At 61.7% G+C, this 56679-nt stretch carries 54 protein-coding genes and 1 pseudogene (1 of these 55 only partly in view); 30 read left to right on the plus strand and 25 right to left on the minus strand.

Going from position 1 to position 56679, the window contains the following annotated elements:
• Nucleotides 1-138, minus strand: a 138-nt coding sequence (locus tag ACH107_RS02310; protein WP_412504532.1) for an adenosylhomocysteinase, incomplete at its 3' end; no start/stop codon positions are given.
• A gap of 159 nt (nt 139-297) precedes the next feature.
• On the opposite strand from ACH107_RS02310, the gene ACH107_RS02315 reads away from it, so the two are divergent.
• A complete protein-coding gene (locus ACH107_RS02315; RefSeq protein WP_412504533.1) occupies nt 298-861 on the plus strand; it encodes an HD domain-containing protein in 564 nt (187 codons plus the stop codon).
• A 288-nt stretch (nt 862-1149) separates the two neighbouring features.
• Complete coding sequence (locus ACH107_RS02320; RefSeq protein ID WP_310690867.1) at nt 1150-2028, plus strand: LysR family transcriptional regulator; 879 nt, start codon at nt 1150-1152, stop codon at nt 2026-2028.
• A gap of 60 nt (nt 2029-2088) precedes the next feature.
• Here the strand turns inward: ACH107_RS02320 and ACH107_RS02325 are convergent, their stop codons facing one another.
• Nucleotides 2089-2634, minus strand: coding sequence for an ActR/PrrA/RegA family redox response regulator transcription factor (locus ACH107_RS02325; RefSeq protein WP_412504489.1), 546 nt, complete (start codon nt 2632-2634; stop codon nt 2089-2091).
• Between the two features lie 62 nt (nt 2635-2696).
• Complete coding sequence (locus ACH107_RS02330) at nt 2697-3329, minus strand: SCO family protein (protein WP_310690868.1); 633 nt, start codon at nt 3327-3329, stop codon at nt 2697-2699.
• An 81-nt stretch (nt 3330-3410) separates the two neighbouring features.
• Between ACH107_RS02330 and regB the strand changes: the two genes are divergently transcribed.
• The 6 genes from regB to ACH107_RS02360 all read left to right on the plus strand — a co-directional run bounded on the left by regB (nt 3411) and on the right by ACH107_RS02360 (nt 8343).
• Nucleotides 3411-4787, plus strand: a complete 1377-nt coding sequence (gene regB, locus ACH107_RS02335) for a sensor histidine kinase RegB (RefSeq protein WP_412504490.1) — start codon at nt 3411-3413, stop codon at nt 4785-4787.
• Between the two features lie 110 nt (nt 4788-4897).
• Nucleotides 4898-6103, plus strand: a complete 1206-nt coding sequence (locus tag ACH107_RS02340) for a DUF6538 domain-containing protein (protein WP_412504491.1) — start codon at nt 4898-4900, stop codon at nt 6101-6103.
• A gap of 11 nt (nt 6104-6114) precedes the next feature.
• Entirely contained in the window at nt 6115-6396 is a 282-nt protein-coding gene (locus tag ACH107_RS02345; RefSeq protein WP_412504492.1) for a hypothetical protein, read from the plus strand.
• Nucleotides 6397-6644: 248 nt separating this feature from the next.
• Nucleotides 6645-7019 (plus strand): YbjQ family protein, encoded by a 375-nt coding sequence (locus ACH107_RS02350; RefSeq protein ID WP_412504534.1) that lies wholly within the window; start codon nt 6645-6647, stop codon nt 7017-7019.
• Nucleotides 7016-8032, plus strand: a complete 1017-nt coding sequence (locus ACH107_RS02355) for a VRR-NUC domain-containing protein (protein ID WP_412504493.1) — start codon at nt 7016-7018, stop codon at nt 8030-8032. The genes ACH107_RS02350 and ACH107_RS02355 overlap by 4 nt, the downstream gene beginning before the upstream one ends.
• Before the next feature lie 80 nt (nt 8033-8112).
• The gene (locus tag ACH107_RS02360) at nt 8113-8343 is read left to right on the plus strand and encodes a hypothetical protein (RefSeq protein ID WP_412504494.1); all 231 of its coding nucleotides are present in this window, start codon (nt 8113-8115) and stop codon (nt 8341-8343) included.
• A gap of 211 nt (nt 8344-8554) precedes the next feature.
• Here ACH107_RS02360 and ACH107_RS02365 read toward each other — a convergent pair whose 3' ends face one another.
• Together ACH107_RS02365 and ACH107_RS02370 are read right to left on the minus strand one after the other, a co-directional pair.
• Complete coding sequence (locus ACH107_RS02365; protein ID WP_412504495.1) at nt 8555-9097, minus strand: recombinase family protein; 543 nt, start codon at nt 9095-9097, stop codon at nt 8555-8557.
• Nucleotides 9098-9831: 734 nt separating this feature from the next.
• Nucleotides 9832-10149, minus strand: a complete 318-nt coding sequence (locus ACH107_RS02370; protein WP_412504496.1) for a hypothetical protein — start codon at nt 10147-10149, stop codon at nt 9832-9834.
• A gap of 516 nt (nt 10150-10665) precedes the next feature.
• On the opposite strand from ACH107_RS02370, the gene ACH107_RS02375 reads away from it, so the two are divergent.
• Nucleotides 10666-11919, plus strand: a complete 1254-nt coding sequence (locus ACH107_RS02375) for a hypothetical protein (RefSeq protein WP_412504497.1) — start codon at nt 10666-10668, stop codon at nt 11917-11919.
• 76 nt (nt 11920-11995) lie between these two features.
• Here ACH107_RS02375 and ACH107_RS02380 read toward each other — a convergent pair whose 3' ends face one another.
• On the minus strand, nt 11996-12763 hold the full coding sequence (locus ACH107_RS02380; protein ID WP_412504498.1) for a hypothetical protein: 768 nt from the start codon (nt 12761-12763) through the stop codon (nt 11996-11998).
• A gap of 78 nt (nt 12764-12841) precedes the next feature.
• Nucleotides 12842-13339, minus strand: coding sequence for a hypothetical protein (locus ACH107_RS02385; RefSeq protein WP_412504499.1), 498 nt, complete (start codon nt 13337-13339; stop codon nt 12842-12844).
• Nucleotides 13340-14283: 944 nt separating this feature from the next.
• Here ACH107_RS02385 and ACH107_RS02390 point away from each other — a divergent pair.
• From ACH107_RS02390 to ACH107_RS02430, 9 genes and pseudogenes are all read left to right on the plus strand, one after another.
• A pseudogene (locus ACH107_RS02390) lies at nt 14284-14988 on the plus strand (PAS-domain containing protein); the annotation flags it as partial.
• Between the two features lie 449 nt (nt 14989-15437).
• Nucleotides 15438-15899: a tRNA (adenosine(37)-N6)-threonylcarbamoyltransferase complex ATPase subunit type 1 TsaE gene (gene tsaE / locus ACH107_RS02395; protein ID WP_310690871.1), complete on the plus strand. Its 462-nt coding sequence runs from the start codon at nt 15438-15440 to the stop codon at nt 15897-15899.
• A gap of 102 nt (nt 15900-16001) precedes the next feature.
• Nucleotides 16002-18929 (plus strand): double-strand break repair protein AddB, encoded by a 2928-nt coding sequence (gene addB / locus ACH107_RS02400; protein ID WP_412504500.1) that lies wholly within the window; start codon nt 16002-16004, stop codon nt 18927-18929.
• The gene (gene addA / locus ACH107_RS02405; protein WP_412504501.1) at nt 18926-22303 is read left to right on the plus strand and encodes a double-strand break repair helicase AddA; all 3378 of its coding nucleotides are present in this window, start codon (nt 18926-18928) and stop codon (nt 22301-22303) included. The genes addB and addA overlap by 4 nt, the downstream gene beginning before the upstream one ends.
• 61 nt (nt 22304-22364) lie before the next feature.
• Entirely contained in the window at nt 22365-22685 is a 321-nt protein-coding gene (gene trxA / locus ACH107_RS02410) for a thioredoxin (protein ID WP_412504502.1), read from the plus strand.
• A gap of 114 nt (nt 22686-22799) precedes the next feature.
• Nucleotides 22800-23357: an ATP-dependent protease subunit HslV gene (gene hslV, locus ACH107_RS02415; protein ID WP_310690875.1), complete on the plus strand. Its 558-nt coding sequence runs from the start codon at nt 22800-22802 to the stop codon at nt 23355-23357.
• Nucleotides 23354-24409: a hypothetical protein gene (locus tag ACH107_RS02420; RefSeq protein WP_412504503.1), complete on the plus strand. Its 1056-nt coding sequence runs from the start codon at nt 23354-23356 to the stop codon at nt 24407-24409. Before hslV ends, ACH107_RS02420 begins: the two co-directional genes overlap by 4 nt.
• Nucleotides 24410-24431: 22 nt before the next feature.
• A complete protein-coding gene (gene hslU, locus ACH107_RS02425) occupies nt 24432-25736 on the plus strand; it encodes an ATP-dependent protease ATPase subunit HslU (protein WP_412504504.1) in 1305 nt (434 codons plus the stop codon).
• Nucleotides 25737-25774: 38 nt separating this feature from the next.
• Nucleotides 25775-26995 (plus strand): MFS transporter, encoded by a 1221-nt coding sequence (locus ACH107_RS02430; protein ID WP_310690878.1) that lies wholly within the window; start codon nt 25775-25777, stop codon nt 26993-26995.
• Here the strand turns inward: ACH107_RS02430 and ACH107_RS02435 are convergent.
• Genes ACH107_RS02435 through ACH107_RS02445 form a run of 3 tightly spaced genes read right to left on the minus strand, consistent with a single transcriptional unit; the run spans nt 26978 to nt 29252 of the window.
• On the minus strand, nt 26978-27571 hold the full coding sequence (locus ACH107_RS02435; protein ID WP_310690879.1) for a Smr/MutS family protein: 594 nt from the start codon (nt 27569-27571) through the stop codon (nt 26978-26980). The two genes, ACH107_RS02430 and ACH107_RS02435, sit on opposite strands and share 18 nt — an antisense overlap.
• Nucleotides 27568-28539: a murein transglycosylase A gene (locus tag ACH107_RS02440; RefSeq protein ID WP_412504505.1), complete on the minus strand. Its 972-nt coding sequence runs from the start codon at nt 28537-28539 to the stop codon at nt 27568-27570. The genes ACH107_RS02435 and ACH107_RS02440 overlap by 4 nt, the downstream gene beginning before the upstream one ends.
• A gap of 53 nt (nt 28540-28592) precedes the next feature.
• Entirely contained in the window at nt 28593-29252 is a 660-nt protein-coding gene (locus ACH107_RS02445) for a Tim44/TimA family putative adaptor protein (protein ID WP_412504506.1), read from the minus strand.
• A gap of 111 nt (nt 29253-29363) precedes the next feature.
• Between ACH107_RS02445 and ACH107_RS02450 the strand changes: the two genes are divergently transcribed.
• Nucleotides 29364-29861, plus strand: a complete 498-nt coding sequence (locus tag ACH107_RS02450) for an FxsA family protein (RefSeq protein WP_412504507.1) — start codon at nt 29364-29366, stop codon at nt 29859-29861.
• 71 nt (nt 29862-29932) lie between these two features.
• Nucleotides 29933-30436 carry a protein-export chaperone SecB gene (gene secB / locus ACH107_RS02455; protein ID WP_310690883.1) on the plus strand — a complete coding sequence of 168 codons (504 nt, stop codon included), beginning with the start codon at nt 29933-29935 and terminating at the stop codon, nt 30434-30436.
• Between the two features lie 3 nt (nt 30437-30439).
• On the opposite strand, the gene dnaQ is transcribed toward secB, so the two are convergent.
• Genes dnaQ through ACH107_RS02475 form a run of 4 tightly spaced genes read right to left on the minus strand, consistent with a single transcriptional unit; the run spans nt 30440 to nt 33180 of the window.
• Nucleotides 30440-31171: a DNA polymerase III subunit epsilon gene (gene dnaQ, locus ACH107_RS02460; protein ID WP_412504508.1), complete on the minus strand. Its 732-nt coding sequence runs from the start codon at nt 31169-31171 to the stop codon at nt 30440-30442.
• Nucleotides 31164-31754: a dephospho-CoA kinase gene (gene coaE / locus ACH107_RS02465; RefSeq protein ID WP_412504509.1), complete on the minus strand. Its 591-nt coding sequence runs from the start codon at nt 31752-31754 to the stop codon at nt 31164-31166. The genes dnaQ and coaE overlap by 8 nt, the downstream gene beginning before the upstream one ends.
• Entirely contained in the window at nt 31751-32584 is an 834-nt protein-coding gene (locus ACH107_RS02470) for a shikimate dehydrogenase (RefSeq protein WP_412504510.1), read from the minus strand. The genes coaE and ACH107_RS02470 overlap by 4 nt, the downstream gene beginning before the upstream one ends.
• On the minus strand, nt 32581-33180 hold the full coding sequence (locus tag ACH107_RS02475; protein WP_412504511.1) for a Maf family protein: 600 nt from the start codon (nt 33178-33180) through the stop codon (nt 32581-32583). Before ACH107_RS02475 ends, ACH107_RS02470 begins: the two co-directional genes overlap by 4 nt.
• Nucleotides 33181-33695: 515 nt before the next feature.
• On the opposite strand from ACH107_RS02475, the gene rho reads away from it, so the two are divergent.
• Genes rho through ACH107_RS02505 form a run of 6 tightly spaced genes read left to right on the plus strand, consistent with a single transcriptional unit; the run spans nt 33696 to nt 40466 of the window.
• Nucleotides 33696-34970 (plus strand): transcription termination factor Rho, encoded by a 1275-nt coding sequence (gene rho, locus ACH107_RS02480; protein WP_310690888.1) that lies wholly within the window; start codon nt 33696-33698, stop codon nt 34968-34970.
• 19 nt (nt 34971-34989) lie between these two features.
• Nucleotides 34990-36276, plus strand: coding sequence for a tRNA uridine-5-carboxymethylaminomethyl(34) synthesis GTPase MnmE (gene mnmE, locus ACH107_RS02485; protein ID WP_412504512.1), 1287 nt, complete (start codon nt 34990-34992; stop codon nt 36274-36276).
• Nucleotides 36277-36279: 3 nt separating this feature from the next.
• Nucleotides 36280-38163, plus strand: coding sequence for a tRNA uridine-5-carboxymethylaminomethyl(34) synthesis enzyme MnmG (gene mnmG, locus ACH107_RS02490; protein ID WP_412504513.1), 1884 nt, complete (start codon nt 36280-36282; stop codon nt 38161-38163).
• The gene (rsmG, locus tag ACH107_RS02495) at nt 38160-38783 is read left to right on the plus strand and encodes a 16S rRNA (guanine(527)-N(7))-methyltransferase RsmG (protein ID WP_412504514.1); all 624 of its coding nucleotides are present in this window, start codon (nt 38160-38162) and stop codon (nt 38781-38783) included. Before mnmG ends, rsmG begins: the two co-directional genes overlap by 4 nt.
• A complete protein-coding gene (locus ACH107_RS02500; protein WP_412504515.1) occupies nt 38767-39579 on the plus strand; it encodes a ParA family protein in 813 nt (270 codons plus the stop codon). The genes rsmG and ACH107_RS02500 overlap by 17 nt, the downstream gene beginning before the upstream one ends.
• Complete coding sequence (locus tag ACH107_RS02505) at nt 39576-40466, plus strand: ParB/RepB/Spo0J family partition protein (protein WP_310690893.1); 891 nt, start codon at nt 39576-39578, stop codon at nt 40464-40466. Before ACH107_RS02500 ends, ACH107_RS02505 begins: the two co-directional genes overlap by 4 nt.
• Here the strand turns inward: ACH107_RS02505 and hemW are convergent.
• From hemW to rph, 3 genes are read right to left on the minus strand one after another with little or no spacing between them, the layout of a single operon-like run.
• Nucleotides 40463-41617 (minus strand): radical SAM family heme chaperone HemW, encoded by a 1155-nt coding sequence (hemW, locus tag ACH107_RS02510; protein ID WP_412504516.1) that lies wholly within the window; start codon nt 41615-41617, stop codon nt 40463-40465. The genes ACH107_RS02505 and hemW overlap by 4 nt on opposite strands.
• Entirely contained in the window at nt 41586-42197 is a 612-nt protein-coding gene (rdgB, locus tag ACH107_RS02515) for an RdgB/HAM1 family non-canonical purine NTP pyrophosphatase (protein ID WP_412504517.1), read from the minus strand. Before rdgB ends, hemW begins: the two co-directional genes overlap by 32 nt.
• Entirely contained in the window at nt 42194-42904 is a 711-nt protein-coding gene (rph, locus tag ACH107_RS02520) for a ribonuclease PH (protein WP_310690911.1), read from the minus strand. The genes rdgB and rph overlap by 4 nt, the downstream gene beginning before the upstream one ends.
• 118 nt (nt 42905-43022) lie before the next feature.
• On the opposite strand from rph, the gene hrcA reads away from it, so the two are divergent.
• Both hrcA and ACH107_RS02530 read left to right on the plus strand, forming a co-directional pair.
• Complete coding sequence (gene hrcA, locus ACH107_RS02525) at nt 43023-44084, plus strand: heat-inducible transcriptional repressor HrcA (RefSeq protein ID WP_310690895.1); 1062 nt, start codon at nt 43023-43025, stop codon at nt 44082-44084.
• Nucleotides 44085-44136: 52 nt separating this feature from the next.
• Entirely contained in the window at nt 44137-44670 is a 534-nt protein-coding gene (locus ACH107_RS02530; RefSeq protein WP_405049835.1) for a nucleotide exchange factor GrpE, read from the plus strand.
• Here the strand turns inward: ACH107_RS02530 and mutS are convergent.
• Complete coding sequence (gene mutS / locus ACH107_RS02535) at nt 44636-47293, minus strand: DNA mismatch repair protein MutS (protein WP_412504518.1); 2658 nt, start codon at nt 47291-47293, stop codon at nt 44636-44638. The two genes, ACH107_RS02530 and mutS, sit on opposite strands and share 35 nt — an antisense overlap.
• Nucleotides 47294-47416: 123 nt before the next feature.
• Between mutS and ACH107_RS02540 the strand changes: the two genes are divergently transcribed.
• Both ACH107_RS02540 and ACH107_RS02545 read left to right on the plus strand, forming a co-directional pair.
• Entirely contained in the window at nt 47417-49672 is a 2256-nt protein-coding gene (locus ACH107_RS02540) for an NADP-dependent malic enzyme (RefSeq protein ID WP_412504519.1), read from the plus strand.
• Nucleotides 49672-50538 (plus strand): ribokinase, encoded by an 867-nt coding sequence (locus tag ACH107_RS02545; protein ID WP_310690899.1) that lies wholly within the window; start codon nt 49672-49674, stop codon nt 50536-50538. Before ACH107_RS02540 ends, ACH107_RS02545 begins: the two co-directional genes overlap by 1 nt.
• Before the next feature lie 76 nt (nt 50539-50614).
• Here the strand turns inward: ACH107_RS02545 and msrA are convergent, their stop codons facing one another.
• From msrA to ACH107_RS02580, 7 genes are all read right to left on the minus strand, one after another.
• Nucleotides 50615-51277 carry a peptide-methionine (S)-S-oxide reductase MsrA gene (msrA, locus tag ACH107_RS02550; RefSeq protein WP_412504520.1) on the minus strand — a complete coding sequence of 221 codons (663 nt, stop codon included), beginning with the start codon at nt 51275-51277 and terminating at the stop codon, nt 50615-50617.
• 105 nt (nt 51278-51382) lie between these two features.
• Nucleotides 51383-52372: an MDR family oxidoreductase gene (locus ACH107_RS02555; RefSeq protein ID WP_412504521.1), complete on the minus strand. Its 990-nt coding sequence runs from the start codon at nt 52370-52372 to the stop codon at nt 51383-51385.
• Between the two features lie 86 nt (nt 52373-52458).
• On the minus strand, nt 52459-53424 hold the full coding sequence (locus ACH107_RS02560) for an oligopeptide/dipeptide ABC transporter ATP-binding protein (protein WP_310690902.1): 966 nt from the start codon (nt 53422-53424) through the stop codon (nt 52459-52461).
• The gene (locus tag ACH107_RS02565; RefSeq protein ID WP_412504522.1) at nt 53421-54410 is read right to left on the minus strand and encodes an ABC transporter ATP-binding protein; all 990 of its coding nucleotides are present in this window, start codon (nt 54408-54410) and stop codon (nt 53421-53423) included. The genes ACH107_RS02560 and ACH107_RS02565 overlap by 4 nt, the downstream gene beginning before the upstream one ends.
• The gene (locus ACH107_RS02570) at nt 54407-55357 is read right to left on the minus strand and encodes an ABC transporter permease (protein ID WP_412504523.1); all 951 of its coding nucleotides are present in this window, start codon (nt 55355-55357) and stop codon (nt 54407-54409) included. The genes ACH107_RS02565 and ACH107_RS02570 overlap by 4 nt, the downstream gene beginning before the upstream one ends.
• 1 nt (nt 55358) lies before the next feature.
• Complete coding sequence (locus tag ACH107_RS02575) at nt 55359-56342, minus strand: ABC transporter permease (protein WP_412504524.1); 984 nt, start codon at nt 56340-56342, stop codon at nt 55359-55361.
• 94 nt (nt 56343-56436) lie between these two features.
• Nucleotides 56437-56679, minus strand: partial view of an ABC transporter substrate-binding protein gene (locus tag ACH107_RS02580; protein WP_412504525.1) — the 3' end only. It continues 1335 nt past the right edge of the window; the window shows 243 of its 1578 coding nt (coding positions 1336-1578); its start codon lies off the right edge, out of view; the stop codon is at nt 56437-56439.

The raw sequence follows: 56679 nt of genomic DNA on the forward strand, positions 1-56679 counted from the left end.
CGCGCCCTTGAGCGGCTTGGAGGCCCCGAACTCCTCACGGCTGGCCATCAGACCCGGCATCTCCGTCTCCGCGATCGCAAGCTCGCGACGCCCGAAGGCCGAAAGGGAAAGGTCCTTGACGATGAAATCCTCGGCCATGATGGCACTCCTTGCTGAACCGGTTTCGAGGTCCTCTAGCACCGGACCCCCGGATCGGCAACGCAGGCCAAGCCGCCATCTTGCAAAATCGGGGCGACGCGGGCAAGTCTCCGGCAGGCTTCGGAGGTGTCTTTGAAACAAACACGCGCCTGGCAACGCATGCTTTCGGGTCGCAGGCTCGACCTGCTCGATCCGACCCCCATGGATATCGAGATCGAGGACATCGCCCATGGCCTGGCCTTCGTGGCGCGCTGGAACGGCCAGACCGAGGGCGACTTTGCCTATTCCGTGGCCGAGCATTCCTTGCTTGTGGAAGAGATTTTCACCCGGTTGGACCCGCGCGCACCGCTGAAATGGCGGCTTGCCGCGCTGTTGCACGATGCCCCGGAATACGTGATTGGCGACATGATCTCGCCGGTCAAGGCGGCGATCGGGCCGGGATACGGCGAGTTGGACGATCGGCTGCAAGCGGCGATCCATATCCGCTTCGGGCTCCCGGCCGTATTGCCGGAGACGGTCAAGAAGAAGATCAAGAAGGCGGACCGGATCAGTGCCCGGCTAGAGGCGACCCGCATCGCCGGTTTCTCGGACAGCGAGGCAACCATGCATTTCGGGCGGGTCGATCCCGGACTAGCCGAGGCCCTGCAGATCCGCCTGCGTCCGCCGCTCAAGGTGCGGGCGGATTTCACCTCCCGGCACGCCACGCTGCTGGCGCAGCTTTGAGCGCGCGGGCCAGAAGCCGCCCGCGCGCCGCGGGATCAGCCGCGCGCGCTTGCGGGACTGGTCCGGTGCGCCCTGGTCGGCGCGGTCGTGACACACCCATTGGGCTTGATGCGCTTTTCGGCGGGGCGGGGCCCGCGGCCTTGGGTCCGGCGACTGGCGGTAAACAGGCTTTCTGCAAGAATATTGAACATGGCGCGTTCCTTTCGCTGCACTGGTAGCACTGATATAGGGCCTGTAGAGGCCTCAGAAAAGTCAGGAAGATTTCAAATATGTTAGTTCAGATTTCATATGGACTGGCGTAACGTTCCCTCGCTCACAGCCTTGCGGGCCTTCGAGGCCGCGGCGCGCCTCGGCAGCTTCTCGGCCGCCGCACGTGACCTCAACGTGACCCATGCCGCCGTCGCCCAGAACGTGCGCGCGCTGGAGGCGCATTTCGACACGATCCTGATGGAGCGCCAGGGCCGCAGCATGGTCACCACCGCCGAGGGGCACCGGCTGGCCATGGCGCTGGCCGAGGCCTTCGGACTGATCGGATCGGCGACGGATGATCTGCTGGACAAGGCGGCCCAGCGGCCGCTCCGAATCGCCGTGACCCCCTCTTTCGCGGCCAACTGGCTGATGCCGCGGATCGGGGGGTTCTGGGCCGAACACCCCGATCTGGATGTCGAGATCATCCCCGGCGTCGGCCTGGTGGACCTGCGCGCCGACGGGATCGACGTGGCGATCCGGTACGGGCGCGGCGGCTGGACAGGAGTCGAGTCGCTGGCGCTGATCCCGGCGGGCCACGTCGCGGTGGCGGCCCCCGGGCATGTGCCCGTAGACACGGTCCGCGACCTGTCCGAGTTGCGCGGCACCACCTGGCTGATGGACGGACAGACCTCGGAAGAGCGGCTCTGGGTCGCCACCCATGGGATCGACCCGGACCAGGAACGGATCAAGACCTTTGCAACCGCGCAGCTTTCCCGCGAAGCCGCGCGCGCGGGCTTGGGGGTGGCGATCCTGCCGGCGCCGCTGGTCGAAGACGAGATCCGGGCCGGGCGGCTGCGGGCCCTGTTCCGCGAAACCGACAGCGCCGTGGCTTATCATGTTCTCACGCGGCCGGGCGTCGTCTCGGCCGCGCGCGATGCCTTCGTGCACTGGCTGCAACGCCAAGCCCGAGCCGCTTAAAGCACGTCACGCAAAACTGCATACCGGTCCTTGCCGTCGCGGATGCGGCTTATCAAGCGGTCAGTGCGGGCTGCGCTTGGCCAGGATGCGTTGCAGCGTACGGCGGTGCATGTTCAGCCGCCGGGCCGTCTCGCTGACATTGCGATCACAGAGTTCGTAGACCCGCTGGATATGTTCCCAGCGGACGCGATCCGCGCTCATGAGGTTGTCGGGCGGCGGCGGCAACTCGTCGCCCGTGGCCAGAAGGGCGTGGGTCACGTCCCGGGCGTCGGCGGGCTTGGACATGTAATCGGTGGCCCCCATCTTGACCGCCGCCACAGCGGTGGCGATGGCCCCGTAACCGGTGAGCACGACAATGCGACTGTCGGGCCGCTTTTCCCGCAGGACTTCGACCACGTCCAGCCCATTGCCGTCTTCCAGCCTGAGATCCACGACCGCATAGGCCGGGGGGCGGGCGGTGGCGATGGCCCGGCCGTCGGCCACGCTCTCGGCGGTCTCGACGGCGAAGCCGCGCTTTTCCATGGCCTTGGCAAGCCGCCTGAGGAATGCCTCGTCGTCATCCACGATGAGGAGTGACGGGTCGTCGCCGATCTGCGCTGGGTCCATGATTGCGGTCTCCGGTGAAATCTCTTTCATGCTGCGCAATCTAGCATGCGCCGGTGAAAACTCTAGCCTGTCGCGGCCTCGGCGAAACAGGCGATGCTGTCGGCCATCTCGTCCGGCGGGACGTCACGGCGGTAGAACTCGACGAAGCCCTCCTCGGGCAGGACCAGATAGGACATCGTGGTGTGATCCACGAGGTAATAATCGTCGTCGGTGTCTTCCTTCTGGAAGAACGTCTTGTAGGCTTGCGAGGCCGCGCGCACCTGTTCGGGCGTGCCGGTCAGGCCAAGCATCCGTTCGTGAAAGGCATCCGTGAAATCCGCCAGCCGCTCGGGCGTGTCCCGCTCGGGGTCGATCGAGATGAAGACCGGCTTCACCTCAAGTCCACGCTCGTCCAGACGCTCGATCGCCAACGCGTTGCGCATATTGTCCGTCGGGCAGATGTCGGGGCAGAAGGTGTAGCCGAAATAGATCAGGGTCGGGCCGGTGATGACGTCCTGTTCCGTGACGGTCCGTCCGGTTTCGTCCACCAACTCGAAAGGCCCGCCAATATCCGCGCCGCCGACGGTGGTCTCGCTACACTGGGCGAAGCTGTCGCCGGATCCGAACCACCTGCTCGGGTCGAAAAGCCCGGCGCTCAGGGTGCCGGCGGTCGCCACGACCGCTGCCGCACCGGTCAGCACGATGGATTTGCGCATGATAGTCCACTCCGGGCTTGACTACTGTGTATCTAGGCATCGGTTATCCCCCATCAACCGGCACAAGGACATCGTGGCACAATGGCGCAGCCTGCAGCAGAGACCTTCATGACCGATCAGCGCAGCAACTGGGTGCGGCTTCGTACTCTGGTGATCCTGCGCTGGGTCGCCGTCATCGGACAGATCGCCGCCGTCGTTGTGGCCCTGTATGTCTTTCACCTTCGGTTGGAGACCGGGTTGATCGCCATGACCATCGGGGCCGCCGTTCTGGCCAATATCTTCTCGACGTTCCTCTATCCCGAGAACCGCCGCCTGAGCGAGGGCGAAGGCGTGATGATGATGGGATTCGACCTGCTGCAACTGGGGGTCTTGCTTTACCTGACCGGCGGGCTGAGCAATCCTTTCTCGTTGCTCATCCTCGCGCCGGTGACGATCGCGGCCAACGTCCTGCCCGCGCGCAGCACGATCGTGCTTGGCGTGGTCGCCATCGGCATCATCAGCGTGCTGACACAATGGCATGTGAAGCTGCTGACCGCGACGGGCTTTCCACTGGAACTGCCGCAGCTTTTCGTCTTCGGGTTCTGGGTGGCGCTGGTCACCGGCATCGTCTTCATCGGACTTTATGCAAGGCAGGTCACGCAGGAGATCATGTCGATGAGCGAAGCCCTGGCCGCAACCCAGATGGCGCTGGCCCGCGAACAGAAACTGACCGACCTGGGCGGCGTGGTCGCCGCCGCCGCGCATGAACTGGGCACACCCCTGGCCACCATCAAGCTGGTGAGCAGCGAGCTGATCGACGAACTGGAGGACGGCTCGGAGCTGCGCGAGGATGCCATCCTGATCCGCGACCAGGCAGATCGGTGCCGCGACATCATGCGCTCGATGGGCCGGGCCGGAAAGGATGACAAGCACCTGCAACACGCACCCTTCGAGACCGTGATCCGCGAGGCCGCCGAACCCCACATGGAACGGGGCAAGCCGGTCGCGGTGCAACTTTCGGCCGAGACGGACGCGACCGACCAGCCCGTCATCCGTCGTCAGCCCGAGATCATCCACGGCATCCGCAACCTGGTCCAGAACGCGGTGGATTTCAGCGACGCCAGCGTTCGGATCGAACTGAGCTGGTCGGAGGACAGCCTGGGCGTGCGCATCATGGACGATGGGGCCGGATTTTCCGCGTCCGTGCTCAGCCGGATCGGCGACCCCTTCGTGCGGCGGCGGCGCTGGGCGTTGCTCGACGACACCCGCCCTGGGTACGAGGGGATGGGCCTTGGGCTGTTCATCGCCAAGACGCTGCTGGAACGCTCGGGGGCCAGCCTGACCTTTGCCAATGGCGGCGCCCGGATGCTGGCCAACCGCTCGGGCGGCGCGGTGGTCAACGTCACTTGGCCGGCCGAGAAGATTCGCGCCGCATCGCAGACCACGCAGCCCCTGGGCGCGAACGAGCCGCTCACCTGAAAAACACGCTTAACGGTGAATTAGTCCGGTGGTGGTCATTATTCCCTTAAACCCTTGTATATAGGCTGTCTGACATGATGTAGTGTGGGAAATTGTGTGGGAAATTTGCTATGCCACAGCACCTCTACCGACGACCGAACAGTCCCAACTGGTGGTTTGAGTTGAAGATACCAGCGGACGTTCAGGCCAAGTTAGGCAAGAAGCGCGTCAGACGGACCACGAAGACGGACAGTCTGAAGAAGGCTACGCGGCTGGCAAGCGTCTGGGCCGATGACATCTGGACCGAGGTCGAGAAAGCAAGGAACCCAGACTGGGACTACCACCAAATCAAGGCAGGTATACGCGACTTCCAAAGCCAAGGGCTGTCGCCTGATGAGATAGACGACATCGCGCTTGAGGTGCTGGGCGATGACAACCAGAAATATGATGCTTACGAGAGGGCCTCGAACAAGGTTGTCGTCCTGAAAGACCACCTCGAACTCTACCTGAAGTGGTGTGAAGACAAGGGCAACAGCGTCAATACCATAGACGCCAAGCGCGTCATGCTGAACCAGTTCTGTAGCAGGTTCCGTCTGCTTGAGGACGTGACCGAATACGAGGTCATGCGCTGGGCATCCGAACGGAACGTGACTGGGGCGACCCAACAGTCTATGCGGGCCTTTGCTAAAGACTTCTTCAAGTATCTGGGGCAGCAGGTCCTGTTCAAGAAGCTGGATGCAGGGGTGCTTGATGGCATCAAAACCAAGTTGTCCAGAACCAAGCACAAGGACGTCATCAGCGGACAACTGTTCCGAGAAGTGCTGGCAGAGTCGAGTTACCGCGATGGTGTCCTGCTACTGGGCTACACGGGCAGACGGTCGATAGCGGTGGCGAACCTCACCTGTTCAGACATCATCGTTGTGGATGGCATTCCATGCTTCAAGTTCAGGATTGATAAGAGGATGCGACCGGAAACCCACAAACCGCAAGTGGTCCCGATACACCCGCAACTCATCCCAGTGGTGGACAGGCTTAAAGGGAACAGTGCCGATGGCTACCTACTGCCCATCAACAGCCAGACCATCGAAGGCAGGTCCAATTCTCTACAAGAAAGGATAAGGGCTTCGGGCAAAGTCACTGGGCACCAGTTCAGGACCTCCATCATCACGATGCTGCACAACTCAAAAGCGGGGTTGCCAGAGAAGGCAATTCGGTCTGTGGTGGGGCATAGCGTCGGTGATGACGCACACATGAAAAGCTACATGGCGGGCTTGAGGCCAGAGGCCCTGCTACCCACTGTGGAGGCTATCAACTGGGACAACTGGGACTGGACCTGAAAGGAGCTGTCATGAAGACCAAGGCACTGCCGATGGTAGCGGCTGGGGCGTTTTTGGCAGGTTGCCTTGAGAGTGAAAAGGCGTGTTACGAAAGGCTTTCAGAGGATTTTTTAGGCGAAGTAGAGTTCGCGCAGAATGGATGTTTAGAGTCTGGTCTTCTAGACCGGGACACTTGTTTGGAAGCTGGCATGACAGCCTTGGAGTCTGACGCAAAGATTTACCTTATCTGGCAAGATGACGACCAGTCTGCCTGCGACTACATCAGCGATGGGGTAAACCTTAGGCGAAAGTGATTTTCTTGACTTGGTTTCTGGGGTGGGCATCCACCAACCATTTAAGACTGTTCGCTCGCACGAGCCTTTACCGGGGTTGACCGGTGGCGCTGGGCGCATCACGCTACCGAAAAGCAACTGGTGAGGCTCAGATGGCCGAATGTCGAAACTGTGGCGTGCCCCTTGGCTTTTTCGGCGGCAACAATGGTTTCTGCCAAGACTGCCACCTGAAAAGCCTCAAAGCAGAGCGAACCGGTGATCCCAACGTGATGAACGAGGGTCTCGAAGAAAGACAAGAGCAAAGTGCAGAGGTTGAAGCCATTCTGCTCACCACTGAGACGTATCCAGAAGGTTTGTCGATCACCAAGCGCATCGAGGTTGTCACGGCTGAGTGTGCCTTCGGAATGAACATCTTCAAAGACCTGTTTGCCGGTGTCAGGAACGTGGTTGGTGGCCGCTCTGAGGCGGTACAGAAGACGCTTAGGGATACTCGGCGGACTGCCCTCTACGAATTGAAGAAGGAAGCCTATGAAGTAGGTGCCAACGCTGTAGTGGGGATTGACCTTGATTATGTCGAACTGAGTGCCGCAGGCAATATGGTGCTGCTGGTGGCTAGTGGGACTGCTGTGAGAATTGAGGAATGAAACGCTACAAAGATACTCTTGAAATTGGCCTGACTCGACATGACCGCAAGAGATGGTCATATAACGGTGGTTCCATTGATGTGGTTGAACAAGCAACGCTGGACTCTTTGAAAGATCACGGCTGGTCCGGCTATTTCACTGAGCGATTTAACTACTTTGCGTTGTGTTGTTTGGTGCTCGGTTGGCCAGATGCTCCTTCGAAAACGCAGAAAGCACTTTCAGCTCACAGAAGAAAGCAGCGAGAAACCTTTTGGTATGGGGTCCAAGCTTTGATGGCTGGCGGACGTGATGGTTTCCTGCCGATGCACGATTATTCCTATGACCAAATATATGCGAACATTTCCACCAGTACCGAGCAAGAATTTGTAGACAAGCTTGATGCTTTGATATCCACTAATATCAAATCGTTTGAAATTGGGAAGCTCAGCTCCAGAGAAGTTGTGGCGTCAGATATTGACCGTCAGAACGTGATTAGCTTTTTTAAAGTTGTAGGACTGAATGGCATCTTAGGTTATATTGACCAGCATTACCCAAAAGAAAAAATACTAGCTATGCGCCGCCTGGATGACTTCGATAATGAATTCTGGGACAGAGGCTGGGGTTCATTCCATATTTCATCTGGTAGGGTAAAAGACGATTTCATTAAGAATGTCAAATCCGAAGCTGTAGACAGGAAAATCGGGATGGAGACTTTGTTTGGCCCTGCCTTCCATTTTGCGGGTGGGTTTCAAGATAACATCAAAAATACAAGATATTTTTCTGACTACGTAAGGTGCTCAGCAACAAGAGACCGAATACTTAGGGAGTGCGACTTTGCCGAGATGTGGCGAGGTAGACTTGTTGAACAACGCAAGACAACAACCCTAGACCTTCAGTTGTGGGATGATAAAGGCTTGGCATATGCTGAGGTTAAGGCCCCAAACGACAGGCTTTCGCCTGCGCAAAAGGCAACCTTGGCCGAACTTGCCAGTAATGGGGAGCGGGCAATGTTGATAAACGTTTCTGAGAATTGATATATCCGAACGTCTATAATGCTATTTTGTGGAATGGACCCTGATGCATTAGATCAGCTCAAAGCTATCGGTGGGTGATCATGAAGGATGAAGCAGAAGAGCTGAAACGCTTGAACCAAAAAATTTCCCCCTATGAGGGGAACTGGAATGGCCAAGCGACCACAAAGTCTGAGCGAGAAAGAATGCTCCGAGCGCAATCTCGAAAGAGAAGACAGCTCAGGCGGCATGAAGCTGATCAACACCTCTGGCTGATAAAGCTGATTTTTGTTGTTGTCGCTTTTGCAACGATGCTGGCGGTAGGACTTGGGTGAGATCAATAACCTGAAAATCAGAACTTAGCTTTCATTAGAGCAAACCTGCTCAAAGTGGCGTTCTATAGAGCTGGGAGCCAAAATCATATTGTCGGGTGTAGGTGGCAAAACGAGCGAGATGCACTGCTAGATTGTATAATTCTGGGGGTCCCAACGGCTTTAAGGCGCCGCAACTTGATGAGCATTGCTTACTCAAACACGTCCGTTGGAACTAGCCATTCAGTATCCGGTGAACTGACATACGGCTGATGCCCATCTGTGCTGCAATCTTGTAGGTGCTGAGGCCCTCATCCCGAAGCTGGTGGACCTGATCCCGGTCGATCCGCTTCTTGCCGCCCTTGAACTTACCAGCTGCCTTCGCCTTGGCGATCCCCTCTGCCTGTCTCTTCTTGATGATGTTCCTCTCGAACTCAGCAAACGCACCCATCATCTGAAGCTGTAGTTTGGCAAGGGCGTCGTCTGCATCGGCACTGAAGGTCAGGCGCTCGGACAGGAAGGTGATGGCTACACCCTTATCAATGAGAGTGCTGATAATGTCCTGAAGGTCGCGCAGGTCTCGGGCCATACGGTCAATGGAGTAAACCACTACACTGTCACCCTCTCGGGCATAGTCGATCATTGCTTGTAGGGCTGGCCTATCCTTGGCGGACTTACCGGACAGCTTCTCCTCGAACACCTTGTCCAGTTCACCCAAGTCTTGACGATCAAGGTTCTGACCTTCCGAACTGACGCGACGGTAGCCGATGGTTGCCATGATATTATCTCCTCAGTGTAGCAGGTGGTAACAACTGGCCTTAGACTACACCGATTCTAGTAACATCTACAACCAAAATAGGTCTAATGTGACCGTAAACTGGTAACAGGATAGTAGCACTGGCAGGGTAAACTTGGATGTAACTACCTAGCCAGATGATGCGACACCAGCGGGTAGAGGTGTTACATTACTAAGGGAAAAGGACAGGTGCCCTTGACCGACTGTCTAAACTGATCCTCCGGGTTGCTGAGGCTGCCCACATGGGAACATTGCTGGTCCCCGGATAGGAAAATGAGGCTACACGCGAAAGCCCTCAGCCGTGGCCATGGTCCGGGCAGGACTACGTCTCCGGAGGCACCGTACGAAATCTTCCGTTGGCAAGTAGCTGGTCCCGGGCTTGTAGTCAGATCAGGTTATGGGTAGAACATACCAAGAACACCGATGTAGGATAAGATGCCCAAAGGTCGTGTAGAGCGCCTGATACCCAAGCGATACCAGACTATCGGTGATATGATACGTGGTGGGGTGAAGGTTCGCGCCCATTGCTCAACGTGTGACCTGACGCTGGTAGTAGACTTGGACCTCCTACGATCCCACTACGGCGAAGACTTCACCTTGATCGGCAGGCGGGGAAAATGCCGTAGGCTGGACTGTGAAGGCTCAACGGTCTTTCTTGCGTCCGGTCATGGCAGATACGAACCGCTTTGATGTTGTATGGAGGTCCGACAAAAAGCTTACTGAGTGATGCTTAAACAAACACCTTTTGTTATACTCTCCCGAGCAACGTAGTTGTCCCACTCATGCACCGTTGTAACACCAATTGAATGGACAAGTAGATCGCCAGTGGAACACAGGTTCTCATCAAGCATCATGCCATTTTTGTTCTTAACGCTTATCGCCATTACAGGTGCGCCCATGCCACCAGCAGCAGTTGATGCCTGTGCAGTGTCGATCCAGACAGCTTGGCGACCACCATCTACTGCGACGCGCGGAAATCGTGAGCCTTTGGGGTAAGACGAACCCATAAAGCGGAAATTTTTATCAGCTTTCATGAACACAATGTCATCAGTTTCTTGGAGGCTGGTGTACTCTTCGCATCCTGAGACCAACATAAGAGCGCACGAAACAACAGGAAATAAAACTCTTATCACGCTATTGACCTCCACCTTTGACCGCGTGTGACAACTAACATAGGCAAGATGCCCCGCCTACCCCTCAGTTTGCAGGTCAGGCTCTTGGTTCGATACTAGGATAGGGGTAAAGGTGCCGGGCGATCCTACAACGGCTGAGAGGCCCCAGTTTGTGGACTATCTGGGCGGTCCTCACTATCGCACCCTAGTACCGATTGACGTACCCGACCCGCAGCAAGGCAAGACTATTTTGCTATCGCCAAGCAGAAGGTCCAATAATACAATATATTGTTATAGCCTATCTACCGTAACTATATGTAGATTCTTGGGGAAGCTTAAAAGGGTGTTAAGTGCCTGCCATGCTACAATATCAGATGGTCATGGGTTGAGGCGTATCGCTCTCGATGCTTGTCTGTAGCGTGCCTGACTGGAGGTCCAATGGGTCAGCAATCTATTGATGAGGTGCTCGAAGAGATGTTCGCTCCAGAACGGGCGAAGGCTTTCGTATTGCGGCACTTACAGCCAGGCAACGAGGCTACAGAAGCGGCCATTGAGGCGCTTAGAATTGAACTTGGACTTGATAACCGCGACAATATAAAAAGGGCGCTGTGTGGCTTCCTGTGGGCCTGTCAGACGCTACATCTACGCAACTCGGACCTGTTGTCCTTTCCCGCGTCGAAGCCGACCTACTCTGCTGATGGTGGCGGCTACCAAGCCTTCATGTCTGTAAGGGCGAAACTACTTGAGCACGGCTACATCAAACAAGAGCGTAAGGCGGCAGCAGATCACGGTAGGGCAGCAATCTATCTGCTAATGAAAAAACCAGACCTGTCCGGGTTTGATTTTCGAGAGCAGCCCTCAAGCAAAGCTAGTCTTGTTGAGATTAAAAGGCACAAAGACAAATATGGCGAAGGTTTCGACACAAAGCCGTTGAGCCGACAAGATGCTGAGCAATATTTTGGGAACGAGCGCATCCACCAAGAAGAAGCCAAGGTCGAGCATATCCTTGAGTATCTGCGAGATCATCCGCTCAGGGTGGGCAACACGACTTACCGACACCTAAAGCGAGTATTCAACAAAGAGAGCCTTGGCCACGGTGGGCGGCTTTATGGCAGCTATTCCAACCTCCCCAAGTCGTGGCGGGCCACAACCACAATAGATGACCAGCCTATCGTTCAAGTAGACATCAAGGCCAGCTACCTGTCAGTTCGCGCTGGGCTGTCGGGCTACAGCTTTGAGGAGGGAACAGACCCTTATCAGATTATTCCTTGGGTCAATCCTCAAGATGAACGAACGCGAGACCTAGCCAAGGTACTCGTGTCAGCTTTAATTTCGATGGGCGGTGACAAGGATCGGTTTCCCAGTGGATGTAAGGCTGAGTATAGCGACATCATCAAACCACATCAGACCATCAAGCACTTCAAGGACCCAATCCACGAGGTGTTTCCGTTCCTACTGGAATATATGGATGGTTTGGAGGTCGCGTTCCAAGAATCTGAAATGATGATGGCAGTGCTCAATAAGTGTATCGAGGAAGACCTACCAGCTTGGCCCTTACATGACTGTATCTTTGTAAGACATGGTGATGCGGGCAAGGCTGTTGAGATAATAAAGTCAGAGTTCAGCTACTTGCTAGGCTTCAGACCTACAGTCACCACTAAAGACCATAAAGGTAAGGAGGAAATAATATAAAAGAATAATTGAATATCTTGAGCTTCCCTCTTTAGGCTAAAGCGGAGGGGTAAGAGTCCGACTTTTGACCGGATTACTAACTGTCACAGCCCAGTTCTTCCTTGGTCTCTCGGAACTCTTCCAGCGTTTGCTCTTGTTGTTCTTGCCAGTAATCCTCAGGAAGTTTGTTGCTACTGCGGATTATCTCCAGTTGGTCCAGTATAGCTTCAAGTTCTTGCTCAGTGGCCGTAACGCTGGCACCAGCCCCACGGTCCCGATCTTCGGGCAGCCCGATATCCAGAAACAGGTCACTACAGACAGGGTTGGTTAGGGCCGCTCGTTCATCTTCCAGTAGCCAAGCGTCGCACTGTGCAACGGTCTGCCTGATGGCATTCGATCTTTTCGCTTGCTCTGTAGCTTCAAGGGCTGGCAGCGTCATGCCCAGCGCGATGTATTCGTCGATCAATTCGCACCGACGCGCTGCAACTTCGGCCCTGTAAGCCTGACGCCTTTCTGCTTCTGCTTCTTCCGCCACCTCTTCTTTCAAAGCTTCTGCTTCGAGTTGTTGCTTGCGCTCAGCGTACGCCGTCGCTGATAGAAAGCCTTCCCCGTATAAGAATTTTATCGGTTCTTCCGAAATTTTCGAAAGGCACTGCTCCCCACGCTCAATTACTTCATCCTGACCGATATACTTGCGACTTCTTAAGTCAGATAACGCGACTGACACGTCTTGCCGGTCTGGATTCTGCCCCGCCTGTTCGCACGTTTCGATCAGGTCGAACAATGTCTGAGCAGTGCTTGGCCCGGCCCATACCGACATGACAACCAGCGCCAAGGCGATAGAAGGTTGCTTTACTGAAACCATGGCAGAGCATCCTTGTTGCTTCATTCCTATCATCACTCACGCCGCAACTCTACCTATCGAAGAAGTCAAGCGACGCATTCAATCATCGCCCAGAGTTCGGCGAAGCATTTCGTTCTTTCTCTCATCAATCGCTTCGAGGATCAGCTCCCGATTTTTCAGGCTTGTATAGTAACCCTCAACACTGCCAAAGATACCTTCAAAAATGCTTTTTGCGTCATCATTGATTTCACAGCCATTCTCAACCCTTGACTCATATGAGGTCTCTGTAAGGCTTATTCTCAGCGTTCGTCCACTTCGTACGAATGGCAGAAGTTCACGCTCATAAAAAGAGACAAATTCGTCATATTCTTTGTAGTTCCAGCCCTCGCAGATAGCGTAGGATGAGAGATAATTTAGAAGAGCATTCTCTTCAGTATTTCTGATTTGTTCGATCTGAGGCCTATCTGGAAAAATTCGTTCCAAAAAATCTATCTCTGCCATTATATCGCTGCTGTTAGCGTCTTGTATGTCCGCAATCACTATAGTTGGAGAGCAGGTCAGCCCCAAGGCCACCAAAATTACAGGTAAAAGTTTCATCGTCCTTGCTGTCCGTGTTGCCTTAGCCTATCATCTGAAGTTGATCGAACACGATACTGGTCACAAGATCAATCCCACTGGACCAAGACACCTGAATCAGTCACAGAGCGTCTGTGCGCTTCATACAGAGCCTCTAGGGCTTTTTACGGACAAAGGGCACAAAACCGCCAGAGCCTCTGTGTGTGGCTGTGTGATGATTGGATGATTTAGTGTAGGCTATAACTCGCTCGGAAAAGCTCAGCTTGTAGTACCTCTAAGGTCTTTCCTACTCCATAGGTCTGACTCTTGGACGCTTGGGACTGTTGGCTTCGCCCTTTGGTGTGTAGTTCATCCTGTTGGGTGGGGGCCTACCAGCTTCGAGTGTGGGAAATTGTGTGGGAAAATCAGTGACAGAACCCCACTTAAGCATATGTTTTTTCATGTTTTTGTAGTTAACGCTCTTAACGGTGAATTAACCAATCCCATCGACCTTCGGCCCGTCATCGCCGAAGGAGCCTGCCATGTCCCTGCCCGACGCATTCCAAGCGTTCCTTGCCGCGGGGATCGGTGTGATCTTCGCGGCCCTGTTGTTCGTTTGGTGGACCCGCGCAACCGCCGCGCCCGCGGTCGCGGCCCGGCGCCTGCTGGCCGACAGCGCGGGCAAAACCGCGCTCATCTTCGCTGGGGACCGGTTGGTCGATGCCACGCCCGAGGGGCGGGCTCTCCTGCGCCAGGCCCGCGAGGGCAGCACGGACTGGGACAGGCTCGTTTCCGCGCTGGCCCCACGGTTTCCCGATCTGCGCCGCCAATGCGCCGATCTGGCCATGACGGGCCGCGAATCCATCGCTGCCGACAACGACCCCGATACGCTTGTCGAGGCCACCTATCTTGACGGTGTCGTGCGATTGGAATTGCGCGCAGGGGCGGCCCGGACCGACCCGGCCGAACGCCTGATCGTTGCGGCGATGGAGCAGGAACTGACCCTGTTGCGCAACATCGGGGACAACGCCCCGCAACTGATCTGGCAATGCGATCGCGACGGCCAGGTGACCTGGGCCAACCGCGCCTATCTGGATCTGGCCGACCGGGCCTTTCCGGCCGAAGGCGACACGACCCTGACCTGGCCGCCGCCAGACCTGTTCTCGGACCCGCCCCTGCCGGAGGACTCCGCCCCCGTCGTTGAACACAACTGGCTGTCCTCGGCTGGCACGATCGCCCCGCGGTGCTACGTCATCACAAGCGTGCACCGTGATCCGGGCACCATGCACTACGCGGTCGACATCACCGAGTTGGTCGAGGCGCGCGAAGACCAGAAGACGTTCGTCCAGACCCTGACCAAGACCTTCGCGCAACTGTCCGTGGGCATGGCCATCTTCGATCGCGCGCGCCGCCTGACCCTGTTCAACCCGGCGCTGACCGACATGCTGGGCCTACCGACGGATTTCCTGGTCTCGCGCCCACACATCGGCCCCTTCCTCGACCGCCTGCGCGAGGCGCGGATGATCCCCGAGCCCAAGGACTACGCCGCCTGGCGCGCCAAGGTCGAGGCTGTCGAGGCCGCCGCCGACGACGACCGCTACCAGGAGGCCTGGACCCTGCCCAATGGCCAGACCTATCGCGTCACCGGTCGGCCACACCCCGACGGAGCGCTTGCCTTCCTGTTCGAGGACATCTCGGAGGAACTGTCGCTGACTCGCCGGTTCCGGGCCCAGATCGAGATGGGCCAGGAAATCCTCGATTCGATGGAAGAGGCCGCCGTGGCCTTCAGCGCCACCGGCGAGGTGGTCATGTCCAACCGCGCCTATCGCCTGCTGTGGGGCAGCGAAGGGCACCTGGGGCTGGGGGGTGCCCACGCTGTCGGACGAACTCGCTGTCTGGCGCAACAGAACGGCGCCAACACCGGTTTGGCATCGTATCACCACCGCACCCACTCCTTGCGAGGACACCGTGACGCTGCAAGACGGACGCCGCTTTGCGCTGCGTTGCTCCGCCCTCTCGACCGGGCACCGCTTGATCCTGTTCACGGCCCTGGATCCTGCCCCGGCCGCGCCCGCGCAGGACCCAGTGGCACAGACGGGTTAGGGCTTGTCGCGGCCGGCAAGACCCGTAGTCTGGCCCAATGGCAGCGACCGATCACCACCTTTTTCTGGCCTGCGAGGCCGACACCAACCGTCTCGGACGGACGCTCGCCCCGCTGTTGCAGCCCGGCGATGCGCTGTTGCTGTGGGGCGAAATTGGGGCGGGCAAGTCTGCCCTTGCCCGCAGCATTATTCGCGCGCTCTGCGGCCCGGATACCGAGGTGCCATCGCCGACCTATACCCTTGTGCAGACCTACCCCTCACCGAAGGGGGAAATCTGGCACAGCGATCTCTACCGGCTGGGGGACGCCGAGGAGGCGCTGGAACTGGGCCTGCACGACGCCTTCGACAGGGCCATATGCCTGGTCGAATGGCCCGACAGGCTGGGCCCGGACCTACCAGATGACGCGCTGCACATCCAACTTGCGGCTGGGCCGGCGGGCCACAGTGCCCGCCTGTCCCTGACCCCGGACTGGTCCGGCAGGTTGGCCGGTGTCCTGTGACCGTGCCGTGGCCGCCGGGACCGGATTGTCCGCTTTCGCGCGAGGGTCTGGACGAATCAGGTCGTCGCGGTAACGCGCCCAAGCGATACGGAGACCCACAGCATGACTGACCCCAGGCTCTTTGCCGTCCCGCCAGGCTGCGATTTTGGTCGCAGGTTCCTGGAAGGTCTGGACCGGCGGTTCGGCCACCTGCCGCCCGAGGACTTTGCCCGTATCGAAATCCTGGTGAACACGCGGCGCACCCAAAGGCGCCTGCGCGACCTGTTCGATCAGGGTCCGGCGCGTCTTCTGCCGCGGCTGCGCCTGATTACGGACCTCGGGAAGGACCCGGCGGTTCAGGACCTGCCCTTGCCGATCTCGCCACTACGCCGCCAGCTTGACCTGTCCAACCTGGTGGGCAAGCTGTTACAGCAGGACCCGACGCTGGCCCCGCGCGAAAGCCGCTTCGCCCTGGCTGAAAGCCTCGGTGCGCTCTTCTCAGAGATGCACGGGGAAGGCATCGACCCCGCGCGCATAACGGAACTGGATGTCGAGGACGAGTCCGGCCACTGGAAACGCGCCCTGCGCTTCATCACGCTGGTCCAGCACTATTTCGAGCACAGCCACCCCGACCCCGACCCCGAGGCCCGCCAACGCATGGTTGTCGAATGGCTGGCCCAGCGCTGGCAGCACAGCCCGCCTGACCATCCGGTCATCGTGGCAGGATCGACGGGATCACGCGGGACAACCGCCCAGCTGATCCGGGCGGTTTGCAGCCTACCCGACGGCCACGTTGTCCTGCCCGGGGTCGATCAGCACATGCCCGCTATCGCCTGGGACCGGATGACCGCCGAGACCGGGGGCGAGGATCACCCGCAGTTCCGCTTCAAGGCGCTTTGCCAGATGCTGGAGATGCACCCGCAGGATATTCCGCTCTGGATCGAGACCGATACACCTGAAAACGGCCGGTCCGAGCTGGTCTCACTGGCCCTGCGCCCAGCGCCGGTGACAGACCAGTGGATCAGCGACGGCCCCGCCCTGCCCGACCTGGCCACGGCAACGGGCGGGCTCACCCTGCTGGAAGCGCCAAGCCCAAGGGCCGAGGCGGGCGCCATAGCCCTCAGGATGCGTATGGCGGTGGCCGAGGGCCGGACGGTCGCGCTCGTCACCCCTGACCGGCTCCTGGCGCGGCAGGTCACATCGGCCATGGAACGCTGGGAGATCCTGCCCGACGACAGTGCGGGCACGCCGCTGCACCTCACGCCTCCGGGCCGGTTCCTGCGCCACACGGCGGGGCTTCTGGCGCGCCGATTGACGCCCGAAGCCCTGCTGACGCTGCTCAAGCATCCGCTTTGCCATTCCGGCGCACGGGGTCAGCACGGGCTTTGCACGACGGCTCTGGAACTGCACCTGCGGCGCAACGGTCCGGCCTTTCCGACTGGCGAGGACCTGCTGGCCTGGGCGGATCGTGGAGACGCGTCCGATCCGGGGCGGCAGCGCTGGGCCGGCTGGCTGGCCGGGCAGCTGCCAGCGCACAGGCCTGATGAAAACCGCCCGCTCGTCGACTGGATCGCCCGGCATCGCGCGCTGTCCGAAAGGCTGGCCGCAGGGCCGGATGACACCGAGGCCGGCGCACTTTGGGAAAAGGCCGCCGGCCGTGAAGCCCTGCGGATGATGACAGACCTGGCCGAGCACGCGCCCGTCGCCGGAGAGATGACGGCGGCGGACTACGAGACCCTGATCCACCAATATCTGGCGGGCGGTGAGGTTCGTGACCACGAGGCAACCCACCCGGATGTTCTGATCTGGGGCACGCTCGAAGCCAGGGTCCAGAGCGCCGATGTGGTCATCCTCGGTGGGCTGAACGAGGGCACCTGGCCTGCGCCCCCGGCGCCCGACCCTTGGCTCAACCGCACCATGCGACGCCAGGCCGGGCTGCTTCTGCCCGAGCGCCGGATCGGGCTTTCGGCCCATGATTTTCAGATCGCCGTCACCGCACCCGACGTCGTGATCAGCCGCGCCGTGCGCGACACCGAGGCCGAAACCGTGGCAAGCCGCTGGGTCAACCGACTGTTGAACCTTCTTGGCGGGCTGACCGAAACCGGCGGGCCCGAGGCCGTCGCCGAAATGCGCGCCCGCGGTGATGTGCTCTTGCGCGCCGCTGTCGGGCTGGAAACACCGCCCGGCGAGATCGCGCCGGCGCCACGCCCCTCGCCGCGCCCCCCGGCGGCGGCCCGTCCTCGAAAGCTGTCCGTCACGCAGATCAAGACCCTGATCCGCGACCCCTATGCCATCTACGCGCGGCACGTTCTGGGCCTCAAGCCGCTCGATCCGCTGGTCCAGTCTCCCGATGCGGCGCTGCGTGGCAATATCATCCATGACATACTCGAAGCCTTCCTGCCGCTGTGCCCGGATCCGGCAACCCCCGCGGCACGGGATCGGCTTCTTGAAGTAGCCGAAGAGGTTCTGACCCGCGACTGCCCCTGGCCCTCGGTCCAGCGCCTCTGGCTGGCACGGGTCGATCGTTTTGCGGGCGCCTTTCTTGCAGGCGAGGTCACAAGACAGGCCCGCGCCGCACCGGGGCCGCTGGAAAAAGCCGGCTCAGTGACGCTCGACCTTGTCGATTTCACCCTGACGGCCAAGGCCGACCGCCTCGACGTGACCGAGGATGGCGCCGTCTGGCTTTATGACTACAAGTCGGGCACCGCCCCGCAGAAGAAAGCGCAGGCGCTTTATGACAAGCAGTTGATCCTCGAGGCCGCTATGGTCGAACGCGGCGGGTTCGACGCGGTGGGCCAGGCCCCCGTGGCCGGGGCAGAATATCTGCAACTGTCCGGCGACGTGAAATCCGTTGCCGCCCGGATGGACGCGGAAGAGGGCGACTTCTGGCACCGTTTCACGACACTGATGTACCGCTGGGCGCAGGACGACCTGGGCTATACCGCGCGGCGGTCGAACATGACGGCCGCGGATAGCGGCACCTACGACCACCTGGCACGCTACGGCGAATGGGACGAGACACAGGATGTCAATCCAGAGGACCGGCCATGACCATGGATGACGCAACCCGCGCGCAGGTGGACGCCGCCGATCCCCATGCCTCGACCTGGCTTGCCGCCAATGCGGGGTCGGGAAAGACCCGCGTGCTGACCGACCGCGTGGCACGGTTGTTGCTGGTTGGCACCGATCCGCAGAACATCCTGTGCCTGACCTACACCAAGGCGGCGGCGTCCGAGATGCAGAACCGCCTGTTCCGCAGGCTGGGCGCCTGGGCAATGATGCCCGAAGCGAGGTTGCGGGAGGCCCTCGCAGAGCTTGGTATCACCGATGCAACCGACACCGCGTTTCTGGCCCGCGCGCGCAGGCTGTTTGCCGCGGCCATCGAGACACCGGGCGGGCTGAAGATCCAGACGATCCATTCGTTCTGCGCGGGCATCCTGCGCCGCTTTCCGGTGGAGGCCGGGGTCAGCCCCCAGTTCCGCGAAATGGAGGACCACGAGACCGACCTGCTGCGCAACGACATCCTCGAAGCCATGGCCGAAGATCGCGACAAGCCGCTGGTCGACGCGCTCGCGCGGCAGTTCACCGGTGCGGAGATCGCGAAGCTGCTGAAGGAGATCACCGGGCAGATCGGGAGATTTCCGGCCAAACCGGACGCCGAGACGACAAGTGCGGCGCTCGGCGTTGCCGCCGACCTGACGGTGTCCGACCTGGTCGCCCGGACCTTCACCGCGGATGACAAGGCGCTTTTGACCCGCTGGGTCGATATCCTGACACCGGGTGGCGCAACCGAGGCCAAGGCCGCCGCCCGCCTGGCAGGGATCAGCCCCGGCGATTCCTTCGATGCGGACGACCTGGAGATCCTGGAGAGCGTGTTCCTTTTCGGGTCGGGCGCCAAGGCGCACACCGCCAAGATCGACGCTTTCCCGAACAAGGGCACGCGCGAGGCGCATCCCGGGCTGTGCGCGGCGCTCAATGACCTCATGGCACGCACCGAGGATATGCGCGCGACGCGGCTGCGCTGCGATGTGCGGGACAGGACAATGGTGCTGCACCGCTTCGCCATTGCCTTTGGGGCGCGCTACACCGCCGAAAAGCAGCGCCGCGGGCTTCTGGACTTCGACGATCTGATCCACAAGACCCGCGCATTGCTGACCGATCCGGCGGTGGCGCAATGGGTGCTGTTCCGGCTGGATGGCGGGATCGATCATATCCTGGTGGACGAGGCGCAGGACACCTCGCCCGCGCAGTGGGAGGTCATCGACCTGCTGACCCAGGAATTCACCAGCGGCGAGGGCGCCCGAGCCGACCGCGACCGCACGGTCTTTGTGGTGGGCGACCGCAAGCAGTCTATCTATTCCTTCCAGGGGGCCGATCCGGACCATTTCGGCACGAAAAGAGACGAATTCAGCACCGGACTGGCCAATGTCGGCAAGGAGCTGCGGCCGCGCGAGCTGCTGTATTCCTTCCGGTCTTCGGCGGCGATCCTGTCTCTGGTGGACCAGGTTTTCACGGGTGAAAACGCCGATGGCGTCGACACTGGCCTGACGCACCTGCCCTTTCATACCGACCAGCCGGGGCGCGTCGATCTATGGCCGGCGCTTGAGAAGGTCGAACAGCCGCAGCCGGACTGGGACGACCCGGCCGACCACCCCGCCGAAAGCCATCACGAGATCGAACTGGCCCGACGGATCGCCGCCGAGATCAGGCGCATGATCCGCGAAGAGACGCTGACGGTGCGCGAGACCGGCACCTGGGTTCGACGGCCCATCACCGCAGGGGATGTTCTGATTCTCGTGCGGCGACGCAGCAGCCTCTTCACCGAGATCATCGCCGCCTGCAAGGCCGCGGGGCTGGAGATTGCCGGGGCCGATCGTCTGCACCTGGGTGATGACCTGGGCGTGCGCGATATCCTGTCCTGCCTGCGGTTCCTGGCCCTGCCCGAGGATGATCTGTCGCTGGCCGAAGCCCTCAAATCGCCGATCTTCGGCTGGGGCGAGGAGGATCTCTATGCCCTCGCGCAGGGCCGCCCGCCGGGCCAATCCCTGTGGGAAGCGCTCCGGGGGCGCGAGGCGGATTTCCCCGATACGCTGTCGGTGCTGCACGATCTGCGCGACAAGGCCGAGTTCCTGCGCCCCTACGATCTGATCAACCGCATCCTGCTGCGCCATGACGGGCGCCGGCAGATGATCGCGCGGCTGGGGCACCAGGCCGAAGACGGGATTGATGCGCTTCTGGCGCAATCATTGGCTTTCGAGCGGTCTGACGTGCCCAGCCTGACCGGTTTTCTCGCCTGGTTCGATGCCGAGGATATCCAGATCAAGCGGCAGATGGATGCTGCGGGGGACCGGATCAGGGTCATGACGGTGCATGGTGCCAAGGGGCTGGAGGCCCCGATCGTGATCCTTCCCGATACCACTGACCGCACGCCCGGCCCCAAGCAGGAAATCCTGACCACCGGCGCCGTGCCCGTCTGGAAACCGCGCAAGGAGGCCGATCCGCCAGAGGTTGCCGAGATGCGCGCCGAGGCCGTCGCGGCGGAAACGCGGGAGTTCCGGCGATTGCTCTATGTGGCTCTGACACGGGCGGAAAGCTGGCTGATCGTGGCCGGAGCGGGCCGGATCACCGACAGTGGCGAAAACTGGTATCACATGGTGCGCGACGGGCTGGGTCATCTTGGTGCGGTGGACATGGACAGCCCGGCCGCCGGGCCGATCCGCCGCTTCGAAGTCGGCGACTGGACCACTGCGCCGCTACGGACGCAAAAGTCCGAAGACCATGACCCTGCCGCACTGGTCATGCCGGAAGGGACCGTGCCAGCGCCAGATCCGGCCGAGCGGACCGTCGCCCCCTCGGAGCTTGGCGGCACCAAGGCCCTGCCCGGAGAAATCGACGAGGACGACAGCGAGGCCGCAAAGGCCCGCGGCCGCATCATCCATACATTGTCCGAGGTGCTCCCCGGTGTGGACCGGTCCGACCGCGCGCAGTTCGCCCAGGCCCTTGTGGCACGTCACCCCGACCGGGGCCTTGTCCCCGAGGCCGCACACCTTGTCGACGACGTTCTGGCGCTGCTCGACGATCCCGGGCTCGCCGCGATCTTTGACACCGGCCTGGCAGAGGTGGACATCACCGCGACGCTGCCCGCGCTTGACGAGCGCCGCATTCACGGCGCGATCGACCGGATGCTGGTCACGGAAACCGAGGTGCTGGCGGTCGATCTGAAATCGAACCGGATCGTCCCCGACCGGGCCGAGCAGGTGCCCGTGGGCCTGCGCCGGCAGATGGCCGCCTATCGTGATGCACTGGTGCAGGTCTACAAGGACAGGCCGGTGCGCACCGCGTTGCTGTGGACCCGGACCGGCACCCTGATGACATTGCCCGACGAGATGCTGACACGCGCCCTCGCCGAGGTGGGCACATCTTGACGGCCCGCGCCGGCGTCCATACGTTCCAATTCCGAAATATTCTCAAGCCCAGGAGATCCCAATGGCTACCGTTGCTGTCACCGACGATACATTCGATGCCGAAGTCCGTCAGTCCGATGTCCCCGTCGTGGTGGACTTCTGGGCGGAATGGTGCGGCCCCTGCAAACAGATCGGCCCCGCGCTGGAGGAGCTGTCCGAGGAGATGGCCGGCAAGATCAAGGTCGCCAAGGTCGACGTGGACCAGAACCCGATGTCGCCCGGCCAGATGGGCGTGCGCGGCATTCCCGCCCTGTTCATCTTCAAGGATGGCGAAGTCGTCTCGAACAAGGCCGGCGCGGCCCCCAAGGCCGCCCTTCAAAGCTGGATCGAAGACAGCATCTGATCCGACGCCACGCAGGATTGGCGAAGGGCGCCCCGCGGGGCGCCCTTTTTCGTTGCGGGCTTGAGTCCCGCAGCCCCGGGGGCCATATCGGGGCGACGATTGAAAGGACGCAAAATGGCGGAACAGGATTTTCCCGGCTGGCACGGCACGACGATCGTGGCGGTGCGCAAGGGCGGAAAGGTGGTGATCGCGGGCGACGGGCAGGTCACGCTTGGCCAGACCGTGATCAAGGGCACCGCGCGCAAGGTGCGCCGGATCAGCCCCGGCGGACACGAGGTGATCTGCGGCTTTGCCGGGTCCACCGCCGATGCCTTTACCCTGCTCGAGCGGCTGGAAAAGAAACTGGAGTCGACCCCCGGGCAGCTGCAGCGCGCGGCCGTGGAGCTGGCCAAGGACTGGCGCACCGACAAATACCTGCAGAAACTCGAGGCCTTCCTGATCGTCAGCGACGGCAAGGATCTTTACGTGATCACCGGCGCGGGCGACGTGCTGGAACCCGAACATGACGTCACCGCCATCGGATCGGGCGGCAACTACGCGCTGGCCGCCGGGCGCGCCCTGATGGACAGCGACATGGGGGCCGAGGACATCGCCCGCCGGGCCATGGCCATCGCCGCGGATATCTGTGTCTACACGAATGGCAACCTGACCGTGGAAACGGCCGACGGATGATCGAGCGCGACGACCTTCGCGCGGGTGTTGCGGCCGGAATCGTGACCGAACGGCAGGCCGCCGCGCTGGCCGCACTGGCCGACAGCCGCCGTGGCGCGCGCGAGGGGCTGTCACCGGGCGACGAGCCCTTCGAGCTGTTCAAGGGCTTCAACGAGATCTTCATCGTGATCGGCCTGCTGATCCTGGCCGCGGGCTGGATCGGCATGAACGCCGTCACCATGGCCACCGAGATCGTGAACTATCGCACCCAGGTGATCACCATGGCTGTTGTGGGTGCGGCGGTGCTCTGGCTGCTGTCGGAATACTTCATTCGCCGTCGTCGCATGGTCGCGCCGGCCATCGCCTTGTCGGTCCTGTTTGCAGGCAATGCGGCCGCCGGGTTTGTTGCCGGGTTCGCGCAGCCCTTCATGGTCGCGCAACAGGACTTTTCGAGCCTGCCCTGGCCCTTCGTGTTGACCACGTTGGCGCTTGCGGTCTTCTGGCTGCGGTTCCGGGTGCCCTTCGCCATGGCCATGATCGCGGTGGGGCTTTTCGTGGTGGCGATGCTGCTGGCGGCGACCTCTGCCGGGTCGCCGGACAGTGTCGAGGACCTTTTCCTTCTCTCGGCCGGCGGGCCCTTCGCCTGGATCACGCTTGTTCTGGGGTTGCTGGTGTTCATTGCCGCCATGTGGTTCGACATGAGCGACCCGCATCGTGTGACCCGCCGGTCGGCCAACGGGTTCTGGTTGCATCTCGTGGCCGCGCCTGCGCTGGTCAATACCCTCGCCCTCAGCCTTCTGGAACAAGAGGGATCGACCCTGTTGCTGCTGATCGTGCTGGCATTCTTCGCGCTGGTGGCCATTGTGATCGACCGGCGATCTTTCCTGATTGCAGCGATCGGCTATGTTGTGACGCTGTCGTTCACCGTTCTGGGCGAGGACAGCACCGCCACGACCACCGTCGCCCTGGGCGCTGTTCTTCTGTTGCTGGGTGCCTTCTGGGAGGCGATCCGCGCACGACTGCTGCGACTGATGCCCTTCCTGCCACTTGACCGGCTGCCGCCCTCAACCTGATCCCGACGCTTAAAGGACACCCATGACCGACCTGACCCCCCGCGAGATCGTCTCGGAACTTGACCGTTTCATCATCGGCCAGAAGGACGCCAAGCGCGCGGTCTCCGTGGCCCTGCGCAACCGCTGGCGGCGCAAGCAACTGGGCGACGACCTGCGCGACGAGGTCTATCCCAAGAATATCCTGATGATCGGGCCCACCGGCGTCGGCAAGACCGAGATCAGCCGCCGCCTTGCGAAACTGGCGCGCGCGCCCTTCCTCAAGGTGGAGGCCACCAAGTTTACCGAGGTCGGCTATGTCGGGCGTGATGTGGAACAGATCATCCGGGATCTGTTGGATGCCGCCATCGTCCAGACCCGGGAGTACATGCGCGAAGACGTGAAATCCAAGGCGCACCAAGCCGCCGAGGACCGGGTCATCAATGCCATCGCCGGGGACGACTCCCGCGAGGCCACCCGAGAAATGTTCCGCCGCAAGCTCAAGACCGGCGAGTTGGACGACACGGTGATCGAGCTGGAGCTACAGGACAATTCCAACCCGCTTGGCGGAATGGAGATGCCCGGCCAGCCCGGCATGGCCCCGGGCATGGACCTGGGTGCCATCTTCGGCAAGGCGTTCGGGGGGCGGACGGTCAAGAAGCGCGTCACCGTCGCAAACAGCTATGACCTGCTGATCAATGACGAGGCCGACAAGCTTCTGGACGACGAACTGGTCACGAAACAGGCTGTCGAGAGCGTCGAGCAGAACGGCATCGTCTTTCTGGACGAGATCGACAAGGTCTGCCGCAACGCCGACGCTCGCGGTGCGGATGTCAGTCGCGAGGGGGTGCAACGCGATCTGCTGCCGCTGATCGAAGGCACGACCGTCAACACCAAGCACGGGCCGGTCAAGACCGACCATATCCTGTTCATCGCATCGGGCGCCTTCCACATCGCCAAGCCATCGGACCTGCTGCCGGAACTTCAGGGGCGGCTGCCGATCCGCGTGGAACTGCGCGCGCTGACCGAGGGCGATTTCATCCGCATCCTGACAGAGACGGACAACGCCCTGACCCGGCAGTACACCGCGCTCATGGGCACAGAGCAGGTGACCGTGACCTTCACCGAGGACGGCATCGCCGCGCTGGCCAGAATCGCCGCCGAAGTGAACAAGAGCGTCGAGAACATCGGCGCGCGGCGTCTCTATACGGTGATGGAACGGGTCTTCGAGGAGCTGTCCTTCACTGCGCCGGACAAGGCCGGCGAAGAGGTCGTCGTGGATGCCACTTTCGTGGAGGATCACCTGGGCGAGCTCAGCCGGTCCTCCGACCTGAGCCGCTACGTGCTCTGAACCTTTCAATTCGGCGCAAATGGGCGCATCAGGGGCACATGCGCCTGTTCTCCTTCATACGTGACAACGCGGCCTTCCTGTCGGCCGGGTTCTTGCTCACTTTCGGTTCCGCCTTCGGGCAGACCTTCTTCATATCGCTGTTCGCCGGGGAAATCCGGGCGGACTTCGGGCTGAGCCATGCGCTCTGGGGGCAGATCTACGCCATCGGCACGCTGGCCAGCGCGCTCGTCATGGTCTGGTCCGGGGCGCTGACGGATGTCTTCCGCATCCGCGCGCTGGGGGCCTTGATCCTGCTGGGCACGGCCGCGGCCTGCCTGTTCATGGCGGCTGCACCGGTCTGGTGGGCCCTCGTTCCGTCGATCTTTTTCCTGCGCTTCGTCGGACAGGGCATGATGAGCCACATGGGACAGGTCGCCATGGCCCGGTGGTTCTTGGCCAGCCGCGGCAAGGCGCTGTCGGTCGCGAGCCTGGGGTTTTCGGTGGCCGAGGCCGTGCTTCCGATCCTGATCGTGGCACTTCTTGTCTGGTTCGACTGGCGATTGATCTGGGTCGGCTGTGCCGTCTTCGCGCTGATCCTGCTGCCGATCCTGCAGCGTCTTCTGCGGTTGGAGCGCACGCCGCAGGACGATGCCGCCAGCTCGCAATCTCTCGGGCTTGAGGGGCGTCACTGGCGCCGGCCCGAAGTGCTGCGGCATCGCCTGTTCTGGTTCATGATCCCCGCGCTTCTCGGCCCACCTGCCTTCAACACCGCCTTTTTCTTTCAACAGGTCCACTATGCCGAAACCAAGGGCTGGACTCACCTGGAGCTTGTGACGCTGTTCCCGCTTTATACGATGTTCAGCGTCGCGGCGGCCTTCGGAACCGGTTTCATCATCGACAAGGTCGGTACCCGGCGATTGATGCCTCTCTACCAGTTTCCCATGGCGCTGGGCTTCGTCGCCTTCGCCATGGCGCAGACACCCTGGGGCGCAGCTGTGGGGCTTGTCCTCATGGCGCTTGGCGCGGGAGCGAACAATCCGCTGACCTCGGCCTTCTGGGCCGAATTCTATGGCACGCGCAACATCGGCGCGATCAAGGCCATGGGCGCGGCAATAATGGTGCTTGGCTCGGCCATCGGACCGGGACTGACCGGCAGCCTGATCACCGCCGGGGTCGGGATCGAGGCGCAAATGCTCTGGATCGCGGGTTATTTCGTGCTGACCTGCATCGCCGCGGGGGTCGGGATCGTCAGCCTGCGGGCCTCAGCCGCGACGCCGTAGGTAGACGTAAAAGGCGCCGTGCCCGCCGTGTCGGGCATGCGCCTCACTCACCTGCAGGACGACCGAACCGAGCGGCGGCATCCGCAGCCATTGTGGCACCTGGTGGCGCAAGACGCCCAGCCGGGTGGGGATTGGATCGCCCGTATCACGTGGCTTGCCCTTGCCAGTAATCACGAGAACCAGCCGCCGCCCGGCGGCTTGCGAGGACAGAATGAAGGACATCAGTTCGGGATGCGCCTGCGACAGCGTCATCCCGTGCAGGTCAAGCCGTGCTTCCGGCCTGAGCTTGCCGCGTTTGAGCTTGCCGTGAGTCTTGCGATCCATGGCAAGGGGCGCCTGGCCCAGCTGGTCGCTCAGCGAGGGCAGCAGGTCATGATCGCCGGAATGATCGAGTTTTTCACCGACGCGGAATGCCGGAAGGGGCGCAGCCTGCTCTTGTTCCGGTTTCGCATCGCCTTTGGCTTTTGGTTTGCCGGACAAACGCGCCTGGGGTCGATCCTCCAACGGTTGGGCCGTGCGCGCCACCCGATCCCAGAGGTCCCGTTCTTCGGGCGAGAGGTGGCGCGGCCGTCTCATTGCACGGTCTCGGGAACGAGAGCCAATGCGCGCTGTATCGGCATCAGGACGATCATTCGGCCGCCATCGCGGATCTGGCCCGCACGCCGCCCGGCCTCGTCGCCGGTGCCGATGAATATATCTGCCCGCTGCGCGCCCTTGATGGCAGAGCCGGTATCCTGGGCGACCATAAGTCGGCTCATGGGGTCCGCGCCCGCCTTCTCGATCCAGACCGGGCTTCCAAGGGGAACATATGCGGGATCAACGGCAATCGTCCGACCGGGCGTCACCGGCCGCCCCATGGCGCCTATCGGTCCCTGATCGGCAGGGACTTCGTTGATTTCGCGAAAGAAAACAAAGCTCTCATTGGTCCAGAGCAGTTCTTGGCCGGCCTCCGGATTGCGCCGCACCCAAGCGCGTATGACATCGGCCGAGACCTGGTGTCGGTCATAGACGCCACGACGCACCAGTTCCGAGCCGACCGAGGAATATGCGTGACCGTTTGCCCCGGCATAGCCGACCCGGATCACCGAGCCGTCTTCCAGCCTGATCCGACCCGAGCCTTGCACCTGGAGGAAGAACACATCGACCGGGTCGTCGATCCAGGCAATTTCCAACCCCTGCCCGGCCAGCACCGCGCGTTCCTCGATCTCGCGGCGTGTCAGCCAGGGATCGCCGATCCCGTCAGACTGCCGGTAGAGAGGATACTGATAGGGGCCGCCCTGACGACGCGCACCGCGAAGCTCGGGTTCGTAGTAGGCAGTAAACAGCATGTCCCGGCCATCCTGGATGAGAACAGGGGCAAAGAATGTCTCGAAAAAACCGCGGGCCTCCTGCCCCTCGCGGGCCTGGGCGCAGAGGGTGCGCCAATCCTCGGATTCCATATCGGCGCAGGTGTGCAGGAAGGCCTCCAGACCGGCTTGGTGGTCATCCTCGGGCCAGCCCGCGAGGTCAGAGAAGTCGAGCAGGTCGTAGCCGGGATCAACCATGACCGCACCGCCGGACGGGGCACCGGCAGGCAGGGCCGGCTCGGGCCGCCGCGTCATTCGCCCGTTGCGACAAGGATCCAGTTGGGATCCGACGACCCCATCGTGCGGGCGAAAGTCCAGACGTCGCGCTGACGCTTGATGTCGCTGGGCGACCCTTCGATGATGTCGTCCGCGCTGTCCCGCACGACCGAGGTCATCTCACCCAGAAAGCGGACCGTCAGTTCGGCCTCGTTTGTCATCTCGTCGAAATCGGCGTCCTTGAGCTTGAGTTCCGAGACGCCAACGAAGGTGAAGTCGATATCCAGCCCCTGTTCGCGACGCGACTCGACGACCGACGCGAAGGCCTCGAAGACATCTTCGGACAGGAAGGGCTTGATGTCGTCCATGTCGCTGTTCTCGAAGGCCGTCAGGATCATCTCGTAGGCGCCACGGGCGCCTTGCAAGAATTCGTTGACGGAGAAGCTGTTGTCGATCCGCTTCATCTTGGCGAGGGCCTTGGCGGCATCGCTGTCCTCGGGGACATTGTCGATGATGTCGTGATCCGGCCCGCTCTCGATCACTTCCAGTTCCGGGCCTTCACGTTGGCTATCGGTCTGGCGCGGCATGGGGGGCTTCTCGAAGCCCTCACGTGTCCCCAGAACGCTCCGAAGCCGGAGGATCAGGAAAATGGCGATCCCGGCAAGGACCAGAAGCTGTAGAATGGGCGAATTCATGTATATCTCTCTTGCGGATGTAGCAACTTTGGCCTGTCGCTCCTATGTAAGGTGGCGACAGGGTCAAGTCCACCTCAGGGCCTGTCAATCACTGCCAGCGCGAGGATCGGAATGCTTCTTTTTCTTCTCTTCATCGCGATACCGCTGATCGAGATCGCGCTTTTCATCCAGCTGGGCGGTCTGATCGGGCTCGGCTGGACCCTCCTGATCGTGGTCGTCACGGCCGTCCTCGGCGCAGCAATGGTGCGCAGCCAGGGCACCATGGAGATGAACCGCCTGCGGCGCTCGATGGCCGATCTCGACGATCCGTCCGAACCACTGGCTCATGGGGCAATGATCCTGTTTTCCGGGGCCTTGCTGTTGACGCCGGGGTTCTTCACCGACGCGCTCGGCTTCGCGTTGCTGATCCCGGGGGTTCGCAAGGCCGTGTTTGCCTGGGCGCGAAAACGGGTGAATGTACGCGCGTTCCAGATGGGCCCCGACGGAGCGGCGGGCAGCGGCCCGGGCGCGCACCGCCCGCCTTGCGACAGGGTGGTCGATGCCGAGTTCGAGGACATCCCGCCCGAGCAACCGCCACGCGAGGAGGGCTCCGGCTGGACCCGGCACTGATACCATGGCCATTGAGGCCCCTGCGAACGGCTGCTACGACACCTGCAACCGCATGAACCAGGAGAGCCCAGATGGCCGAGAACGAAAACGGTGCCGCGGACGGGTCCGCCGCCGACCAACAGCAAACGCCCCAGATCAAGAACAAGATCCTTGCGCAGTATACCCGTGACATCTCGTTCGAAAACGTCATGGCCCAGAATGGTGTCGATGGCGAGGTCAAGCCCGAGATTAAGGTCGAGGTCAGCCTCGACGGCCGCAAGCGCGGCACCGAAAACCAGTATGAAGTGATCACCAAGATGAAGGTGACCTCGACCAACCAGGGCACCGACAAGACACTGTTCCTTCTGGAACTGGAATATGCCGGCATCTTCCAGGTCGAGGGCGTGCCGGACGACCAGCTGCATCCCTTCCTTCTGATCGAGTGCCCACGCCAGACCTTCCCCTTCGTGCGCCGGATCGTCAGTGACGTGACACGCGACGGCGGCTTTCCGCCGCTGAACTTGGAACAGATCGATTTCCTCGCGCTTTATCGCCAACAGGTCGCCCAGCGCCAGCAGCAACAGACCGACGCCTGACGCTCAGGCATCAAGCGTTTTCCAAAGGGCGTCCGCGCCAAGCGTCTCGACGAACGCGGCGTGGGCGTCCTTTTCCTTTTCCGACACCCGAGACTGCAAACCCGCAGGTCGTGGCCCGGGACGCCAGTCGTCGTCTGACACGACGGTGCGATCTTGGCGATCCGAGGCCAGAACAAGGCCCGGTTGGCGCCCGCCGATCAGTTCAAGATAAACCTCGGCCAGGATTTCACTGTCCAGAAGCGCGCCGTGCAGGCTGCGCGCCGTGTTGTCGATGCTGAAGCGACGGCAGAGCGCATCAAGAGAGGCAGGCGAACCGGGATACCTGCGCCGGGCCATGTCGAGCGTATCGATGGCCTGCTCCCAGGGAATCTGGCCAAAGCCCGCCCGGCCGAGTTCGGCGTTGAGGAACTTCATGTCGAAAGCAGCGTTGTGTATGATGAGCTTGGCGTCTGCGATGAATTCGAGGAACGCCTGCCCGACGGCACCGAACAGCGGCTTGTCCTGCAACGTGATCTCGCCCGCGGTCGCAGCGCGCGGCGGGTCGAGCAGGTCCGGACCGATGCCATGCACCTCGAAGGCGGAGTGCGGCATGTCCCTTTGGGGGTTGATATATTGGTGGTAGGTCCGGCCCGTCGGCATGTGATTGAAAAGCTCGACCGCGCCGATCTCGACCAGGCGGTCACCTTGGGCCGGCTCGAACCCGGTCGTTTCGGTATCCAGAACGATTTCACGCATGTTTGCCCCGCAATTTTTCAAGCAAAGATCTGACAGCTGCGCGGGTGCCGTCAAGTGTCAGGGTTTCGATCACGTGATCAGCCCGGGCCCGTTTCTCGGCGTCAGGCAACTGGCGCGACACCAGGGACTGGAACTGCTCTTCGGTCACGCCGGGGCGGGACAGGACACGTTCCTTTTGCACCGCGAGGGGCGCCGAGACGCAGACGGTGACGTCCAGCCAGGCGTCTGCGCCAGTTTCAAACAAAAGCGGGATGTCAAACACGACAAAGGGTGTGTCGGCGTGACGGTCCAGAAAGGCTTGCCGGTCCTGTGCGACAAGCGGATGAACGATGGATTCGAGCCTGTCATAGGCGTCGGGTTTGTCCGTGAGCATTGCCTTGAGACGGTGCCGCGAGACCGCGCCGTCTACGACCGCCCCCGGAAAGGCCCTTTCCACCTCGGGCACGGCTGCGCCGCCTTTTGAATAGAGCCGATGCACGGCGGCATCTGCATCCCAGACCGGCACATCCTCATCGGCGAACATCCGGGCCGTGGTGGTCTTGCCCATGCCGATGGAGCCTGTGAGCCCGATTCGGCAGGTCATTCCAGAACGGCGGCGCGCGTTTGCGCGTCGACATCGGGGCGAAGACCGAACCACCGCTCGAAGCCGGGGACGGCCTGGTGCAGCAGCATCCCAAGCCCGTCAACGGTGGTGCACCCCAACTCTGCCGCCTCGCGCAAAAGGCGGGTTTGCAACGGGGCATACACCAGGTCCGTCACGACCGCACCGCGGTGCAACCCGTCAAGCGGCACGCGCAGTTCGGGTTGTCCGGTCATCCCCAGCGAGGTTGTGTTCACCACCGTGGTTGCGTCTTCGAGCATGTTCCCGGCCTGCACCCAATCGACCACGGTAATCCGGGAGCCGAAATCGGAACGCAACGCTTCCGCCCGGAGACGGGTGCGGTTGCTGAGAAATATCTCTGGCACTCCGGCCTCGATAAGCGACATCAGGACAGCCCGCGCTGCCCCACCGGCGCCGAGCACCGCGGCCGGCCCACTTTCGGGAATCCAGTCGGGTGCCATCTGCCGCAGGTTAGCAATGAACCCGTAACCATCTGTATTATCAGCATGAATCTTTCCATCCCGGCGAAATATGATGGTATTGGCGGCCCCGATCAAGGCGGCACGATCAGTCACTTCGTCCGCGATCGCGAGAACCGCCTCCTTGTGGGGGATGGTGACATTGACCCCGGCAAAACCCATGACGGGAAGAGTCCGCACGACATGCTCCAGGTCCCGATCCGAGACCCGGATCGGCATATAATATCCAGCCAGCCCGTATCGTGTCAGCCAATGCCCGAAAAGACGCGGCGACCTCGAATGTGCAACAGGGCTGCCCAGGACCCCGGCCAAGGGAATATGAGTGTCAGTCATGTCGGCAATGTTCCGCGAAGCGTTAGATATGACAACAGTTCGATCAGGGGCAGCCCCTGCACCGTGAAATGATTGCCGGCGATGTTGCTGAAAAGCCTGATCCCCTCTTCCTCGATCTTGTAGCCGCCAACGGACCACCGGATGCTGTCCCAGTTGCGAGTGATATAGTCGTCGAGATAAGCGTCCGAGAAGGACCGCATGGTCAGGCGTGCCACGCCAATGTGGCGCCAGAGCGGCTCCGCATCTTGATAGAGAACCGCGGCCGAAAGAAGCTGATGCGTGGTGCCGCGCAGGGCGGCAAGCTGGGTACGGGCCTCTTGGGGGGTTTCAGGTTTCGACAGGAGCGCGTTGTCATGAGCCAGCACTTGATCGCATCCCAGAACCAGCGCCTCGGGGTATTTTTGCGAAATCTTGCGTGCCTTCATCTCAGCCAGAGCGTCGGCGATGTCACGTGCCTTGGCATCCTCCTGGATCATCGAAGCCCGAAGGGAATCTTCATCGATACGGGCGGGAATCGATTCGTGCGGCACCGCGGCTGCCCCAAGCAGACGAGACCGGATTTGTGACGCTGATGCCAGAATGAGATCTTCGGTCATGTGGATATCCCGGTGTGTTTCTCGGTGCGGAACCGCAGGAGGAATCGACGGTTAACGGCCTGGTTTGAGACCAATCGTGGACAGCCCGCACCTTGTCCGCGAGTTGTGCCGATTTGTCCACGCGGGACAAGGACGAATCCGTGTTGTGTACAAGATGCCAGCAGAATGACTATCCGTAAAAAGGCAATGGGGTGCCTTGACGTAGAGTAGAATAATTATTAAGTAAAATCAATGTCTTGTTGTATTTTCTGAACAACTGCGCTGACTCCGTCGTCGATTATAATCTGTGGATAGTCTTCGGGAAAAGACTCGCTGGCAAAGTTTTCCCCGGCACCTCAACAACCACCATACTTAAAGTCCTTTTATGTAGTGAAGGTAGGACAGACCATCGAGGTCCAACCTGCATGGAAGCTTGACAGTTACGGTAGATCGGCCTAAGCGGATCGTGCTCCGTCCGGAGTAAAAGTTCCCCTTTGAAATGACCGCGACGACCCCCGTCCGCAGGAGACCATGCCTTGTCCGAACAACGTTTGAATCTGTCCGAGCTAAAGGCCCAGAGTCCGAAAGACCTGCTGTCGATGGCCGAAGAGCTTGAGATCGAGAATGCCTCGACCATGCGCAAGGGCGAGATGATGTTCTCGATCCTGCGCGAGCGAGCGGACGACGGGTGGATCATCGGCGGCGATGGCGTGCTGGAAGTGCTACAGGACGGGTTCGGCTTCCTGCGATCGCCCGAGGCAAACTACCTGCCGGGCCCGGATGACATTTATGTCAGCCCGGAAATGATCAAGAGATTTTCCTTGCGGACGGGCGACACGGTGGACGGCGTCATAAAGGAACCCAATGATAATGAGCGCTATTTCGGACTGATAACCGTCGAAACCATCAACTTTTCAGATCCGGATCAAGCCAGGCACAAGGTCGCCTTCGATAACCTGACGCCGCTTTACCCCGACGAGCGGCTGAAGATGGAGATCGAGAACGATCCGACTGCCAAGGACCGCTCGGCCCGGATCATCGATCTGGTTGCGCCGATCGGCAAGGGCCAGAGATCGTTGATCGTGGCACCGCCCCGGACCGGCAAGACGGTTCTGTTGCAGAACATCGCCAATTCGATCGAAGTCAATCACCCGGAATGCTATCTGATCGTTCTTCTGATCGACGAGCGCCCAGAGGAAGTGACCGACATGCAGCGCTCTGTGAAGGGCGAGGTTATTTCATCGACCTTCGACGAGCCAGCCACGCGTCACGTTGCGGTCTCCGAAATGGTGATCGAAAAGGCGAAGCGGCTGGTCGAGCATAAGCGTGACGTCGTTATCCTGCTCGACTCGATCACGCGCCTGGGCCGTGCCTACAACACCACCGTTCCGAGTTCCGGCAAGGTGCTGACGGGCGGTGTGGATGCCAATGCCTTGCAACGACCAAAGCGATTCTTTGGTGCGGCACGTAACATCGAAGAAGGCGGTTCCCTGACCATCATTTCGACGGCGCTGATCGATACCGGCAGCCGTATGGACGAGGTGATCTTTGAAGAGTTCAAGGGCACCGGCAACAGCGAGATCGTGCTGGATCGGAAAATTGCGGATAAACGGGTTTTCCCGGCGATGGACATTCTGAAATCGGGCACCCGGAAAGAAGACCTGCTGATCGAAAAGGCTGATCTGCAGAAGACTTTTGTTCTGCGCCGGATTCTCAATCCAATGGGAACGACCGACGCGATCGAGTTCCTGATCTCGAAGCTGAAGCAGACCAAGACGAATGCCGACTTCTTCGAATCCATGAACACCTGAGAGGATCGGGAGCGTCGGGATGGACACGATTTTTGCCCAGGCGACGGCTGCGGGCAAGGCCGGGGTATCCATCATCCGGGTCTCCGGGCCACGTGCGCTGGAGGCCGCCGGGCTTTTCGGTGTGCGCCTTGCACCCATAGATCGTAAGGTTGCACGGTTGCGGGATGACGACGGGGCGCTGGTCGACATTGCCCTGCTCTTGTCGTTTGCGCAAGGTCACAGTTTTACCGGCGATCGTGTTGTGGAATTCCACACGCACGGGTCGAGGGTTATCGTTGCGCGCCTTCTTGCGCTATTGGGGGAGGCTGGGTTTCGCCAGGCCGAGCGGGGGGAATTCACCCGGCGCGCGCTGGAAACGGGTCAACTGGATCTTGCCCAGGTCGAAGGCCTGGCGGACCTGATCGATGCAGAGACCGAGGAACAGCGGCGCCAGGCGGTTCGGATGTTTGACGGGGCTCTCGGCGCGTTAGTCGAAGGTTGGCGGACACGGCTGATCCGAGCGGCAGCCCTTCTGGAGGCCACGATCGATTTCGCCGAAGAGGAGGTGCCCGATAACGTCTTTCCCGAGGTTCGATCGCTTTTGTCATCCGTTCACGGCGAGCTTCGGCAGGAGGCGGACGGGGCGGATGTCCGCGAGCGGGTGCGCGATGGCTTTGAGGTTGCGATCGTGGGTCCGCCGAACACGGGAAAATCCACCTTGCTGAACCGCCTTGCCGGGCGTGACGCGGCCATCACGTCGGAGCACGCGGGAACGACGCGGGATGTGATAGAGGTGCGCATGGATCTCAAGGGGCTGCCTGTGACCATTCTCGACACTGCTGGGTTGCGGGAGTCGCAAGATGCCGTTGAGCAAATGGGGATCGATGTGGGCCGAAAGCGTGCCGGCCTTGCCGATTTGCGCATTTATCTTTTGGAGTCGCCGGAGGAGGTGGCCGAACCGCAGGCAGCCGACGATATCGTTATCCTGTCCAAGGCAGATGAGCAGAGCGCGCCGGAAAGACCGGCGGTTTCAGGCCTTACGGGTGAGGGCGTTGACGCGTTGGTCCAGACAGTGGCCTCGGTATTGGCAGATCGGGTGCGCGTGGCTGGTGCAGCCACCCGGGCACGTCATGCGACGGCGCTGCGGGACGGTAGTGTGCGGATCGGTCAGGTCTTGGAGCGCTTGGCTTCGGATGATATCGAGAACGTGGATCTTCTTGCCGAGGATCTGCGGGCGGCGATCCGGGCTTTGGATGCGCTTGTCGGGCGGGTGGATGTCGAGGCCGTGCTGGATGATATATTCCGCAGCTTTTGCATTGGAAAGTGAGGCGTGTTTCACGTGAAACAAACGGATTATGACGTCGTTGTGATCGGTGGCGGTCACGCAGGCTCGGAAGCGGCCCATGGTGCCTCGCGTATGGGCGCGCGAACAGCGCTCATCACGCTCACGGTGACTGGTATTGGTGCTATGTCCTGCAACCCGGCAATCGGCGGTCTCGGAAAAGGCCATCTTGTCCGAGAAATCGATGCCATGGACGGTGTCATGGGTCGTGTGGCCGATCATGCGGGCATACAGTTTCGCCTTTTGAATAGGCGGAAAGGGCCTGCTGTGCAGGGCCCGCGGACGCAAGCTGATCGGAAACTCTACCGCGACTCCATGCTGGCCGAGACACGCGCCTGTGTGGACCTCGATATATTCGAGGGTGAAGTCGTTGATTTACGACTTGAAGGCGGGTGCGTAACCGGGGTCGTGCTTGCCGATGGCAGCGAAATCTGCGCGGCGGCTGTGGTTCTGACCACGGGCACGTTCCTGAGGGGAATGATTCATATTGGGGACAAACGTATACCCGCAGGTCGGATGGGTGACCGGCCCTCTGTTCGGTTGGCTGAACGGCTGGATCATCTAGGTCTCGTGCTTGGTCGTTTGAAGACAGGAACGCCGCCGCGTCTCGACGGTCGGACGTTAGACTGGAGTCAGATAGATCGTCAGCAGGCTGATTCTGACCCGACGCTCTTCAGTTTTCTGCACGACAAACCCTTCGCGCGACAGATCGCTTGCGGGGTCACCCATACAAACCGCAACACACATGACATCATCCGGGCAAATTTGAACAAGTCCGCGATGTTCGGGGGCCACATTGACGGTGTCGGCCCACGGTATTGCCCATCAATCGAGGACAAGATCGTCCGGTTCGAGGATAAGGACTCTCACCAAGTCTTTCTTGAACCTGAGGGACTGAACGACAATACCGTTTATCCCAACGGGATCTCGACCTCACTGCCCGCCGAGGTGCAAGAGTCTTACGTCAGGTCCATGGCCGGCTTGGAGAATGCTGAGATCGTCCAGCCCGGATACGCAATCGAATACGACTATGTCGATCCGCGGTGTCTGACGCGACAACTGGAATTGCACGCCATGCCGGGCCTTTACCTCGCTGGTCAAATCAATGGGACCACCGGCTACGAAGAGGCTGCGGCTCAGGGTCTTGTTGCAGGGCTTTCCGCCGCGAGTGCGATTTTGGACAAGGGGCCTGTCAATTTCGACAGAGCGACGTCCTACATCGGAGTGATGATTGACGACCTGGTGACCCGGGGGGTTACGGAACCCTATCGTATGTTCACATCTCGTGCCGAGTTTCGCCTCGCCTTGCGGGCCGATAACGCGGACCAGAGGCTGACGCCGGTGGGCCGGCAGATTGGCTGCGTCAAGGACACACGGTGGCGCGTGTTTGAAGGCAAGGCGGAACGACTTGAGCGGTTCAAGGCGCAGTTGCACGCCACTATAGTTAGTTCGCGGGCCCTGTCTGGCTGTGGGGTGAAGATCAATCCCGATGGACCGAAGCGGAGCCTTTTTGACGCACTGTCCATCAGCGGAACGAGTTTTGCGCAGATTTCTCATCTCTCACCGCGTGGCCCGTCCGATGCTGACCCGGAAACCATCCGCCAGGCCGAGATTGACGCGCTTTACCACCATTATGTCGAGCGACAGAAGAAAGACGTTGATCTGATGCGCAAGGACGAGGCCCTTCGTCTGCCTATTGGCATAGACTATCAAGCGTTGTCCGGCCTGTCAGGGGAATTGGCGGCAAAGCTGGCGCAGGTACAGCCGGAGACGATTGGCCAGGCGAGCCGGATCGAGGGAATGACGCCGGCCGCTTTGAGTTTGCTGGTCGCGGTGATCCGAAAGGCGCTAGCGCGAGATTTGGCAAGTTGAAAGGGGCGCTGCCGATACCAGGGCTCGATGTTTCACGTGAAACAATCGATAAGCTGGAGCGCCTCACCGAACTCACGCGGAAATGGACGAAACGCATAAACTTGATCGCCCCGTCGACCGCCGACACCATTTGGGACCGGCATGTTCGCGATTCAGCACAACTCGTCAGTCATGCCCCGCGTGACTGGACCCATTGGATCGACCTAGGCAGCGGCGGCGGTTTTCCCGGTCTTGTTATCGCCATTTTCGCCACAGCCGATCAACGCGTCACCCTGATCGAAAGCGATATCCGCAAATGCACCTTCCTGCGCAACGCAGTTCGTGAACTCGGGCTAAACACGCATGTGATCAATGCGCGGATCGAGGGGGCCAAAGTCGACGCAGCAGATGCCGTTTCAGCCCGGGCGCTTGCCCCGCTTGACCGGTTGTTATCCTATACGTACCCCTTTCTCACGGACAAGGGCGTGGCCCTTTTTCCGAAAGGTGAAACACACAACGGGGAAATTCTCTCCGCTCGCGAGACTTGGGACTTTGAGTGCGACGTCTTGCCGAGTATAACCAAGACAACCGCCCGCATTCTCCGAATTTCAAGGATCAGAACCCGTGGATCTAAGCCGTAGGACCGACCCGAAGGTTATCGCGATCGCCAACCAGAAAGGCGGTGTCGGCAAGACGACCACCGCAATCAATCTGGGTGCTGGTCTCGCACGGTCTGGGCGGCGGGTCCTGTTGATCGATCTCGACCCGCAGGGCAATGCATCCACCGGCCTTGGCATGGACGATCGCGCGACGACGACCTATGATCTTTTGTTTGCGGATGCCCCGCCCGTTGATGCTGCGCGCCCGACAACAGTGGAGAACCTGCTGCTTATTCCGGCCACGACGGATCTGAGCTCTGCGGATATCAACCTGATGTCGAACGAAACGCGCAGTTTCGTTCTGCGACATGCGCTGCGGCAGCGCGTTATCACCGAGCTGGACCTCGATTACATCCTGATCGATTGCCCACCTTCCCTCAACATCCTGACAATCAACGCAATGGTGGCCGCACATTCGGTCATTGTCCCGCTTCAAAGCGAGTTTTTCGCGCTAGAGGGACTATCGCAGTTGATGCTGACGGTCCGCGAGGTGCGGCAGGCCGCAAACCCGGACTTGCGGATCGAGGGCGTGGTCCTCACCATGTATGACCGCCGTAACAATCTTTGTCAGCAGGTTGAGAGTGACGCGCGGGACAACCTGCACGACCTGGTCTTTAAAACAGTGATCCCGCGCAACGTGCGCCTCAGCGAATCGCCGTCCTTTGCGTTGCCCGTCATGGATTATGATCCCAATTCGACCGGCAGCCGAGCTTATCTGAATCTGGCCGCAGAGATCATGGGCCGAGAGACCCCGACACTGGAAAGGAAAGCCGTATGAGCGACAACACGAGCCGCACGCGCGGCCTTGGGCGGGGGCTGTCTTCGCTCATGTCGGATGTCGTGGCGCAGGACGCTACCGCAGGTGATCGCTCATCGGCGACCGAAACGCGCCCCGATCGGACCGTCCCCATAGAGAAAATACGGCCCAATCCCGACCAGCCCCGGCGGAGTTTCAACGATGCTGCCCTTACAGAGCTGGCCGATTCGATCCGCTCAAAGGGCGTTATTCAGCCCCTGATCGTGCGCGCGACAGATGACGCCATGTTCGAGATCGTTGCCGGCGAACGGCGCTGGCGAGCTGCGCAAAAGGCGGGGCTGCACGATTTGCCCGTGCTTGTCCGGGACTTGTCCGATACCGAGGTTCTTCAGTTCGCCATCATCGAGAATATCCAGCGGGCGGATCTGAACGCAGTCGATGAGGCGACCGGATATCGTCAGCTGATGGATCGCTTCAATCACACCCAGGAAGAGCTTGCCAGCGCGCTTGGAAAAAGTCGGAGCCATATCGCCAACCTGCTACGCCTCTTGACCCTGCCCGAGGACGTTCAGCAGCTCATGTCTGACGGCAGGTTGTCCGCTGGCCACGCGCGCACGCTGGTCGGCAAGGAAAATGCCGGCGATTTGGCGCGCGAGATCATCAAGAACGATCTTTCCGTTCGGCAAGCTGAGAAACTGGCCAGCACGACCAGGAAAGCCGCGTCGCCGGGGCCCAAGTTGGCCGAAAAGGACGCGGATACGAAGACCATCGAGAAAGAGCTTGCCGCGCACTTGGGAATGGGGGTCAGCATCGATCACGAGGCTGGCGTAGAGTCCGGCAAACTGACCCTACGCTATCGCGACCTTGGCCAGCTCGATGATCTGCTGCGGCTTCTGTCAGGGGATTAACCGTTCAACAGCCGGTCGAGCACTGCGTTCAAGAGCGGCCGTCCGCGGGCCGTGATATGCAGCGCGCCGTCGGTCATGTCGACCAATCCGATTTCTGCCAAGTATTTGATATTATTACTTAATTTTTTCTTCTCGCCGAAGTCCAACACGACCCCGTCGGTCACGCGCAGCCCCATCAGGAGCTTTTCCTGCAAAACCTCGTCCTCTGATAATACGCTGCGCTGCTCGCTCGATCCGTCTTTCGTCGCGTCCAGCCAGGTGCGTGGGTCCTTGTCGGTTTCCGTTGCATAACGCCGACCGTCAAACGTCAATCGCCCGTGCGCACCCGGACCGATCCCGGCATAATCGCCGCCCTGCCAGTAAATCAGGTTGTGCCGGCTTTCCTGGCCGGGCTTGGCATGGTTCGATACCTCATAGGCCGGCAGCCCCGCCCGTTCCGTCTTGGTCTGGGTGACCTCCCAGAGGGCGGTGCCTTGGTCTTCGTTCGGCAAACCGGGCAGCTTGCCACGGGCAAACCGGTCACCGAAGGCGGTGCCGTCCTCGATGGTCAACTGGTAGAGGGACAAATGCGCCGGCTCATAGGCCAGCGCCTGTGCCAGTTCGCCGGCCCATGCCGCCACCGACTGATCCTGCCGCGCATAGATCAGGTCGAAGTTCACCCGATCAAAGACCCCGCGGGCGACGTCAAGCGCCTGCAGTCCATCCCGTGCCGTATGCAAACGCCCCAGCCGCCTCAGGTCATCATCCTTCAGCGCCTGCAGCCCGAGCGACACCCGATTCACGCCAGCCTGGCGATAAGCCGCAAAACGTCCGGCCTCCACAGATGTCGGGTTTGCTTCCAACGTGATTTCGACCTCGTTCTCGAAACGCCAGTTCCGTTGCACCCGGTCGAGGATGCGCTCGACTGTTCGGCCTTCCATCAGGCTGGGTGTCCCGCCGCCAAAGAAGACCGACCCGAGCACCCGATCACCCGTTTCAGCCGCGATGCGGTCAAGCTCTCTCAGATAGGCTTCTGTCCAGTCATCCTGGTCGATCACGCCCCAGACATGCGAGTTGAAGTCGCAATAGGGACATTTCGCCTGGCAAAAGGGCCAGTGAATATAGAGCCCGAAACCCGGATCAGGCAAAGCAGCCCTCGACCAGCTTTTCAAAGGCCCTCGCGCGATGGCTGATCCGGTTTTTCTCCCAGCGATCCATCTCGCCAAAGGTCACGTCATAGCCATCCGGTTGAAAGATCGGGTCATAGCCATGCCCCTGCTCTCCGCGCATCGGCCAGACGATCCGGCCGGGCATGATGCCTTCGAAAATCTCGTCGTGCCCGTCCGGCCAGGCAAGCACCAGTGTGCAGCGAAACTGTGCCAAGCGCGGCGCGGGCACATTGCGCGCCGACAATTCTTCCCAGGTCCGGGTCATGGCCTTGATGAAATCGCGCCCGCCAGGCCCTTCGGCCCAGTCCGCGGTATGCACCCCCGGTGCACCATCCAGGCCGTCGACCGTGATGCCGCTGTCATCCGCCAGCGTGGGAAGCCCCGTCGCGCGGGCGCCGGCATGCGCCTTTATCCGGGCATTGCCGACAAATGTCGTCTCGGTCTCGTCCGGCTCGGGCAGGTCATGGTCTGCGTTCGAACTGATCGAAACCCCGAACGGTCCAAGGAGATCGGTGATTTCCTCCAATTTTCCGTGGTTATGGGTCGCAACCAGAAGCGCACGGCCCTCGAACTTTCGCCTCACCCCAGGGCCTCCGTCTGCAGCCGGCCCAGCTCGGCGACGCCCTTCTGCGCCAATTCCATCAGGTCATCCATCTGCCCGCGCGAGAAGGTGGCGCCTTCGGCGGACATCTGCACCTCGATCATCTGGTCCCCGGTCATCACGAAGTTACCGTCGACGCCGGCTTCGCTGTCCTCGGGATAGTCCAGGTCCAACACGGCCTGGCCTGCATAGATCCCGCAGCTGACAGCGCCGACGGGGCGTTCCAGCGGATCATGGGCAAGATCGCCTGCCTTGATCAGTTTCTGAACTGCCAGCTTCAGGGCAACCCAACCGCCGGTAATCGCGGCACACCGGGTGCCGCCATCGGCCTGGATCACATCGCAGTCGACCGTGATCTGTCGCTCACCCAGTGCGACGCGGTCTGTTCCGGCGCGCAGGCTCCGCCCGATCAGCCGCTGGATTTCCACGGTGCGCCCGCCCTGCTTGCCAGCCGTGGCCTCGCGCCGCATCCGGCTGCCGGTGGAGCGGGGCAACATGCCGTATTCCGCCGTGACCCAGCCCAGCCCCGAGCCCTTGATGAAGGGTGGCACCCGCTCCTCGATCGAGGCCGTGCACAGGACATGCGTATCCCCGACCCGGATCAGGCAGGATCCCTCTGCGTGTTTCGTGACACCGGTTTCAATTGAAATCGGCCGCATCTCGTCCAGGGTCCGTCCAGAGGGTCGCATGGTTTCATCCTTCATCCGCTTCGGCGCGGGGATACGCGCCCTGCCCTGCAATTCCAACCCCGATTGACCTTTGGATGGTGCGGTATTTAATGTGTCCGATCGAACCCGGATCGCAGGCATGACTGAGCAGACACCCTCCATATCGGAACTCAACGACCGCTCGCGCGAGGTTTTCCGCCGCGTGGTCGAGGGCTACCTCGATACGGGTGCTCCGGTGGGGTCCCGAACGCTGACCCGTGCCCTCGCTGAAAAGGTCAGTGCGGCGACCATTCGCAACGTGATGCAGGACCTCGAATATCTCGGCCTGCTCGACAGCCCCCACATCAGCGCCGGACGGGTTCCGACGCAGCTTGGCCTGCGCATGTTCGTGGATGGATTGCTCGAGGTTGGCGACCTCGACGGCGAGGACCGGGCCCGCATTGACCAGACCCTTGGCGGGAACGACCAGGATGTCAGCACCGCGCTGGACAGGATCGGATCGGCGCTCTCCGGTGTCACCCATGGTGCCAGTCTTGTCCTGACCCCCAAGCACGAGGCCCCGATCAAGCATATCGACTTTGTGAATCTGGGCCCCGACCGGGCGCTTGTCGTGCTCGTTTATGCCGATGGCCATGTCGAGAACCGGGTTTTTACTCCGCCGCCGGGCCAAACCCCCTCTTCCATGCGGGAGGCGGCGAATTTCATCAACGCCATCGCCGAAGGCCGCACACTGGCCGAGCTGAGCACCGCCATTGCGCGAGAGATCGACGCGCGGCGACAGGAGATCGACACCCTCGCACGCGAACTGGTCGAGAACGGTGCCGCGATCTGGGAAAACCCGGGCGAATCATCCGAACGGCTGATCGTGCGCGGGCGCGGCAACCTGATCGCGGACCAGGACGAAACCGACCTGGATCGCATCCGGTCGCTCTTTGATGATCTGGAGCGCAAGCAGGACATCGTCGATTTCCTTGATCTGGCGGAAACCGGTGATGGTGTGCGGATTTTTATCGGCTCGGAGAACAAGCTTTTTTCACTTTCGGGTTCATCTTTGGTCGTCTCTCCATATATGAACGCGGACCGAAAGATCGTTGGCGCCGTTGGCGTCATCGGCCCGACCCGCCTGAACTACGGGCGGATCGTGCCAGTTGTGGATTACACCGCGCAGTTGGTCGGGAAACTGATCTCGAAACGCGGATAGGAAGGCGAGCATGAGCAAAGCGAAACAAGACGAGCAGATCCCTGAAGAGCCTATGGAGGACACGGCCGAAGAGCCGATGTCGCTGGATGACCTGGCCGCCGAGGGTGACGAGATTGAGGCCCTGCGCGCCGAGAACGCTGACTTGAAGGATGCTTACGCCCGGGCGCTCGCCGATGCCGAGAACACCCGCAAGCGGGCTGATCGCGACCGGCGCGAGGCCGAGACCTACGGTGGCTCGCGCCTCGCACGGGATCTGCTGCCGATCTACGACAACCTCGAACGGGCGCTGCGTCAGGATGGCGAAGAGGCCAGCGAGTTCGACAAGGCCCTTCTGGAGGGTGTCGAGTTGACCATGCGCGAGCTGCTCAAGGTTTTCGAAAAGCACGGGATCACGCCCATCCGGCCCGAGCTGGGCGACAAGTTCGACCCGCAATCCCACGAGGCCATGTTCGAAGCCCCGGTTCCCAACACCAGTTCAGGTGACATCATCCAGGTGTCCGCGACCGGCTTCATGTTGCACGACCGCCTCCTGCGCCCTGCGCAGGTTGGTGTCAGCTCGACCCCTCAGGCGACGCCGGAGACGTGAGCGCCTTGAGTTCGTAGACAAGATCAAGTGCATCCCGAGGCGTGAGCGTATCGGGAAGCACGTCTTTCAGACGCTGTTCCACCTCGGAGTCGCCTGATGCTTTGGGCGCAGGGCTTTTCGGCGTCGCCGAAAACAAAGGCAGGTCGTCAATCAGCGTGTCCGGCCCGCGACCGGTCTCTCGATCGCCCTTTTCCAGCATGTCGAGGACGATCTTGGCGCGCTCCACCACAGCAGGGGGCAGGCCGGCCAGCCGCGCGACCTGCACACCGTAGCTGCCTTCGGCCGTGCCGCGCATGACCTCGTGCAGGAATATCACCTCACCCTCCCACTCGCGGACGCGGATCGTGGCGTTCTCGACCCCGTCCAGCCGGCCTGACAGGGCCGTCAGCTCGTGGTAATGCGTTGCAAAAAGGCAGCGGCTCCGGTTCACCTCATGCAGGTGTTCCAGCGTCGCCCAGGCGATGGACAGCCCGTCATAGGTCGAGGTACCGCGCCCGATCTCGTCCAGGATCACCAGCGCCCGGTCGTCGGCCTGATTCAGGATCGCCGCCGTCTCGACCATCTCGACCATGAAGGTCGATCGGCCCCGTGCCAGGTCGTCCGAGGCGCCGACCCTGCTGAAGACCTGGCTAACCAAGCCGATATGCGCCGACTTCGCCGGAACGAACGATCCGGTCTGGGCCAGCGCTGCGATCAGCGCATTCTGTCTCAGGAAGGTCGATTTGCCGGCCATGTTGGGCCCGGTCAGAAGCCATATGGACTGATCGGTGAGGCCGCAATCATTGGCGACGAAGGGCGTGCCGTCCCGTTTGAGGGCGGCCTCGACAACCGGATGCCGCCCCCCCGAAATGTCAAAGCTTCGGCTGTCGTCGACTTGCGGGCGGGTCCAGCCCTCTTCACGGGCCAGCCGGGCCAGCGCAAAGATCACGTCAAGCTCGGCCAGCGCCCGAGCGAGTGTTGAAAGATGCGCCGAATGGTCAAGGATTTGCTGCTTCAGGCCTGAATAGAGCCTTTTTTCGATTTCCAGGACCCGGCCCCCGGCATTCAGGATCCGGGTTTCGAGTTCGCTGAGTTCCAGCGTCGTGAACCGCACCTGGTTGGCCGTCGTCTGGCGGTGGATGAAGGTTTCCGACAGGGGCGGCTTCATCATCTTCTCGGCGTGGGTCGCCGTGGTCTCGATAAAATATCCCAGCACGTTGTTGTGCTTGATCTTCAGGGCCGCCACGCCCGTCTTTTCGGCGTAATCCGATTGCAACGCGGCGATGACCGAGCGTCCTTCGTCGCGCAGTTTGCGGAATTCGTCCAGTTCACTGTCATACCCGGCCGCGATGAATCCCCCGTCGCGCGTCAGCAGCGGCGGATCGGCGACAAGCGCGGAATCGAGCAGCGCGCCTATCTCTTCCAGTCCGACAAGATCGCTCCGGGCCGAGGCAAGCAGGTCGGGCATGTCGTCAGGCAGCAAGCGGTGAATGTCCTGCGCCGCGCCGATGGAGCTGCGCAGTGCAGCCATGTCGCGCGGGCCGCCCCGATCCAGCGCCAGCCGCGATAGCGCCCGATCCAGATCGTGAACCGATCTGAGGGTATCGCGCAGTTTCTCGGTCAGACCGGCCTGCCCAAGCGCCCATTCGACACTGTCCAGCCGGGATTGCACGGTTTCCAACGACCGCGACGGTGCCGAAATCCGCCGTTCCAGCAGCCGGGCACCGCCTGCTGTCACGGTTCGGTCGATTGCACCCAAAAGCGACCCTGCGCGCCCCCCGGACATGGATGTTGTAAGCTCCAGTGATCGCCGCGTGGCCGCGTCGATCTGCATGGCCGCATTCCGGTGTTCTTTTACCGGCGGACGCAGCAGCGGAAGCTGGCCCTTTTGCGTGATCTCGAGGTATTCGACCACGGCCGCCAATGCGGCGATCTCGTGCCGTTCGAAATGTCCGAACCCATCCAGGGAGTCCACAGAATAGAGCCTGCACAGGCGCGAAACGCCGTTCGTGCTGTCAAAGGCTGCATTCCCCAAGACGGTCAGCGCCGCGCCGCCGTCCTCTATCAGGGCGCCGAAGTCCTGTTCCTTGCTTTCAGAAACCAGCACCTCGCGCGGGGCCAGCCGGGCCAGTTCCGGGCCCAATGCGACCGGCGCGCAGGTCATCACCGAAAGGCTGCCCGTCGAGATATCGGCCCAGGCAAGGGCCACCTGCCCGCGCACCTCGGCCAGGGCGGCAAGATAGTTGTGGCGCCGGGCGTCGAGCAGGCTCTCTTCCGTCAGGGTGCCGGGGGTGACCAGCCGCACGACCTCGCGTTTGACCACGGCCTTGGAGCCGCGCTTCTTGGCCTCGGCGGGGTCCTCCATCTGTTCGCAAACCGCGACGCGAAACCCCTTGCGAATGAGGGTCAGAAGATAATTCTCGGCGGAATGCACGGGCACGCCACACATGGCGATATCCTCGCCAAGGTGCTTGCCGCGCTTGGTCAGGGCGATGTCCAGGGCCTCGGCCGCGGCCGCGGCATCGTCGAAAAACAGCTCGTAGAAGTCGCCCATCCTGTAGAACAACAGGGCATCGGGATGGCCCTGCTTGATCTCAAGGTATTGTGCCATCATCGGTGTGACAGCCGCCGATGTGCCGCTCATTCGTTCCCCCGGCTGCGTGTGTTCTGAAACTAACCAGCGCATCCGGACGACGAAAGCTCAAAAGACCCCGCTTGCCCCCGCGCGCGCGTCCTGTAAGGCTTTGCAAGGCATGGGAGGATCCGGATGACCAAGCAACGCATCACGCGCCAGGAAGCGCTGCAATTCCACATCGAGCCGACGCCCGGCAAGTGGGAAGTGCAGGCCACCGTCCCCATGACGACGCAGCGTGACCTGTCGCTCGCCTATTCGCCCGGCGTTGCCATGCCCTGCGAGGAAATCCACGCCAACCCCGAAACCGTCTACGATTACACCAACAAGGGCAATCTCGTGGCCGTGATCTCGAACGGGACTGCCGTGCTGGGCCTGGGCAACCTCGGCGCGGCCGGCTCCAAGCCGGTGATGGAGGGCAAGTCGGTGCTGTTCAAGCGCTTTGCCGACGTCAATTCCATCGACATCGAGCTGGACACCGAGGACCCGGATGAATTCTGCAAGGCGGTGCGGCTCATGGGGCCGACCTTCGGCGGCATCAACCTCGAGGATATCAAGGCGCCCGAGTGCTTCATCATCGAGCAGCGTCTGAAGGAAGAAATGGATATCCCCGTCTTTCACGACGACCAGCACGGCACCGCCGTGATTTGTGCCGCCGGGCTGATCAACGCGCTGCACCTGTCGGGAAAGAAGATCGAGGATTGCCGCATCGTGCTGAACGGCGCCGGGGCCGCGGGAATCGCCTGTATCGAATTGCTCAAGGCCATGGGCGCGCGTCACGAGAACTGCATCGTCTGCGACACCAAGGGTGTCATCTACCAGGGGCGCACCGAGGGCATGAACCAATGGAAGTCGGCCCATGCGATCACGACCGAGCTGCGAAACCTCGAAGAGGCGATGGCGGGGGCTGATGTCTTCCTCGGCGTTTCGGTCAGGGGGGCCGTGACGCCCGAAATGGTCGCACGCATGGCCGACAACCCGGTGATCTTCGCCATGGCCAACCCCGACCCGGAGATCACCCCGGAAGAGGCGCACGAGGTGCGCGTCGATGCCATCGTCGCCACCGGGCGCAGTGACTACCCTAACCAGGTCAATAACGTTCTGGGCTTTCCTTATCTGTTTCGCGGCGCGCTCGACATCCACGCGCGTGCCATCAACGACGAGATGAAGATCGCCTGCGCCGAGGCCTTGGCAGAACTGGCGCGCAAGGACGTGCCCGACGAAGTCGCCATGGCCTATGGTCGCAAGCTGACCTTCGGGCGGGACTACATCATCCCCACCCCTTTCGATCCGCGCCTGATCCACGTGGTGCCGCCCGCCGTCGCACGCGCCGGGATGGAAACCGGCGCCGCCCGCCGCCCGATCGTCGACATGGACGGCTACGAAGAGGCGCTCAAGACCCGGATGGACCCGACCGCCTCGATCCTGCGCGGCATCAATGCCCGGGCGCGCAAGAACCAGTCGACGGTGGTCTTTGCCGAGGGCGACGACCCCCGCGTGTTGCGCGCTGCGGTGTCCTATCAGCGGGGCGGCTATGGCCGGGCCCTGGTCGTGGGCCGCGAACAGGACGTGAAACACAAGCTCGAGGCCGAGGGTCTGGGCGACGCGGTGCGCGAGTTGCGCGTGGTGAATGCTGCGAATACCGGCCACCTGGAGACCTACAAGGAATTCCTCTACCAGCGGCTCCAGCGCAAGGGGCATGACCGGCACGATATCCACCGGCTTGCCGCGCGGGACAGGCACGTGTTCTCTGCCTTGATGCTGGCTCACGACCATGCCGATGCCATGGTCACAGGTGCGACCCGGAAATCGGCCCATGTGCTGGAGCTGATCAATCATGTCTTCGACGCCAGCCCCCATGACGGGGCGGTCGGTGTCTCGGCGGTCCTCAACAAGGGCCGTATCGTCCTGATCGCGGACACGCTGGTGCATGAATGGCCGGACGAGAGCGATTTGGCCGATATCGCGGAGCGCGGCGCCTCGGTGGCGCGTGATCTGGGGCTGGAACCGCGCGTGGCCTTCCTTTCGTTCTCGACATTCGGCTATCCGATCTCCGAGCGGGCAACCAAGATGCACATGGCGCCGCGTGAACTCGACGCGCGCGGCGTGGATTTCGAATACGAGGGTGAGATGACTGTCGATGTCGCCCTGAATCCCAAGGCGATGGAAAACTACCCCTTCTCGCGGCTGACCGGTCCGGCCAATGTCCTCGTGGTGCCTGCGCGTCACTCGGCGTCGATCTCGGTCAAGCTGATGCAGGAAATGGCGGGGGCGACGGTGATCGGGCCGATCCTGTCGGGCATCGCCCGGCCCGTCCAGATCTGTTCGACCACGGCGACTGTCAGCGACATCCTGAACATGGCCGTTCTGGCGGCCTGCAAGGTGGGCTGATGACCCTCTGGAACCTCGGCTCGATCAACGCGGATTTCATCTATCGCGTGCCGCATATCCCCGCCCCCGGCGAGACGCTGACCTCGACGGGCCGGCAGGTGTTTCTTGGTGGCAAGGGTGCGAATATCTCGGTCGCCGCTGCCCGGGCCGGGGCGCATGTGCGCCATATCGGGGCCGTGGGCGCCGATGGCCGCTGGGCGGTGGAGCGGCTTCTGGAATACGGCGTGGACACGCGCCAGATCGCCGAGGTCGACACCGAGACCAGCCAGGCCATGATCTTCGTGGACCCGGCCGGGGAAAACACAATCGTTCTGCACCCCGGCGCGAACATGGCGATCCCGCTTGAGACGCTGGAACAGGGACTGACTCAGGCCAAAACGGGCGATTGGCTGGTCATGCAGAATGAAACCTGCCTTCAGACCGAGGCGGCGGCGCTGGGAAAGGACATGGGGCTCAGGATCGCCTATGCGGCCGCCCCCTTCGAGGCCGCGCGGGTCATGGCGGTTCTGGACGAGCTCGATTTCCTGATCCTCAACGTGGTCGAGGCCGCGCAATTGGAACGGGCCACGGGCCTCTCGCTCGAGGCGCTGCCGGTGGGGGACGTGATCGTCACCCGGGGCGGCGACGGGGCGACATGGTTCGGGCCGGACGGTCCGTCTCATATCGCCGCCCTGCCCGTCACGCCCGTCGATACGACCGGCGCGGGCGATACCTTCACCGGCTACGTTCTGGCCGCATTGGATCGCGGGGTGCCCATGGAACAGGCCATGGGACAGGCCAGCCGGGCCGCGGCGCTCATGGTCATGCGTGACGGCACTGCGGATGTTATCCCCGACCTTGCCGAAGTTCAGGATTTTCGCGGCTAGCGTGGTTTGATGTCGGCCTGCGGCCCAGTCTGGGGCCGCGCGCCTATGTCGAGACCAAGAAATTCTCCTTGAGGTCTCAGTTCACGAAGGGGGCGTCATTGCCCCAGAGCTGGCGAATACGGTCGTCGCGGGCGCAGGCCTCGCGATAGAACTTGTAGGCCTCTTCCATCGTCTTGACCCCGCGCCGGGTGAAGACCCTGTCCTGGCTACGATAGTAATCCTGGTGATAGGCCTCCGCGTCGTAGAACGGTCCGGCCTCGAGGATCGGAGTCACGATAGACTGTCCCAGTTCGGCCTCGGCGTCTGCCTTGGCAGCGCGGGCCTGCTCTTCCTCGGCCGTATCAGAGACGAAAATTGCCGTGCGATAGCTTTCGCCCCGGTCACAGAACTGGCCCCCCGCATCGGTCGGGTCGATGGAGCGGAAGAACAGGTCGTAGAGTTGCCGGGCCGAAATCTGATCGGCGTCATAGCGAATTTCGACGGCCTCGTAATGGCCGGTGCCGCCCCCGGTGACCTGCTTGTAGGTGGGGTTCTCGACCGTGCCGCCGGTATAGCCCGACACGACCTCTTGAACGCCGGCCACCTTTTCGAAATCAGCCTCGACGCACCAGAAACAGCCGCCGGCCACGGTCAGCACCTGCATGTCGCGCGCCTTCGCCGTGGTGGATTGCATGATCCATCCCAGGGCGATGGCCCCGACCAAAACGGCGGTCTTGATGTTCCGGCTGTAGCTGGGCATGGCGCACCTCCTGATCACAGGATGTCGCCGTTGTGTATCAGGAGCAATTCAACCGGCCGTGATGTCACGCGGTCGTGACACGCCATGCCGTGCGCGGCCCATACTCTAGGCATTGACGTCCACGACCACGCGCCCCTTGACCTGGCCCTTCAGGATGTCCGCACCAAGCTGCGGCAGCTCGGCGAGCGTCGCCGGTTGCACCATTTCTTCCAGTCGATCCATGGGCAGATCCCGGGCGATCCGTTCCCAGGCGCGCAGGCGATTCTCGTAGGGTTGCATCACGCTGTCGATGCCCAGCAGGTTCACGCCACGCAGTATGAAGGGCGTGATCAGGGCCCCCTCGATCGCCGCGCCCCCGGCCAGGCCGATGGCCGCCACCGACGACCCGTAGCGCATCTGCTTGAGCACACGGCCCAGCATGGCCCCGGCCACGGCATCCACTGCGCCGCCCCAGCGTTCGGCCTCCAGCGGTTTGCGCGTAGCCACGGCCAGCTCGTCACGCGCGACGATCTCGGAGGCGCCGAGGCCCTTGAGGTAATCGGCCTGTTCGGGCCGCCCGGTGACTGCCGCGACCTCATGCCCAAGCCCGGCCAGAATGGCCGTCGCGACGGAGCCGACACCGCCGGCCGCGCCGGTGACCAGGATCGGACCTTCCTGGATGCCCTGCTTTTCCAGTGCCATCACGGCCAGCATGGCCGTCAGGCCCGCGGTGCCGACGGCCATGGCCTGTCGTGTGTCCAGGCCATCGGGCAGGGGCACCAGCCAATCGGCCTTGACCCGGGCCTTCTGCGCATAGCCGCCCCAATGCGCTTCGCCCACGCGCCAGCCGGTGAGGACGACCTTGTCGCCGGGTTTGTAGCGATCGTCACCGGAGGCTTCGACCGTTCCCGCAAAGTCGATACCCGGCACGTGGGGATAGGTGCGGACAAGACCGCCGCCCGGGCCGATGCAGAGGCCATCCTTGTAATTCACCGTCGAGTAGTCGACGGCGACTGTCACTTCGCCTTCGGGCAGGCCCGTCTCGGAGATTTCCTCGACCTTGGCGGCGGTCTTGCCGGTCTCCTCGTCCTTGCGGATGATCAGCGCGTTGAACATGGCTCTCCCCTGTGGTGCGTGTGCCGGACGTGTCTATGTCATGGCGCAGGATCGCAAAACGGCCCTGCGATGCAACCCCGCTCGGTCTATTCCGCGTGGTGGCAGGCCACGCGGGTCGTGCCGATCCCGCGCATCTCGGGCCGTTCGATCTTGCAGCGTTCGGTCGCCAGCGGACAGCGCGGGTGAAAGGCACAGCCCGGCGGCGGATTTATCGCATCGGGGATCTCGCCCTTGGGCGGGTCGATCTCGCGGCCAAAGGCGTCCATGCGCGGCGCCGCGTCGAACAGCATCTGCGTATAGGGATGCTTGGGGGCGTTGAACAACCGGTCGCGCGGTGCTTCCTCGACAAGCCGCCCCAGATAAAGCACGCCGATGACGTCGGCCATGTGCTGCACCACGGTCAGGTCGTGGCTGATGAACAGGTAGGTCAGGCCCAGATCCTCGCGCAGGTCGGACATGAGGTTGAGCACCTGGCTTTGCACCGAGACGTCCAGCGCCGAGGTCGGCTCGTCACAGACGATTATCCGCGGCTCCGAGGCCAGCGCCCGGGCAATGCAGATCCGCTGGCGCTGGCCGCCGGAAAATTCGTGCGGGTACTTGCCCGCATCCGCCGCCGAGAGGCCGACCTGTTCCAGCAGTTTCTCGGCCAAACCATTGGTCTTGCCGCCCTTGGCCGCGACCGGTTCCTCGATGATGTCGTCCACCCGCCAGCGCGGGTTGAGCGAGGCGAAAGGGTCTTGAAAGATCATCTGGATGTCGTCGCGGACCGCCTCGACCTTTTTCGCGTCGGTTTCCGTGGCCAGGTCGACGCCCTCGATCTCGACGGACCCGGCGCTGGGCGGAACCAGCCCGACCATGATCTTGCCGATGGTGGACTTGCCCGAGCCGCTTTCACCGACAAGGGCGTAGACGCTGTTTTCCGGCACGTCGAAGCTGACCTCGGATACGGCGGTCAGCAGGGCCTTGGGCAGGCGTTCGATCACACGGTTCAACCAGGGTTTCGAGACATCGAAGACCCGGGTCAGATCGCGGACGGAGATCAGCGCGTTCATGCGGACACCTTCCGTTCGTCGGTGAGGGGGAACCAGCAGGCGGCCCGGCCATCACAGCGGTCCAGCGTCGGGCCAGGCTCGGCCCGGCACTTTTCCTGCGCGAATTCGCAGCGCGGGTGAAAGGCGCAGCCACTGGGCAGGGCGCCCAGCCGCGGCATCGACCCGGGGATCTGCCGCAGGCGCTTGCGCCCCTGGCTGGCCAGCGGGGTCGAGGCCATGAGCCCGACCGTGTAGGGGTGGTGCGCATTGGTCAGGACCTCGCGCACCGGGCCAAGCTCGGCCAGGCGCCCGGCATACATGACGGCGACGCGGTCCGCGGCCTCGGCGATCACGCCCATGTCGTGGGTCACGAGCATGACGGCGACGCCGCGATCCCGGCAGAGCCGTTTCAACAGCGCCACGATCTGGGCCTGGATGCTGACGTCAAGGGCTGTTGTCGGCTCGTCCGCGATCACGAGATCCGGCTCGGCACAGAGGGCGAGCGCGATCACCACGCGCTGCCGCATTCCGCCCGAAAACTCGTGCGGATAGCTGTTGATGCGCTGGGCGGCGGCGGGGATGCCGACCTCTTCCAACGCGGCGATGGCACGCTTGCGGGCCTCGGTCTGGCCCACGCTCAGGTGCTCCAGAATCGTCTCGGTCAGCTGGTCGCCCACGGTCAGAAGGGGATTGAGCGACGTCAGCGGGTCCTGGAAGATCATCCCCATCTTCTTGCCGCGTAGCCGGCGGATGGCATCGCCTTTCAGGTTATGGATCGGCTGGCCGGACAGCAGGACTTCACCCGATACGATGCGCGCGGGGCGGTCCAGCAATCCGATGACGGCATTGCCCGCCATGGACTTGCCCGCGCCGGATTCGCCCACGACGCCAAGGATTTCTCCGGCATGGATGTCATAACTGACAGTGTCCACGGGCCGCAGAACACCATGGCGGGTGGGAATTTCCACGACCAGGTCGCGGACGGAAAGAACGGGGGTGTCTGTCATCTCAGCCTCGGGTTCAGGGCGTCGCGCAGCCAGTCGCCCAGCAGGTTGATGGACAGCGCCAGCGCCAGCAGCGCCAGCGCCGGGAAGAAGAGAATCCACCACTCGCCAGAGAACATGAATTCCTGCCCGATGCGGATCAGCGTGCCCAGCGAGGGCTTGGTCGGCGGGGCGCCGACGCCCAGGAACGACAGCGTCGCCTCGGCGATGATGGCCAGTGCCAGCGAAATCGTGGCGATCACCAGCACCGGGTTGAGGACGTTGGGCAGGATGTGGCGCAGCATGATGGAAAAGGGCGTGCGGCCGATCAGCCGGGCGGCCTGGACGTATTCCTTGCTTTTTTCGACCAGCGTTGCCCCTCGCACGACGCGGGCAAACTGGACCCAGTCCGACAGGCCGATGGCCAGGATGAGAACCCAGATCGCCATCTCGTCACGGTATTCGGGCGGGGTGATCCCCTTTGCGATGCCGAAGATCAGCATGGCCACAAGGATGGCCGGAAAAGTCAGCTGCACGTCAGCCAAGCGCATGATGATCGTTTCGAACCAGCCGCCCAGATAGCCCGCAAGCAGGCCAAGCGTGACACCGATCACCATGGCCAGCATCACGGCGGCGAAGCCCACGAAAAGCGAAATCCGCATCCCGTAGAGAATGGTCGAAAAGACATCGCGCCCCTGGTCGTCGGTGCCCAGCAGGAACTGGTCGCCGGTAAAGGCGTTGGGCTCCCCCGGCGCGGTAAAGCCGTTCATCAGGTTCAGCGTGCCGGGATCGAAGGGATCATGTGGCGCGATCAGAGGGGCCAGCACCGCCGCCAGCACGAGCACCAGGACGACGACGAAAGAAATGATCGCAACCGGCGCATGGCGGAATGACCAGATGAAATCGCTGTTCCAGACGCGGCGTGCCCTGTTTTCGGGGGCCGGGGTTCTGCTTTCGGCTGCGTCGGTCATCTCAGTGGCCTCCCTGCGTGCGGTCCGCGCGCAGGCGCGGGTCGATCACGAAATAGAGCATGTCAACGATGAGGTTGATGCCGACGAACAAGACCGAGATCAGCATCAGGTAGGCGGCCATGACGGGGATATCCACGAACTGGATCGCGTTGATGAATAGCAGCCCGACGCCCGGCCACTGGAACACGGTCTCGGTGATGATGGCGAAGGCGATGATGCTGCCCAGCTGCAGGCCGGTGATCGTGATGACCGGCACCAGCGTGTTTTTCAGCGCGTGGCGGAAGTTGATCGCGCGTTCGCGTATGCCGCGAGCCCGCGCGAAGCGGATGTAATCCATGCGCAGGACTTCCAGCATCTCGGTTCGGACCAGCCGCATGATCAGCGTCATCTGGTACAGACCGAGCGTGATCGCGGGCAGGATCAGGGCCTTCAGGCCGCTTTCCGTCAGAAAACCGGTCGTCCACCAACCGAGATCCGTTACCTCGCCGCGCCCGAAACTGGGCAGCCAGCCAAGCTCGACCGAGAACAGATAGATCAGCAGGATACCGATCAGGAAGGTCGGCAGGGACACGCCGACCAGAGAAAGGGTCATGATGGCGTTGGCCGAGACGCCGCGGCGCCAGATCGCGGTGAAGATCCCCAATCCGATGCCCCCGACGAGGGCCATCAGGCCCGAGACGACGGCGAGTTCCAGTGTGGCGGGAAGGCGCTCGATCAGAATGTCGGACACCGGGCGGCCCTGCCGATAGGACAGGCCAAAATTGCCCTGAACCGCCTGTTCCAGGAAGCGCCAGTATTGCACGACAAAGGGCTGGTCCAGGCCAAGCTGTTCCCGCAGGCGCTCTACATCGGCCTGGGTGCGTTCCTGTCCCAGCATATTGTCGATGGGATCGCCGACGAAGCGGAACATAGAAAAGGCCACGAGCCCGACGACGAAGAGCACGAGGATCGACTGCGTCACGCGGCGGATGATGTAGGCGAGCATTTGCATAGGCCCCGAAAAAAGGCGCCCCGCGGTCCCTTCGGGCGCAGGGCGGGAACGGGCGGCGCGCGTGGCGCCACCCGATAGTTGCGTCAGATCAGTTCATTTCGAAGAACTTGAATTTCGGATCGTCCTCGGGGCTGACCTCGATCCCGACGGCATCCGTCATCCCCCAGTTCAGGACCTGGTGGTGGATGGGCAGGTAGAGTGTCTCTTCCTGGACAACCTCCCAGATCGAAGCGATGTCCTCGTTGCGCGCCTCTAGATCGGTCTCGGAGGCAAGCGAAACGATCATTTCGTCAAGCACGGGGTTGGAATAGCCGGTGTTGTTCCAGCTGCC

Source organism: Roseovarius halophilus (ex Wu et al. 2025) (assembly GCF_047086965.1).

Excerpts from the sequence above, each read along its gene's own strand:
- ACH107_RS02440 (WP_412504505.1), bottom strand. The coding sequence starts at position 28,539 with ATGGTTGATCCCGGCTACGACCTGCTCGACTTCTCTGACCTCGCGGGC.
- dnaQ (WP_412504508.1), bottom strand. The coding sequence starts at position 31,171 with ATGCGTGAAATCGTTCTGGATACCGAAACGACCGGGTTCGAGCCGGCC.
- ACH107_RS02575 (WP_412504524.1), bottom strand. The coding sequence starts at position 56,342 with ATGCTCGCCTACATCATCCGCCGCGTGACGCAGTCGATCCTCGTGCTC.
- ACH107_RS02530 (WP_405049835.1), top strand. The coding sequence starts at position 44,137 with ATGGAGGACACGGCCGAAGAGCCGATGTCGCTGGATGACCTGGCCGCC.
- ACH107_RS02315 (WP_412504533.1), top strand. The coding sequence starts at position 298 with ATGCTTTCGGGTCGCAGGCTCGACCTGCTCGATCCGACCCCCATGGAT.
- msrA (WP_412504520.1), bottom strand. The coding sequence starts at position 51,277 with ATGCCCAGCTACAGCCGGAACATCAAGACCGCCGTTTTGGTCGGGGCC.
- ACH107_RS02435 (WP_310690879.1), bottom strand. The coding sequence starts at position 27,571 with ATGAGACGGCCGCGCCACCTCTCGCCCGAAGAACGGGACCTCTGGGAT.
- ACH107_RS02325 (WP_412504489.1), bottom strand. The coding sequence starts at position 2,634 with ATGGACCCAGCGCAGATCGGCGACGACCCGTCACTCCTCATCGTGGAT.
- ACH107_RS02475 (WP_412504511.1), bottom strand. The coding sequence starts at position 33,180 with ATGACCGAAGATCTCATTCTGGCATCAGCGTCACAAATCCGGTCTCGT.
- ACH107_RS02450 (WP_412504507.1), top strand. The coding sequence starts at position 29,364 with ATGCTTCTTTTTCTTCTCTTCATCGCGATACCGCTGATCGAGATCGCG.
- ACH107_RS02560 (WP_310690902.1), bottom strand. The coding sequence starts at position 53,424 with ATGAACGCGCTGATCTCCGTCCGCGATCTGACCCGGGTCTTCGATGTC.
- ACH107_RS02360 (WP_412504494.1), top strand. The coding sequence starts at position 8,113 with ATGAAGGATGAAGCAGAAGAGCTGAAACGCTTGAACCAAAAAATTTCC.
- ACH107_RS02545 (WP_310690899.1), top strand. The coding sequence starts at position 49,672 with ATGACCCTCTGGAACCTCGGCTCGATCAACGCGGATTTCATCTATCGC.
- regB (WP_412504490.1), top strand. The coding sequence starts at position 3,411 with ATGGCGCAGCCTGCAGCAGAGACCTTCATGACCGATCAGCGCAGCAAC.
- mutS (WP_412504518.1), bottom strand. The coding sequence starts at position 47,293 with ATGAGCGGCACATCGGCGGCTGTCACACCGATGATGGCACAATACCTT.
- ACH107_RS02375 (WP_412504497.1), top strand. The coding sequence starts at position 10,666 with ATGGGTCAGCAATCTATTGATGAGGTGCTCGAAGAGATGTTCGCTCCA.
- hslV (WP_310690875.1), top strand. The coding sequence starts at position 22,800 with ATGGCGGAACAGGATTTTCCCGGCTGGCACGGCACGACGATCGTGGCG.
- ACH107_RS02330 (WP_310690868.1), bottom strand. The coding sequence starts at position 3,329 with ATGCGCAAATCCATCGTGCTGACCGGTGCGGCAGCGGTCGTGGCGACC.
- ACH107_RS02340 (WP_412504491.1), top strand. The coding sequence starts at position 4,898 with ATGCCACAGCACCTCTACCGACGACCGAACAGTCCCAACTGGTGGTTT.
- ACH107_RS02355 (WP_412504493.1), top strand. The coding sequence starts at position 7,016 with ATGAAACGCTACAAAGATACTCTTGAAATTGGCCTGACTCGACATGAC.
- hslU (WP_412504504.1), top strand. The coding sequence starts at position 24,432 with ATGACCGACCTGACCCCCCGCGAGATCGTCTCGGAACTTGACCGTTTC.
- trxA (WP_412504502.1), top strand. The coding sequence starts at position 22,365 with ATGGCTACCGTTGCTGTCACCGACGATACATTCGATGCCGAAGTCCGT.
- hrcA (WP_310690895.1), top strand. The coding sequence starts at position 43,023 with ATGACTGAGCAGACACCCTCCATATCGGAACTCAACGACCGCTCGCGC.
- mnmE (WP_412504512.1), top strand. The coding sequence starts at position 34,990 with ATGGACACGATTTTTGCCCAGGCGACGGCTGCGGGCAAGGCCGGGGTA.
- ACH107_RS02505 (WP_310690893.1), top strand. The coding sequence starts at position 39,576 with ATGAGCGACAACACGAGCCGCACGCGCGGCCTTGGGCGGGGGCTGTCT.
- ACH107_RS02370 (WP_412504496.1), bottom strand. The coding sequence starts at position 10,149 with ATGAAAGCTGATAAAAATTTCCGCTTTATGGGTTCGTCTTACCCCAAA.
- ACH107_RS02540 (WP_412504519.1), top strand. The coding sequence starts at position 47,417 with ATGACCAAGCAACGCATCACGCGCCAGGAAGCGCTGCAATTCCACATC.
- tsaE (WP_310690871.1), top strand. The coding sequence starts at position 15,438 with ATGGCAGCGACCGATCACCACCTTTTTCTGGCCTGCGAGGCCGACACC.
- ACH107_RS02470 (WP_412504510.1), bottom strand. The coding sequence starts at position 32,584 with ATGACTGACACTCATATTCCCTTGGCCGGGGTCCTGGGCAGCCCTGTT.
- ACH107_RS02445 (WP_412504506.1), bottom strand. The coding sequence starts at position 29,252 with ATGAATTCGCCCATTCTACAGCTTCTGGTCCTTGCCGGGATCGCCATT.
- ACH107_RS02420 (WP_412504503.1), top strand. The coding sequence starts at position 23,354 with ATGATCGAGCGCGACGACCTTCGCGCGGGTGTTGCGGCCGGAATCGTG.
- rph (WP_310690911.1), bottom strand. The coding sequence starts at position 42,904 with ATGCGACCCTCTGGACGGACCCTGGACGAGATGCGGCCGATTTCAATT.
- ACH107_RS02350 (WP_412504534.1), top strand. The coding sequence starts at position 6,645 with ATGAACGAGGGTCTCGAAGAAAGACAAGAGCAAAGTGCAGAGGTTGAA.
- addB (WP_412504500.1), top strand. The coding sequence starts at position 16,002 with ATGACTGACCCCAGGCTCTTTGCCGTCCCGCCAGGCTGCGATTTTGGT.
- ACH107_RS02385 (WP_412504499.1), bottom strand. The coding sequence starts at position 13,339 with ATGAAACTTTTACCTGTAATTTTGGTGGCCTTGGGGCTGACCTGCTCT.
- ACH107_RS02380 (WP_412504498.1), bottom strand. The coding sequence starts at position 12,763 with ATGGTTTCAGTAAAGCAACCTTCTATCGCCTTGGCGCTGGTTGTCATG.
- ACH107_RS02365 (WP_412504495.1), bottom strand. The coding sequence starts at position 9,097 with ATGGCAACCATCGGCTACCGTCGCGTCAGTTCGGAAGGTCAGAACCTT.
- ACH107_RS02345 (WP_412504492.1), top strand. The coding sequence starts at position 6,115 with ATGAAGACCAAGGCACTGCCGATGGTAGCGGCTGGGGCGTTTTTGGCA.
- coaE (WP_412504509.1), bottom strand. The coding sequence starts at position 31,754 with ATGACCTGCCGAATCGGGCTCACAGGCTCCATCGGCATGGGCAAGACC.
- addA (WP_412504501.1), top strand. The coding sequence starts at position 18,926 with ATGACCATGGATGACGCAACCCGCGCGCAGGTGGACGCCGCCGATCCC.
- ACH107_RS02570 (WP_412504523.1), bottom strand. The coding sequence starts at position 55,357 with ATGACCGACGCAGCCGAAAGCAGAACCCCGGCCCCCGAAAACAGGGCA.
- ACH107_RS02555 (WP_412504521.1), bottom strand. The coding sequence starts at position 52,372 with ATGTTCAACGCGCTGATCATCCGCAAGGACGAGGAGACCGGCAAGACC.
- ACH107_RS02320 (WP_310690867.1), top strand. The coding sequence starts at position 1,150 with ATGGACTGGCGTAACGTTCCCTCGCTCACAGCCTTGCGGGCCTTCGAG.
- secB (WP_310690883.1), top strand. The coding sequence starts at position 29,933 with ATGGCCGAGAACGAAAACGGTGCCGCGGACGGGTCCGCCGCCGACCAA.
- ACH107_RS02565 (WP_412504522.1), bottom strand. The coding sequence starts at position 54,410 with ATGACAGACACCCCCGTTCTTTCCGTCCGCGACCTGGTCGTGGAAATT.
- ACH107_RS02430 (WP_310690878.1), top strand. The coding sequence starts at position 25,775 with ATGCGCCTGTTCTCCTTCATACGTGACAACGCGGCCTTCCTGTCGGCC.